This window comes from Rhodococcus sp. 320_ES (assembly GCF_059691855.1).
In genome coordinates this window covers 653,947-707,418 of the sequence record NZ_JCAWAG010000001.1, presented here as the reverse complement: position 1 = coordinate 707,418, position 53,472 = coordinate 653,947, and the positions used below count along the sequence as shown (strand labels likewise).

50 protein-coding genes and 2 tRNA genes are annotated in these 53,472 nt (G+C 67.3%); 15 read left to right on the top strand and 37 right to left on the bottom strand.

Features of this window, described 5'->3' with window-relative positions:
* From AC59JP_RS03615 to leuC, 3 genes are all read right to left on the bottom strand, one after another.
* The coding region (locus AC59JP_RS03615) for an HU family DNA-binding protein (RefSeq protein WP_497324250.1) at positions 1–483 on the bottom strand (483 nt) is incomplete at its 3' end.
* Positions 484–651: 168 nt separating this feature from the next.
* Positions 652–1,251, bottom strand: coding sequence for a 3-isopropylmalate dehydratase small subunit (leuD, locus tag AC59JP_RS03610; protein ID WP_497324249.1), 600 nt, complete (start codon positions 1,249–1,251; stop codon positions 652–654).
* A 53-nt stretch (positions 1,252–1,304) separates the two neighbouring features.
* Entirely contained in the window at positions 1,305–2,726 is a 1,422-nt protein-coding gene (gene leuC, locus AC59JP_RS03605; RefSeq protein ID WP_497324248.1) for a 3-isopropylmalate dehydratase large subunit, read from the bottom strand.
* A 61-nt stretch (positions 2,727–2,787) separates the two neighbouring features.
* Here leuC and AC59JP_RS03600 point away from each other — a divergent pair, with 61 nt between their 5' ends.
* Both AC59JP_RS03600 and AC59JP_RS03595 read left to right on the top strand, forming a co-directional pair.
* Complete coding sequence (locus AC59JP_RS03600; protein WP_497324247.1) at positions 2,788–3,489, top strand: IclR family transcriptional regulator; 702 nt, start codon at positions 2,788–2,790, stop codon at positions 3,487–3,489.
* Positions 3,490–3,548: 59 nt separating this feature from the next.
* Entirely contained in the window at positions 3,549–3,743 is a 195-nt protein-coding gene (locus AC59JP_RS03595) for a DUF5302 domain-containing protein (RefSeq protein ID WP_497324246.1), read from the top strand.
* Between the two features lie 53 nt (positions 3,744–3,796).
* Here AC59JP_RS03595 and AC59JP_RS03590 read toward each other — a convergent pair.
* From AC59JP_RS03590 to AC59JP_RS03570, 5 genes are all read right to left on the bottom strand, one after another.
* Positions 3,797–3,869: transfer RNA gene (locus tag AC59JP_RS03590), tRNA-Glu, on the bottom strand.
* A 91-nt stretch (positions 3,870–3,960) separates the two neighbouring features.
* Positions 3,961–4,032: transfer RNA gene (locus AC59JP_RS03585), tRNA-Gln, on the bottom strand.
* A gap of 65 nt (positions 4,033–4,097) precedes the next feature.
* Positions 4,098–5,096 carry a YihY/virulence factor BrkB family protein gene (locus AC59JP_RS03580; RefSeq protein ID WP_497324245.1) on the bottom strand — a complete coding sequence of 333 codons (999 nt, stop codon included), beginning with the start codon at positions 5,094–5,096 and terminating at the stop codon, positions 4,098–4,100.
* Positions 5,097–5,102: 6 nt separating this feature from the next.
* Positions 5,103–6,587: a glutamate--tRNA ligase gene (gene gltX / locus AC59JP_RS03575; protein WP_497324244.1), complete on the bottom strand. Its 1,485-nt coding sequence runs from the start codon at positions 6,585–6,587 to the stop codon at positions 5,103–5,105.
* Positions 6,584–7,372, bottom strand: coding sequence for a fumarylacetoacetate hydrolase family protein (locus tag AC59JP_RS03570; RefSeq protein ID WP_497324243.1), 789 nt, complete (start codon positions 7,370–7,372; stop codon positions 6,584–6,586). Before AC59JP_RS03570 ends, gltX begins: the two co-directional genes overlap by 4 nt.
* Positions 7,373–7,532: 160 nt before the next feature.
* On the opposite strand from AC59JP_RS03570, the gene AC59JP_RS03565 reads away from it, so the two are divergent.
* Entirely contained in the window at positions 7,533–8,675 is a 1,143-nt protein-coding gene (locus tag AC59JP_RS03565) for an MFS transporter (RefSeq protein ID WP_497324857.1), read from the top strand.
* An 88-nt stretch (positions 8,676–8,763) separates the two neighbouring features.
* Here AC59JP_RS03565 and AC59JP_RS03560 read toward each other — a convergent pair whose 3' ends face one another.
* The 5 genes from AC59JP_RS03560 to AC59JP_RS03540 form a co-directional block, all read right to left on the bottom strand.
* Positions 8,764–9,774, bottom strand: a complete 1,011-nt coding sequence (locus AC59JP_RS03560) for a 3-isopropylmalate dehydrogenase (RefSeq protein WP_497324242.1) — start codon at positions 9,772–9,774, stop codon at positions 8,764–8,766.
* A complete protein-coding gene (gene serA, locus AC59JP_RS03555) occupies positions 9,771–11,366 on the bottom strand; it encodes a phosphoglycerate dehydrogenase (RefSeq protein WP_497324241.1) in 1,596 nt (531 codons plus the stop codon). The genes AC59JP_RS03560 and serA overlap by 4 nt, the downstream gene beginning before the upstream one ends.
* Before the next feature lie 223 nt (positions 11,367–11,589).
* Complete coding sequence (gene ilvC / locus AC59JP_RS03550) at positions 11,590–12,591, bottom strand: ketol-acid reductoisomerase (protein ID WP_497324856.1); 1,002 nt, start codon at positions 12,589–12,591, stop codon at positions 11,590–11,592.
* A gap of 67 nt (positions 12,592–12,658) precedes the next feature.
* Positions 12,659–13,162, bottom strand: coding sequence for an acetolactate synthase small subunit (ilvN, locus tag AC59JP_RS03545; RefSeq protein WP_188544686.1), 504 nt, complete (start codon positions 13,160–13,162; stop codon positions 12,659–12,661).
* Positions 13,159–15,105 (bottom strand): acetolactate synthase large subunit, encoded by a 1,947-nt coding sequence (locus AC59JP_RS03540; RefSeq protein WP_497324239.1) that lies wholly within the window; start codon positions 15,103–15,105, stop codon positions 13,159–13,161. The genes ilvN and AC59JP_RS03540 overlap by 4 nt, the downstream gene beginning before the upstream one ends.
* A gap of 247 nt (positions 15,106–15,352) precedes the next feature.
* On the opposite strand from AC59JP_RS03540, the gene AC59JP_RS03535 reads away from it, so the two are divergent.
* A complete protein-coding gene (locus AC59JP_RS03535; protein ID WP_497324238.1) occupies positions 15,353–15,850 on the top strand; it encodes a PH domain-containing protein in 498 nt (165 codons plus the stop codon).
* Here the strand turns inward: AC59JP_RS03535 and AC59JP_RS03530 are convergent.
* Entirely contained in the window at positions 15,847–16,635 is a 789-nt protein-coding gene (locus AC59JP_RS03530) for a DoxX family protein (RefSeq protein WP_497324237.1), read from the bottom strand. The genes AC59JP_RS03535 and AC59JP_RS03530 overlap by 4 nt on opposite strands.
* Before the next feature lie 74 nt (positions 16,636–16,709).
* Here AC59JP_RS03530 and AC59JP_RS03525 point away from each other — a divergent pair, with 74 nt between their 5' ends.
* Positions 16,710–17,840, top strand: a complete 1,131-nt coding sequence (locus AC59JP_RS03525; RefSeq protein ID WP_497324236.1) for a PQQ-dependent sugar dehydrogenase — start codon at positions 16,710–16,712, stop codon at positions 17,838–17,840.
* A 32-nt stretch (positions 17,841–17,872) separates the two neighbouring features.
* On the opposite strand, the gene gatB is transcribed toward AC59JP_RS03525, so the two are convergent.
* The 4 genes from gatB to gatC form a co-directional block, all read right to left on the bottom strand.
* The gene (gene gatB / locus AC59JP_RS03520) at positions 17,873–19,378 is read right to left on the bottom strand and encodes an Asp-tRNA(Asn)/Glu-tRNA(Gln) amidotransferase subunit GatB (protein ID WP_497324235.1); all 1,506 of its coding nucleotides are present in this window, start codon (positions 19,376–19,378) and stop codon (positions 17,873–17,875) included.
* A gap of 48 nt (positions 19,379–19,426) precedes the next feature.
* Positions 19,427–20,461 carry a 6-phosphofructokinase gene (locus AC59JP_RS03515; protein ID WP_497324234.1) on the bottom strand — a complete coding sequence of 345 codons (1,035 nt, stop codon included), beginning with the start codon at positions 20,459–20,461 and terminating at the stop codon, positions 19,427–19,429.
* A gap of 78 nt (positions 20,462–20,539) precedes the next feature.
* A complete protein-coding gene (gene gatA, locus AC59JP_RS03510; protein WP_497324233.1) occupies positions 20,540–22,018 on the bottom strand; it encodes an Asp-tRNA(Asn)/Glu-tRNA(Gln) amidotransferase subunit GatA in 1,479 nt (492 codons plus the stop codon).
* Positions 22,015–22,314: an Asp-tRNA(Asn)/Glu-tRNA(Gln) amidotransferase subunit GatC gene (gatC, locus tag AC59JP_RS03505; protein ID WP_497324232.1), complete on the bottom strand. Its 300-nt coding sequence runs from the start codon at positions 22,312–22,314 to the stop codon at positions 22,015–22,017. The genes gatA and gatC overlap by 4 nt, the downstream gene beginning before the upstream one ends.
* A gap of 161 nt (positions 22,315–22,475) precedes the next feature.
* Between gatC and AC59JP_RS03500 the strand changes: the two genes are divergently transcribed.
* Entirely contained in the window at positions 22,476–23,126 is a 651-nt protein-coding gene (locus AC59JP_RS03500) for an ACT domain-containing protein (RefSeq protein ID WP_497324855.1), read from the top strand.
* Here AC59JP_RS03500 and ligA read toward each other — a convergent pair.
* The 8 genes from ligA to AC59JP_RS03460 form a co-directional block, all read right to left on the bottom strand.
* Positions 23,094–25,238 carry an NAD-dependent DNA ligase LigA gene (gene ligA / locus AC59JP_RS03495; RefSeq protein WP_497324231.1) on the bottom strand — a complete coding sequence of 715 codons (2,145 nt, stop codon included), beginning with the start codon at positions 25,236–25,238 and terminating at the stop codon, positions 23,094–23,096. The genes AC59JP_RS03500 and ligA overlap by 33 nt on opposite strands.
* A 29-nt stretch (positions 25,239–25,267) precedes the next feature.
* Positions 25,268–26,392, bottom strand: a complete 1,125-nt coding sequence (locus AC59JP_RS03490) for a uroporphyrinogen decarboxylase/cobalamine-independent methonine synthase family protein (RefSeq protein ID WP_497324230.1) — start codon at positions 26,390–26,392, stop codon at positions 25,268–25,270.
* Positions 26,389–27,480: a tRNA 2-thiouridine(34) synthase MnmA gene (gene mnmA / locus AC59JP_RS03485; RefSeq protein WP_497324229.1), complete on the bottom strand. Its 1,092-nt coding sequence runs from the start codon at positions 27,478–27,480 to the stop codon at positions 26,389–26,391. The genes AC59JP_RS03490 and mnmA overlap by 4 nt, the downstream gene beginning before the upstream one ends.
* Positions 27,481–27,488: 8 nt before the next feature.
* On the bottom strand, positions 27,489–28,691 hold the full coding sequence (locus AC59JP_RS03480; protein WP_497324228.1) for a cysteine desulfurase family protein: 1,203 nt from the start codon (positions 28,689–28,691) through the stop codon (positions 27,489–27,491).
* Positions 28,591–29,529 (bottom strand): lysophospholipid acyltransferase family protein, encoded by a 939-nt coding sequence (locus AC59JP_RS03475; protein WP_497324227.1) that lies wholly within the window; start codon positions 29,527–29,529, stop codon positions 28,591–28,593. The genes AC59JP_RS03480 and AC59JP_RS03475 overlap by 101 nt, the downstream gene beginning before the upstream one ends.
* The gene (locus tag AC59JP_RS03470) at positions 29,526–30,389 is read right to left on the bottom strand and encodes a GNAT family N-acetyltransferase (protein WP_497324226.1); all 864 of its coding nucleotides are present in this window, start codon (positions 30,387–30,389) and stop codon (positions 29,526–29,528) included. Before AC59JP_RS03470 ends, AC59JP_RS03475 begins: the two co-directional genes overlap by 4 nt.
* Before the next feature lie 131 nt (positions 30,390–30,520).
* Positions 30,521–31,477 carry an electron transfer flavoprotein subunit alpha/FixB family protein gene (locus AC59JP_RS03465; protein WP_497324225.1) on the bottom strand — a complete coding sequence of 319 codons (957 nt, stop codon included), beginning with the start codon at positions 31,475–31,477 and terminating at the stop codon, positions 30,521–30,523.
* Positions 31,478–31,529: 52 nt separating this feature from the next.
* Positions 31,530–32,330, bottom strand: coding sequence for an electron transfer flavoprotein subunit beta/FixA family protein (locus tag AC59JP_RS03460; RefSeq protein WP_497324224.1), 801 nt, complete (start codon positions 32,328–32,330; stop codon positions 31,530–31,532).
* Positions 32,331–32,521: 191 nt separating this feature from the next.
* Between AC59JP_RS03460 and AC59JP_RS03455 the strand changes: the two genes are divergently transcribed.
* The 3 genes from AC59JP_RS03455 to AC59JP_RS03445 are packed head-to-tail and all read left to right on the top strand — an operon-like array spanning position 32,522 to position 36,071.
* Positions 32,522–33,304 (top strand): class I SAM-dependent methyltransferase, encoded by a 783-nt coding sequence (locus AC59JP_RS03455; protein ID WP_497324223.1) that lies wholly within the window; start codon positions 32,522–32,524, stop codon positions 33,302–33,304.
* 18 nt (positions 33,305–33,322) lie between these two features.
* A complete protein-coding gene (locus AC59JP_RS03450; protein WP_497324854.1) occupies positions 33,323–34,813 on the top strand; it encodes a 1,4-alpha-glucan branching protein domain-containing protein in 1,491 nt (496 codons plus the stop codon).
* Between the two features lie 7 nt (positions 34,814–34,820).
* The gene (locus tag AC59JP_RS03445) at positions 34,821–36,071 is read left to right on the top strand and encodes a glycosyltransferase family 4 protein (protein ID WP_497324222.1); all 1,251 of its coding nucleotides are present in this window, start codon (positions 34,821–34,823) and stop codon (positions 36,069–36,071) included.
* On the opposite strand, the gene AC59JP_RS03440 is transcribed toward AC59JP_RS03445, so the two are convergent.
* Positions 36,068–36,826, bottom strand: coding sequence for an acyltransferase (locus AC59JP_RS03440; RefSeq protein ID WP_497324221.1), 759 nt, complete (start codon positions 36,824–36,826; stop codon positions 36,068–36,070). The genes AC59JP_RS03445 and AC59JP_RS03440 overlap by 4 nt on opposite strands.
* A gap of 47 nt (positions 36,827–36,873) precedes the next feature.
* On the opposite strand from AC59JP_RS03440, the gene AC59JP_RS03435 reads away from it, so the two are divergent.
* On the top strand, positions 36,874–37,443 hold the full coding sequence (locus AC59JP_RS03435) for a dihydrofolate reductase family protein (protein ID WP_497324853.1): 570 nt from the start codon (positions 36,874–36,876) through the stop codon (positions 37,441–37,443).
* 71 nt (positions 37,444–37,514) lie between these two features.
* On the top strand, positions 37,515–38,867 hold the full coding sequence (locus tag AC59JP_RS03430) for an outer membrane protein assembly factor BamB family protein (protein ID WP_497324220.1): 1,353 nt from the start codon (positions 37,515–37,517) through the stop codon (positions 38,865–38,867).
* A gap of 12 nt (positions 38,868–38,879) precedes the next feature.
* On the opposite strand, the gene AC59JP_RS03425 is transcribed toward AC59JP_RS03430, so the two are convergent.
* From AC59JP_RS03425 to AC59JP_RS03405, 5 genes are read right to left on the bottom strand one after another with little or no spacing between them, the layout of a single operon-like run.
* Entirely contained in the window at positions 38,880–40,043 is a 1,164-nt protein-coding gene (locus AC59JP_RS03425) for a THUMP-like domain-containing protein (protein WP_497324852.1), read from the bottom strand.
* Positions 40,040–41,050 carry a methyltransferase domain-containing protein gene (locus AC59JP_RS03420; protein ID WP_497324219.1) on the bottom strand — a complete coding sequence of 337 codons (1,011 nt, stop codon included), beginning with the start codon at positions 41,048–41,050 and terminating at the stop codon, positions 40,040–40,042. The genes AC59JP_RS03425 and AC59JP_RS03420 overlap by 4 nt, the downstream gene beginning before the upstream one ends.
* A 33-nt stretch (positions 41,051–41,083) precedes the next feature.
* Complete coding sequence (locus tag AC59JP_RS03415) at positions 41,084–41,863, bottom strand: enoyl-CoA hydratase/isomerase family protein (protein ID WP_497324218.1); 780 nt, start codon at positions 41,861–41,863, stop codon at positions 41,084–41,086.
* 25 nt (positions 41,864–41,888) lie between these two features.
* The gene (locus AC59JP_RS03410; RefSeq protein WP_497324217.1) at positions 41,889–42,671 is read right to left on the bottom strand and encodes an NUDIX hydrolase; all 783 of its coding nucleotides are present in this window, start codon (positions 42,669–42,671) and stop codon (positions 41,889–41,891) included.
* Positions 42,668–43,549 (bottom strand): ABC transporter ATP-binding protein, encoded by an 882-nt coding sequence (locus AC59JP_RS03405; RefSeq protein ID WP_497324216.1) that lies wholly within the window; start codon positions 43,547–43,549, stop codon positions 42,668–42,670. The genes AC59JP_RS03410 and AC59JP_RS03405 overlap by 4 nt, the downstream gene beginning before the upstream one ends.
* Here AC59JP_RS03405 and glgX point away from each other — a divergent pair.
* Positions 43,542–45,713, top strand: a complete 2,172-nt coding sequence (gene glgX, locus AC59JP_RS03400) for a glycogen debranching protein GlgX (protein WP_497324215.1) — start codon at positions 43,542–43,544, stop codon at positions 45,711–45,713. The genes AC59JP_RS03405 and glgX overlap by 8 nt on opposite strands.
* Here glgX and yczE read toward each other — a convergent pair.
* The 4 genes from yczE to ctaD all read right to left on the bottom strand — a co-directional run bounded on the left by yczE (position 45,617) and on the right by ctaD (position 50,142).
* Positions 45,617–46,252 (bottom strand): membrane protein YczE, encoded by a 636-nt coding sequence (yczE, locus tag AC59JP_RS03395; protein ID WP_497324214.1) that lies wholly within the window; start codon positions 46,250–46,252, stop codon positions 45,617–45,619. The two genes, glgX and yczE, sit on opposite strands and share 97 nt — an antisense overlap.
* A 60-nt stretch (positions 46,253–46,312) precedes the next feature.
* Positions 46,313–47,044: an aminoacyl-tRNA hydrolase gene (locus AC59JP_RS03390; RefSeq protein WP_497324213.1), complete on the bottom strand. Its 732-nt coding sequence runs from the start codon at positions 47,042–47,044 to the stop codon at positions 46,313–46,315.
* On the bottom strand, positions 47,041–48,264 hold the full coding sequence (gene serB, locus AC59JP_RS03385; RefSeq protein ID WP_497324212.1) for a phosphoserine phosphatase SerB: 1,224 nt from the start codon (positions 48,262–48,264) through the stop codon (positions 47,041–47,043). Before serB ends, AC59JP_RS03390 begins: the two co-directional genes overlap by 4 nt.
* 87 nt (positions 48,265–48,351) lie before the next feature.
* Positions 48,352–50,142 carry an aa3-type cytochrome oxidase subunit I gene (gene ctaD, locus AC59JP_RS03380; RefSeq protein ID WP_497324211.1) on the bottom strand — a complete coding sequence of 597 codons (1,791 nt, stop codon included), beginning with the start codon at positions 50,140–50,142 and terminating at the stop codon, positions 48,352–48,354.
* A gap of 156 nt (positions 50,143–50,298) precedes the next feature.
* Here ctaD and AC59JP_RS03375 point away from each other — a divergent pair, with 156 nt between their 5' ends.
* From AC59JP_RS03375 to AC59JP_RS03365, 3 genes are read left to right on the top strand one after another with little or no spacing between them, the layout of a single operon-like run.
* Positions 50,299–50,778: a hypothetical protein gene (locus tag AC59JP_RS03375; RefSeq protein ID WP_497324210.1), complete on the top strand. Its 480-nt coding sequence runs from the start codon at positions 50,299–50,301 to the stop codon at positions 50,776–50,778.
* Between the two features lie 21 nt (positions 50,779–50,799).
* Positions 50,800–51,861: an ABC transporter substrate-binding protein gene (locus AC59JP_RS03370; protein ID WP_497324209.1), complete on the top strand. Its 1,062-nt coding sequence runs from the start codon at positions 50,800–50,802 to the stop codon at positions 51,859–51,861.
* A 9-nt stretch (positions 51,862–51,870) separates the two neighbouring features.
* The gene (locus tag AC59JP_RS03365) at positions 51,871–52,344 is read left to right on the top strand and encodes an NUDIX hydrolase (protein ID WP_497324208.1); all 474 of its coding nucleotides are present in this window, start codon (positions 51,871–51,873) and stop codon (positions 52,342–52,344) included.
* A gap of 118 nt (positions 52,345–52,462) precedes the next feature.
* Here AC59JP_RS03365 and nrdF read toward each other — a convergent pair whose 3' ends face one another.
* The gene (gene nrdF, locus AC59JP_RS03360) at positions 52,463–53,428 is read right to left on the bottom strand and encodes a class 1b ribonucleoside-diphosphate reductase subunit beta (protein WP_497324207.1); all 966 of its coding nucleotides are present in this window, start codon (positions 53,426–53,428) and stop codon (positions 52,463–52,465) included.
* Between the last annotated feature and the right edge of the window lie 44 nt (positions 53,429–53,472).

The window sequence follows — 53,472 nt, the reverse complement described above, 5'->3', positions numbered from 1 at the left end:
GGCCGGCGTGGTCTTCTTTGCTGCGGTCCTCGCGGGGGCAGCCTTCTTCGCAGCCGTCTTGGCGGGAGCCTTGGTTGCAGGCGCCTTCTTGGCCGGAGCCTTCTTGGCGGGAGCAGCCTTGGTGGCGGTGCGCTTGGCGGCGGTCTTCTTGGCGGGGGCCGCCGATGCTCCACGCTTGACGGCGGGACCGGATGCCGAAAGCTTCTGTCCCCCGGCGATGACCGCCTTGAACTGTGCGCCCGGGCGGAAGGCGGGAACGGACGTCGGCTTCACCTTGACCGTCTCACCCGTACGCGGGTTGCGGGCAACGCGAGCCGCGCGGCGACGCTGCTCGAAGACACCGAAACCGGTGATGGTCACCGAGTCACCCTTGTGCACGGCGCGCACGATGATGTCGACGATGTTCTCGACGGCCTCGGTCGCGCTGCGACGATCGGCACCCGTCTTCTCGGTCAGGGCATCGATCAGTTCTGCCTTGTTCATGAATTCCTCCGCGTTGACTGATGGCCCATCGTCGGACCGACTGCCCCCTACGGTAAACCGGAAATCCGCCCTAGTCCACGAGGCACGCCAAATCAAGGGGGCGTGGCGAGATGTCAGCCCCCCCAAAGCGTGTCGCGAAAGACCTCGAAAAAGTGAACCCGATCGGGCTCAGGAAGCGGTCTCCGTCGTCACCGGTTTCCATGACGGCCTTGACTTTTCGTACTCGGAAATGGCTTCTACCTGCCGTAATGTCAATCCGATGTCGTCCAGACCTTCGAGCAGACGCCACCGCGTGTAGTCGTCAATGTCGAAGCGCACCACTAGCGTTCCGGCGCTCACGGTCTTCGTTTCGAGGTCCACAGAAATTTCCAGACCCGGCTGCTGTTCGAGCGCTTTCCAGATCAATTCGACGTCCGATTGCTCGACCTGCGCCGCGAGGAGACCCGCTTTTCCGGCGTTTCCACGGAAGATGTCGGCGAAGCGCGAGGCGATTACGACCCGAAATCCGAAGTCGGAGAGAGCCCACACGGCATGCTCGCGAGAGGATCCCGTACCGAAATCGGGGCCCGCCACCAGAACCGAACCCTTGTCGTAGGGCGGGACGTTGAGGACGAAACTCGGATCACCCCGCCACGCGGCGAACAGTCCGTCCTCGAATCCCGTGCGGGTCACCCGTTTCAGGTACACCGCGGGAATGATCTGGTCGGTGTCGACATTGGACCGCCGGAGCGGTACGCCGATACCCGTGTGCTTCGTGAACTTGTCCACTTCGAAAATCTCCTAGCGAAAGTCGTTGGTGCGCGATGACAATGTGAATCGGGTCAGTCGAGGTCGGCCGGTGCCGAGAGCCGGCCCCGCACCGCCGTGGCGGCCGCGACCGCCGGCGAGACCAGATGGGTACGACCACCTTTGCCCTGACGACCTTCGAAATTGCGATTGGACGTCGACGCCGAACGTTCACCGGGAGCGAGTTGGTCCGGGTTCATTCCCAGACACATCGAGCATCCGGCCTGCCGCCACTCGGCACCCGCCGCGGTGAAGATCTCCCCCAGCCCTTCCGATTCCGCCTGTGCGCGAACGCGCATGGAACCGGGTACGACGAGCATCCGGACGCCGTCGGCGACCGTCCTTCCGTCGAGAATGCTCGCCGCCACACGCAGATCCTCGATGCGTCCGTTGGTGCACGATCCGAGGAACACCGTGTCGACCGTGATGTCGCGCAACGGCGTTCCGGGGGTGAGCCCCATGTAGAACAACGCCTTCTCCGCGGACTGGGCCTCGCCCTCGTCCGCGATGGCCGCCGGATCGGGCACCGAGTCACCAAGCGGCGCACCCTGTCCCGGATTGGTACCCCAGGTAACGAACGGCGTCAGGGAGCTGCCGTCGATGCGGACCTCCTTGTCGAACACCGCGCCCTCGTCGGTGACGAGCTTCTTCCATTCCTCGACCGCGGCGTCCCAGTCGGCACCCTTCGGGGCGTGCGGGCGACCTTCGATGTAGTCGAAGGTGGTCTGATCGGGCGCGATCATTCCGGCGCGGGCTCCGGCCTCGATCGACATGTTGCAGATGGTCATTCGGCTTTCCATCGACATCTTCTCGATGGCTTCGCCGCGGTACTCGATCACGTGACCCTGCCCGCCGCCGGTACCGATCTGCGCGATCACCGCGAGAATCAGGTCCTTGCTGCTGACGTCGGGGCCGAGAACGCCGTCGACGGTCACGGCCATGGTCTTGAACGGTCGCAGTGACAGCGTCTGCGTCGCCATCACGTGTTCGACCTCGCTGGTGCCGATTCCCATTGCGATGGCACCGAATGCGCCGTGGGTGGACGTGTGCGAGTCACCGCAGACCACGGTCATACCCGGCTGCGTCAGACCGAGCTGCGGCCCGATGATGTGCACGATGCCCTGATCGATGTCGCCCATGGGGTACAGGCGAAGACCGAACTCCTCGCAGTTGCGCCGAAGCGTGTCGACCTGCGTACGCGAGACGAGGTCGGCGATGGGCTGGTCGATGTCCACCGTCGGAACGTTGTGGTCCTCCGTCGCGATCGTCAGATCGGGCCGGCGAAGGCCGCGGCCCGCCAAGCGAAGTCCGTCGAACGCCTGCGGGCTGGTGACCTCGTGCACGAGGTGGAGGTCGATGTAGATCAAGTCGGGCTTCTGGGCGTCACCGTCTCCGCCGCCGGGCACCACGACGTGCTGATCCCACACCTTCTGCGCCAACGTTCTTGCACCACTCACGAGCGTCACTCCAATGTCGATGGTTTTTGAATCTCATCATTCGGGATACTAGTATCGAACTATGAGACAGCATAGCGGCATCGGCGTTCTCGACAAAGCGGTGACCGTGCTCCATGCGGTTGCCGACCGACCGTGCAACCTGACCGATCTCAGCGCCCGCACCGGGCTGCCCCGGGCGACGGCACACCGACTCGCCGTCGGCCTCGAGGTTCACCGCCTGATCGCACGCGATCCCGACGGCCTGTGGAGGCCGGGACCGGCCCTCGCCGAACTCGGCGCCAAGGCCGACGACCCACTGCTCGATGCCGCGGCCGCGGTGCTGCCGAGGCTGCGCGAGATCACCGGCGAGAGCGTGCAGCTCTATCGCGTCGAAGGGTCCTTCCGGGTCTGCGTGGCATCGGTCGAGCCGCCGACGGGTCTGCGCGACACCGTGCTCGTCGGTGCACGTCTCCCCCTCACCGCAGGCTCGGGCGCCAAGGTCCTGTTGGCGTGGGCGGACCCGGCGCTGGTGCGAGCCGTGCTGCCGAATGCAGCGTTCGGGGAACGTGTGCTGGCCGAGGTGCGCAAACGCGGCTGGGCGCAGAGCGCCGCCGAGCGGGAAGCGGGCGTGGCCAGTGTCGCCGCGCCGGTCCGGGATGCGGCTGACAACGTCGTCGCCGCGATCTCGGTGTCCGGACCGATCGACCGCATGGGACGACGTCCTGGATCACGTTGGGCCGCAGATCTTCTCGCTGCAGCAGACGCCATCGCCAAGCGGCTGTGACCGCGTTCGGGCAAAAAATTCGGGCGACAGGACCGTGGGCGGCGAGTACATTTTCGAGCATGACCGACGACACACCGACCCGATCCGACAGCGCCGAATCAGCCAGTGATGCGCAGAAGCGGAAGTTTCGGGAGGCGCTGGAGAAGAAGAAGGCCAAGAACATTCCGACCGAGAAGCACCAGAACGGCTCGAAGGTCGATTCTGCTCACGGCCCCGCAGCGCACGCACCGATGTTCCGACGTAAGAGCATCTGAGATCCGAACGAAGAAAAAGACCCTCCGAGAAATCGGAGGGTCTTTTCGCGTTGTAGCCCCGACGGGATTCGAACCCGCGCTACCGCCTTGAGAGGGCGGCGTCCTAGGCCGCTAGACGACGGGGCCAGGAACTTCAGTTGTTGCAAATACTTCTTGGTCAAGCTGCGAAAGCTTAGCCGGTGAGGAAATCGAAGACCAAATCGTCTTCGCTTCGACGCTGGGGTACCAGGACTCGAACCTAGAATGGCGGTACCAGAAACCGCTGTGTTGCCAATTACACCATACCCCAATGACCCGTCTCCGGGCCGAGGAGAAGACTACCAAACACCTACGCTGGTTCTCCAAATCCGCTGGTCAGGGGCTGTTCTTACCGGTCGGATCGGGCGCCGCCGCCGTAGGAGGGTCACTGAAGGTGACCTCGATCTCCTCGAAACCTTTGCTGCGCTGAGCTTCTGCTTGCGCCGTGTAGGCATCCTTGTCGCCCTCGGTCAGCTCGACGTTGTCCGTGAACGGGGTGAGCAGCGCCCGAGGGTGCAATGTGTCGACCCGCACGGCGTTGACCTCGAGGCACAGCACCAGCATCACGGACGCGATGTAGAGGAACGCGAGCAGACCCAACACGATGGCAAAAACGCCGTTCGTGGTGCTCGCGGAGCCCACGACGTACTTGATGTAGATGCTGCCGAAGGACTGCATCGCCTGCCACGCCACCGCGGCGATCACCGCGCCCGGCAGGACGTCCCGAGGCGTCAGCGTGCGGGTGGAGCCGATGATGAAGGCGCCGACGAAGGTCGCGGTGTTGACCACCAGGGAGGCGGCGAGAACCAGCAGGTGCGCGCTCGGTCCGAAGAATCCGGCGGAATTGAACCCGTTCAGGACCGTCACACCGATGATCGCCGAGCCGACGGTGCCGAGCAGGAAGAGCCCCCGGACGCGCGCGCGAACAGGATCGGGTCGCAGATTCTTCGGCACCGACCACACGACGTTCATGGCGTTCTGAACCGCCACCGCCACTCCGAGCCCGCCGTAGAGCGACCCGACGACGCCGATCACGATGGCGGGCGTGCCGCCGCTGAGACGGTCGGGTTGGCCGAGCTGATCGCCGATCAGCGGTATCTGATTGAGCGCCGAATCGAGAATGGTCTGCTGCAATTCCGGGTTACCGGCCAGGACGATGCCCAGCACCGTCGAGGCGAGGAGCAGCAGCGGAAACAAGGAGACGAACCCGTAGTACGCGATCAGGGCGGCGAGGTAGCCACCCTGATCGTCGAAGAACTTGTAGAACACGGCCAGCGGGAAGCCGGCTGCGGGGTGGCGCTGTTGAAACCGGTCGACGCGATCGGTGACGCCCATGGTCGGCTACTCCGAACCGATCGACGCGCGCGCGTCACGCAACCGGGCCAGCGAGGTGGAGCGGCCGAGCAGTTCCATCGATTCGTAGAGCGGTGGGCTGATGTGCGATCCGGTGATCGCGACCCGCACCGGCGCGAATGCCTTGCGAGGCTTCAGTTCCAGCCCGTCGATGAGCGCCGCCTTGAGTGCGTCCTCGAGTTCGGCCGCCGTCCAGGCGTCCACACCCTCGGCGGCCGCGATGGTGGCGTCGAGTACGGGCGCAGCGTCCGGTCCGAGGTTCTTCGCCGCGGACGCCGGGTCGAGCGTGAACTGCTCGGGTGGCAACAGCAGGAACTTCAGCAGGTCCCACGCGTCGGACATCACGACGATGCGGGTCTGCACCAGTTCGGCCGCCTCGGCGAAGACTGCGTCGTCCACCTCGGCCGGCAGCCGGCCCGACTCGGTGAGGAAGCGCTTCAGGCGCACCACGAAGTCGGCTGGCTCGAGCAGTCGAATGTGCTCCGCGTTGATCGCGTCTGCCTTCTTCTGATCGAATCGCGCCGGGTTCGAATTCACGCGTGAGATGTCGAACGCGGCGACCATCTCGTCGAGCGAGAACACGTCGTGATCGTCGGCGATGGCCCATCCCAGCAACGCCAGGTAGTTCAGCAGGCCCTCGGGGATGAAGCCTCGGTCGCGGTGCAGGAAGAGGTTCGACTCGGGGTCGCGCTTGGACAGCTTCTTGTTGCCCTGGCCCATCACGAACGGCAGATGGCCGAATTGCGGTGTCGCATCGGCGACTCCGATACGGATCAGCGCCTCGTACAACGCCAACTGGCGAGGCGTGGAGGACAGCAGGTCCTCTCCGCGCAGCACGTGCGTGATCTTCATCAGGGCGTCGTCGACGGGGTTGACGAGTGTGTAGAGCGGGTCGCCGCTCCCCCGGGTCAACGCGAAATCGGGCACCGTTCCCGCGCGGAACGTGGTCTCGCCGCGCACGAGATCGGTCCACGTCAGGTCGTGGTCCGGCATGCGCAGACGCACGACGGCCGGACGACCCTCGGCGCGGAACGCCTGCCGCTGGTCCTCGGTCAGATCGCGATCGAAGTTGTCGTATCCGAGCTTCGGATCACGGCCGGCGGCCTTGTGCCGGGCCTCGACTTCCTCTGAGGTGGAGAACGATTCGTACGCCTCCCCTGCTTCGAGCAACTTCGCGACGACGTCGAGGTGCTGGTCGCGGCGCAGCGACTGCCGGTACGGCTCGTAGGGGCCGCCGACCTCGGGACCCTCGTCCCACTCGAGCCCGAGCCACCGGAGTGCGTCCAGGATCGCCTGGTACGACTCCTCCGTGTCCCGGTTCGCGTCGGTGTCCTCGATGCGGAAGACGAAGGCGCCGCCGTGGTGTCGCGCGAACGCCCAGTTGAACAACGCGGTGCGGACCAACCCGACGTGCGGGGTTCCGGTGGGAGACGGGCAGAAGCGGACCCGAACGCGATTGTCGGTGTCGCTCATGGCTTGTCCACCACAGGGTTGGTGAGCGCGCCGATGCCCTCGACCTCGACGGTCACGGACTGACCGGCCACGATCGGGCCGACGCCTTCGGGTGTACCGGTCAGGATCACGTCGCCGGGCAGCAGAGTCATCACCGCCGAGATCCACTCGATGATCTCCGGAATGTCGTGCAGCAGAAGCGATGTGCGGCTACGTTGCTTCACCTCGCCGTCGACGGTCGTGGTGATCTCGAGGTCCGACGGGTCGATCGCGGTTTCGATCCACGGGCCGAGCGGGCAGAACGTGTCGTATCCCTTGCCGCGGGTCCACTGCCCGTCCGCCTTCTGCTGATCGCGCTCGGTGACGTCGTTGGCGACGGTGTACCCGAGAATCACGTCCTTCGCCTTCTCCGCCAGAACGTCCTTGCACGGGCGGCCGATCACGACGGCCAGCTCGCCTTCGTAGTGGACGTTCCGCGCCCCGAGCGGGCGCACGATGTTCGCACCGGGACCGACGATGGAGGTGTTCGGCTTGATGAAGATCACCGGGTTCTCGGGCGGCTCGGCGCTGCCGGTCTGCCCGGCCATTTCGCTGACGTGTGCCGCGTAGTTCTTTCCGATGCAGATGACCTTGCTCGCCAGGATCGGTGCGAGAAGTCGCACGTCGTCCAGCGCCCAGCTGCGCCCCGTGAACGTGGGCGTTCCGAACGGATGCTCGGCGATTTCACGCGCCGTTCTGCCGTCCCCTTCACCTTCGATACTGACGAACGCAACACCGTCCGGACTTGCCACTCGACCCAATCGCATGGCCGAAGTCTATCCAGGCGGCGCGCGGTATCGCGGACGCCAGGAGTAGAGTTCACAATACAGGAACACAATCTCACAATATGAGATACGAATTCGAGGAGTCGAGCCGGTGTCAGTCGAGAACAGCACGGAGACAATCGGTTCCGCGCGGCGCTGGTCGATGTTGGCGTTGAGCATGCTGACCACTGCCGCAGCCGCGTTGTTGATCAACGGCGCGGCGTTCCTGCTCCCGTCGCTCGTCGACGACCGCGGCCTCACCTTGTCGACCGCCGGAATCGTCGTGGCGATGCCGACCGTCGGCGTACTTCTGACCCTCTTCCTCTGGGGGTCATTGGTCGATCGCTACGGCGAGCGCGGCGTTCTCGTCGCCGGTTCGCTGCTCACCGCCGCAGCGGCCGCCGGCGCGGCGTCGACCGACTCCACTGTGGGCCTGTCGATCTGCCTCCTGCTGGGCGGAATGGCGGCGGCGAGCGCCAACAGTGCCACCGGACGCGTCGTGGTCGGGTGGTTCCCCGCCCACCGGCGCGGTCTCGCCATGGGCATCCGGCAGATGTCGCTTCCACTCGGAGTTGCGCTGTCCTCGTTGACGATTCCCACCTTGGCGCGCGATCACGGCATCGGGACCGCAATGCTTCTCCCGGCCGGAGCGTGTCTGCTGGCCGCAGCGGGGTGCGCCGTCGGGATCGTCGACCCACCGCGCCCGTCTCGCAGCGACGCGCTCGACGGCGGGATGTACGACAACCCCTACCGCGGCTCCGATTCGCTGTGGCGCATCCATCTCGCATCGGTTCTGCTCGTCGTGCCGCAGTACGTGGTGTGGACCTTCGCACTGGTGTGGCTCATGACGGACCGAAACTTCACCGAGGAATCCGCCGGTCTGCTGATCACCGCGACGCAGATCCTGGGCGCACTCGGCAGGATCGGCGCCGGCGCTCTGTCCGATCGCGTCGGCAGCCGAATGCGGCCGTTCCGCTGGATCGCCATCGCCACGTCGATCACGATGGCCCTGCTCGCGCTCACCGACGAACTCGACTCGGGGGTATCGATCGCCCTGCTCGTCGTAGCGTCGGTGGTCACCGTGGCACCCAACGGGCTGGCCTTCACCGCCGTCGCCGAGATCGCCGGACCGTTCTGGTCGGGTCGCGCGCTCGGCACGCAGAACACGAGCCAGTACCTGGCGGCGTCGCTGGTTCCGCCCCTGTTCGGAGCGGCCATCACCGCCTTCGCGTTCCCCGTCGCGTTCGCGATCTCGGCGATCTTCCCGGCGCTGGCGGTGCCGGTGATACCGAAGGATCGGGAGTAGGTGACCTTCTCGCGGTGATCACGGCGATATTGTTCGAAGATCAGCGAAATCCGAACAATACGACCGTGATCATCGGGCAGGTCGACAGCTAGAGACTCGCCGCGATCCGATCGCCGATCTCGGTGGTCGAGCCCGCGGCATCTCCCCGCGACGCGAGATCCGCAGCCACGGCCTTCTCGACACGGGCAGCCGCGTCGTGCTCACCGAGGTTGTCCAAGAGCAACGACAACGACAGGATCGCGGCCGTCGGATCGGCTTTGCCCTGTCCGGCGATGTCCGGAGCGCTGCCGTGCACCGGCTCGAACATCGACGGGTTGGTCGACGTTCCGTCGATATTGGCACTCGCGGCGAGTCCGATGCCACCGCTCACCGCTGCGGCCAGGTCGGTGACGATGTCGCCGAAGAGGTTGTCGGTCACGATGACGTCGAACCGTCCGGGGTCCGTCACGAGGTGAATCATCGCGGCATCGATGTGCTGGTAGGCAACCTCGACGCCCGGGAACTCGGTGGCGACCTCGTCGACCGTGCGCTTCCACAGCGAGCCGGCGTACGCGAGCACGTTGGTCTTGTGCAGGAGCGTGAGGTGGTTGCCGCGAGCCTGCGCGCGGGCGAACCCGTCGCGCACCACACGCTCGACGCCGAAGCGGGTGTTGAGCGAGACCTCGGTAGCCACCTCGTGCGGCGTTCCGGTCCGGATCGCGCCACCGTTTCCGGTGTACGGACCCTCGGTCCCCTCGCGCACCACGACGATGTCGATCGGCTTGTTGCCCACGAGCGGTCCGACGACCCCGGGATAGAGCTTCGACGGACGCAGGTTGATGTGATGATCGAGCGCGAACCGCATATTGAGAAGCAGTCCGCGCTCGAGCACTCCGCTGGGAACCGACGGATCGCCGATGGCGCCCAACAGGATTGCGTCGTGTCCGCGGATCTCGTCCAGCACCGACTCCGGCAGCAGTTCGCCGGTGGCGTGGTAGCGACGGGCACCGAGGTCGTAGTCCGTCTTCTCCGCACCCGGGGCGACGACGTCGAGAACCTTCAGTGCTTCGGTGACGACCTCGGGGCCGATTCCGTCGCCGCCGATGACCGCGAGCTTCACGAGAGGTCCACCAGTTCGATGAGGGTGGCGGACACCGCGTCGGTGATCGCCGTACGCACGTCGGTCGGCACGTCACGGTCGACGCGCAGCAGCACGGTGGCGCTGTCGCCCTCGGCGTCCTGGCTCAACGCGGCAGCCTGGATGTCGATGCCGGCGTCGCCGAGTGCGGTGCCGATGCGGCCGAGCGAACCGGGCTTGTCGCCGTAGGAGACGATCAGGTTCTTGCCCTCGGCGCGCAGATCGAAGTTGCGTCCATTGATGTTGACGATCTTCTCGACCGCCTGCGGTCCGGTGAGGGTGCCGGCGACATTGACGACGGATCCGTCACCGAACACGGCACGAAGGTCGACGACGCTGCGGTGGTTGGGGCTCTCCGTGGTCACCGTGACCTCGGCGGACACGCCGCGGTCGGCGGCCAACGACGGAGCGTTGACGAAGGTGACGGCCTCGTCGATGACGGCCGAGAACACTCCGCGCAGCGCCGACAGCTTCAGGATCTCGACGTCCTCCGACGCGAGTTCACCGAACACGTCGACCGAGATCGAGGTGGGCACGCCGTCGGACAGCGCGCCGACGATCAGACCCTGCTTGCGCACGATGTCGAGCCACGGGGCGACTTCCTCGCCCACGGCGCCGCCCTTGACGTTGACCGCATCCGGCACGAATTCACCGGCGAGAGCGAGCAACACGGACTTCGCGACGTCGGTACCCGCGCGATCCTGCGCCTCGGACGTCGACGCGCCGAGGTGCGGCGTCACCACGACCTGGGGCAGCTCGAACAGCGGGCTGTCGGTGCACGGCTCGCTGGCGTAGACGTCGATGCCCGCGCCGAACACGTGGCCGCTGGTGATGGCGTCGGCGAGAGCCTGCTCGTCGACCAGTCCGCCGCGGGCGGCGTTGACGACGATGACGCCCTTCTTGGTCTTGGCGAGGGCGTCCTTGTCGATGAGGCCGGTGGTCTCGGGCGTCTTGGGAAGGTGCACGGAGAACATGTCGGCCCGCTCGAGCAGTTCGTCGAGGCTGACCAGCTCGATACCCAATTGCGCTGCGCGAGCGGCAGATACATACGGGTCGTACGCGATGATGTGGGTCTCGAAGGCCGCGAGGCGCTGTGCGAACAGCTGGCCGATGCGGCCGAGTCCGACGACACCGACGGTCTTGCCGAAGATCTCGACCCCGTTGAACTTGCTGCGCTTCCACTGGTGGTCACGCAGGGTGGCGTCGGCGGCGGGGATCTGACGCGCGGCGGCGAGGAGCAGCGTGACGGCGTGCTCGGCCGCGGTGTGGATGTTCGACGTCGGGGCGTTGACGACGAGGACGCCGCGCTCGGTGGCTGCGGGGACGTCGACGTTGTCCAGGCCGACTCCGGCGCGGGCGACGATCTTGAGGTTCGATCCGGCGGCGAGCACCTCGGCGTCGACGGTCGTGGCCGAACGCACCAGCAGTGCGTCGGCCTCGGGAACGGCGGCGAGGAGAGCGGGACGGTCCGGTCCGTCCACCCACCGGACCTCGACTCCGTCACCGAGTGCGTCGACGGTGGACTGGGCGAGCTTGTCGGCGATGAGGACGACTGGACGGCCTGGCTGGCTCACGTGGAGAACTCCCTGGAGGTGTTGAACGGTGGCGGGGACAGCTTAGAGCGGAGGCATCAAGGGCAGGAGTGGAGCCTGCGGAACGACTCGAGAAACAGGAGTGGAGCCTGCGGAACGACTCGAGAAACAGGAGTGGAGCCTGCGGAACGACCCACGGACACAGGGGCACCCTCGGTCGCGTGAACGGTGTGAGGGTGCCCCTGAGTCGGAGAAGCAGTAGTGACTACGCAGTTTCCGTGATCGGGCGGTCGACCCAGCTCATCAGGTCGCGCAGCTTCTTGCCGGTGACCTCGATGGGGTGCTCGGCGTTCTCCTTACGCAGTCCTTCGAGTTCGGTGTTGCCGTTCTCGACGTTGGCGACGAGGCGGCGGGTGAATTCGCCGGACTGGATGTCGGCGAGGATCGCCTTCATGCGCTCCTTGGTGCCGGCGTCGATGACGCGGGGGCCGGAGAGGTAGCCGCCGAACTCCGCGGTGTCGGACACCGAGTAGTTCATGCGCGCGATGCCGCCCTCGTACATGAGGTCGACGATCAACTTGAGCTCGTGCAGCACCTCGAAGTAGGCCATCTCGGGGGCGTAACCGGCCTCGACCATGACCTCGAAGCCGGTCTTGACCAGCTCTTCGGTTCCGCCGCAGAGCACGGCCTGCTCGCCGAAGAGGTCGGTCTCGGTCTCTTCCTTGAACGTGGTCTTGATGACGCCGGCGCGGGTGCCGCCGATGGCGCGGGCGTAGGACAGCGCGAGCGCCTGGCCTTCACCCTTCGGGTCCTGGTCGATGGCGATCAGGGCGGGAACGCCCTTGCCGTCGACGAACTGGCGACGCACGAGGTGACCCGGTCCCTTGGGGGCGACCATGCCGACGGTGATGTTGTCGGGTGCCTCGATCAGGTCGAAGTGGATGTTGAGCCCGTGACCGAAGAACAGCGCGTTGCCGTCCTCGAGGTTCGGCTCGATGTCTTCCTTGAAGATCTGCGCCTGAGCGGTGTCGGGCGCGAGCAGCATGATGACGTCGGCCCACTCGGACACCTCGGCCGGCGTTCCGACTCCGAGGCCCTGCTCGGCAGCCTTGTCGCGCGACTTCGAGCCTTCCTTCAGACCGATACGAACGTCGACGCCCGAATCACGCAGGCTCAGCGAGTGCGCGTGGCCCTGGCTTCCGTACCCGATCACCGCGACCTTGCGGCCCTGGATGATCGAGAGATCGGCATCGTCGTCGTAGAACATCTCGACTGCCACTGTGGTTTCCTCCTTGGTTGTCCGGACCGAAAAGCCCGGCAGGGTTTGGTGAATGTTAACGAGACGCCGTGATGGACTTCGGTCCGCGCCCGACGGCGACGACACCGGACTGCACGATCTCTCGAATTCCGTACGGGTCCAACATGCGCAGCAACGCGTCCAGCTTCGAGCGGGTGCCCGTGGCCTCGACGGTCACGGCTTCGGGCGAGACGTCGATGACCTTGGCGCGGAACAGGTTCACCGTCTCGATCACCTCGCTGCGGACGCTGGCGTCGGCGCGCACCTTGATCAGGAGCAGTTCGCGCGCCACCGACGCGTCGTCTTCCTGCTCCACGATCTTGATGACGTTGACGAGCTTGTTGAGCTGCTTGGTCACCTGTTCGAGCGGGAACTCGTCGACGGTCACCACGATGGTCATTCGGGAGATCTCGGGAATCTCGGTGCCGCCCACCGCCAGGGAGGCGATGTTGAATCCGCGCCGGGAGAAGAGCGATGCCACGCGGGCGAGCACGCCCGGCTTGTCCTCGACGAGGACGCTGAGAGTGTGACTCGTGCTCACAGCACTGTGCCTTTCGCTTGATCGAGGGAGGTGGCACTGTCGTTGGGGGAAAGTGAAGTCGACGGAACGAGAGTCGGCTCCTCGGACGATTCGTCGTTGTCGAACAGCGGACGGATGTCGCGCGCAGCCATGATCTCGGTGTTGGACGTGCCCGCGGCCACCATCGGCCACACCTGCGCGTCGGCGCCGACGATGAAGTCGATGACCACCGGGCGGTCGTTGATCGCCCGCGCCTGCGCGATGACGGCGTCGACGTCTTCCTCACGCTCGCAGCGCAATCCGACGCATCCGAGCGCCTCGGCGAGCTTGAGGAAATCGGGGATGCGCACGGCGCCGTGGGTGCCGAGGTTGGTGTTGGAGTAGCGCTCCTCGTAGAACAGCGTCTGCCACTGGCGCACCATGCCGAGGTTGCCGTTGTTGATGACGGCGACCTTGATGGGGATGCCCTCGACGGCGCAGGTGGCCAACTCCTGGTTGGTCATCTGGAAGCAGCCGTCACCGTCGATGGCCCACACCTCGGTGTCCGGCATGCCCATCTTGGCGCCCATCGCGGCCGGCACGGCGTATCCCATGGTGCCCAGTCCGCCCGAGTTGAGCCACGTGCGCGGCTTCTCGTAGGCGATGAACTGCGCCGCCCACATCTGGTGCTGACCGACTCCGGCGCAGTAGATGGCGTCGGGTCCGGCGAACTTGCCGATCGAGCTGATGACGAACTCCGGCGACATGCTGCCGTCGGACGGGCGGTCGTAGCTGAGCGGGAACGTCTTTCGGATGTTGTCGAGGTACTTCCACCACGGCGCGATGTCGATGACGGTGCCGGTGGCGCGATCGTTGCGGATCGCCTCGATCAGTTCGACGATCACCTCGCGGCAGTCGCCCACGATCGGCACGTCCGCGTAGCGGTTCTTGCCGATCTCGGCGGGGTCGATGTCGGCGTGGATGACCCGCGCGTTGGGAGCGAAGGAGTCCAGGCGTCCGGTGACCCGGTCGTCGAAGCGAGCGCCGAGGGTGATGAGCAGGTCGCTGCGCTGCAGAGACGCCACGGCTGCCACCGTGCCGTGCATTCCGGGCATTCCCAGATTGAGGTCGTGACTGTCCGGAAAGACGCCGCGCGCCATGAGCGTGGTCACGACAGGGATTCCGGTGAGCTCGGCGAGCTCCAACAGTTCCTGTGCCGCATTGGCTTTGATGACTCCGCCGCCGACGTACAGCACCGGCTGCGACGCGTCGGCGATGAGGCGAGCCGCTTCGCGAACCTGCTTGCCGTGCGGCTTGGTCACCGGACGGTAGCCGGGCAGACGCATCTCCGGCGGCCAGTTGAACAGCGTCTCCGCCTGCAACACGTCCTTGGGGATGTCGACGAGCACCGCACCCGGACGGCCCGACGCCGCCAGGTAGAAGGCCTCGGCCATGATCCGGGGGATGTCCGCGCCGTCGGTGATCAGGAAGTTGTGCTTGGTCACCGGCATGGTGATGCCGGAGATGTCGGCCTCCTGGAACGCGTCGGTGCCGATGAGCGCACGGCCGACCTGGCCCGTGATGGCGACGATCGGAACCGAGTCCATCTGTGCGTCGGCGAGCGGCGTCACCAGGTTCGTGGCGCCGGGGCCGGACGTGGCGATGCAGACGCCGACCTTGCCGGTCGCCTGCGCGTACCCCGTCGCCGCGTGGCCTGCGCCCTGCTCGTGGCGAACGAGGACGTGGCGCACCTTGACCGAGTCGAAGAGGGGGTCGTACACGGGGAGTACGGCGCCGCCGGGAATGCCGAAGATGGTGTCGACGTCGAGCTCCTCGAGGGAGCGCACGACGGACTGTGCGCCGGTGACGCGCTCGGGCGGAAGTTGGCGACGGGTGACCGTCGTCGACTGCTGCGGAGCGGGCGGGCTGCCTGTGGGCGACGCCTTGCGTGCCGTGGGGCCGGGCCGTGCGGTTGGTGCGCTCACTGCTGTGTCCTTAGATCCTCATCCGGGCAAGAAAAAACCCTCGCCAGCGAATGCTGTGCGAGGGTGGCGCGTCGTGGCTGAACCGAGTCTTTCCTATCGGCTCACGCGACGACGCGCCTGCCGATTACGAGCAACTCTTTCTGCTTCACGCGTCGAACGGTAGGCGCGTGTGGCTGTATCAGTCAAACCTGGCGAACATCTGATCCCATTATGTGGGATGGCGTGTGTGCAATGCGAAGATGAAAGGGTGTCGTCTCCGCAGCAGTCCGAACCACCGTCCACAGTCTCCCACACTTCGCCGCCGGTTCCGTCGCAGGTCATCCGCGTCCAGCCGCTCGCGCTGGCCGTGGTCGCGCTCGGCCTGTTCGGCACGTCCTTCCCCGCTCTGGGATCGCCCGTACTCTTCGGCTGGCTCTTGATTCTGCCGATCGTTGCTGCCTACTGGGTGTTGCGAGTACGCACCACCGTCACCCCCGACGGCCTGCGCACCCGAAGCATGTTCTCGTCGCGGACGGTGCCGTGGTCCGAGGTCTCCGGCCTGCGTTTTCCGAAGCGCCGGTGGGCTCGTGCGGCGCTGACCGACGGCACGGAGGCCGTGCTGCCCGTCGTGACCATCGACGATCTGCCGCGCGTTGCCGCGGCGAGCGGCGGACACGTTCCGGACCCGACACCGGCGGAAACGGACGAGGCCGAATCGGTCCCCGAGAACGAGGACCGATCCGACCCGGTGGACGGCGAACGCTAGACGAGCGGGTTGGCGCCGTTCAGGAAGATCCACACCGCGACGCCGCCGGCGATGCCGAGAATCAGCACGATCACGGAGCCGAAGAACGGCCGCTTGGACCACTTGCGGCCGCCGTCGAGCGCAATACGGCCCGGACCGGTCAGCGCGATGCAGCCGGCCGCGATGCCGAGAAGCGTCTCGTACTCCACACCTGTCGGCGCGAAGAACTGCAACCCCGGCTCGGCGGTCTGCTTGAAGCACCAGGCGTTGATCATCACCGCAACCACGGACGCCGCCGCGAACGGTGTTGCCAGTCCCAGAACCAGCAGCGCGCCGCCGGCCGTCTCGCCGATCGCCGCGAGCAGAGCCAACAGCGAGGCCTGCTCGAAGCCGGACTGCGTCAGCAGATCCTCGAAGCCGCTGAGTCCCGGGCCGTTGAACGCTCCCGTGAGCTTCTGCAGGCCGTGCACGAACACGATCACGCCGACCGTCACACGCAGGATCAGCAATCCGAGGTCGGTCGTTCCGCGCCCCTCACGCACCACTTCGGTGCGCGTCGCCGTCGGCGTGTCGGTGGTGTCGGTGGCCGCGAAGTTCGTGGTCGGCGCGTTCGAGTCCGGATCCGCGTAGGCCGAATCGCGGTAGCGCGTCTCGGACGTCGATCCGCTCCCGAAACTCAGCTCGTCGTCGGTGCGCGGCACGGACGTTCGTTTGCCCGGCGGAAACTTCTCCGTCGGCTGGTCGTAGGGACTGGAGGCGCCTTCGTAGGCCGAATCCCCCGAAGTGTCTTTCGGCTTGTCACTCACGGACTTCACCCTAGTTCAGCAGGCCCGCCCGCCGATCGTACGAATCGCCGACCGTATTCCGTACGGTTGTGACCATGACGGGTCGAAGCCTCCGCCGCACCGCTGCCCTCGTGGCGGTCGCGTCGGTGACGGTGGTCGGGTGCGCACGATTCGACGAGTCGGCGTCCACGCCGTTCAGTCCCGAGCCCAGCGCGGACCCCGCCCAGATCCAGCCGATCGAGCCGGGTGCGCCCAGCAGCTCCACCCCGCCCCCGCCCTCGGTGCCGCCCGGACCGTGCGTGGACCCGGACGCGAACGTCGTGGCCACGTGCCTCGACCCGCTGGCGGGTCTCGTGGTGTTCCCCGACGGGGCGAGCGCGCTGGTTGCCGAGCGCAAGACCGGACGCATCCTGCAGGTGGCGCCGGGCACCAGTCCCGTCGAGGTGGCGAGGGTTCCCGTCGACGGATCCGGTGACGGCGGGTTGCTCGACGTCGCCCTCTCCCCCACCTACGCCGAGGACCGGTTGATCTACGCCTACGTCACCACGTCGTCGGACAATCGCGTCGTGCGCATCGCGCCGGGCGACGTACCGAAGCCGGTACTGACCGGCATCCCCCGCGGTGGATCGTCGAACGCGGGCGCCATCGACTTCGTCGGGCCGCGGCTGCTCGTCCTGACCGGCGATGCCGGAAACCCTTCGGCCGCAACCAATCCGGCGTCGCTCGCCGGGAAGGTGCTGGCCGTGAACGACCTCGGAACGAACCCGGGGTCCAAGCCGCCCCCGCAGGTGTTGCTCTCGGGGATCGGCCGAGCCGGCGACATCTGCCTCGGCGCCGACGGCAGCACCTACATCACCGACGCGACCGCGACCGAGGACCGACTTCAACGCATCGCTCCGGACGGAGCGGCGGTGCCGTCGCCGGTGTGGAGCTGGCCCGACCGGCCCGGCGTCGCGGGCTGCGCCACCGGACAGGGTTCGGTTGCCGTGGCCCTCACCGGTCAGCGCGCCGTGGCCGTGCTGGCCGTCGACCCCAAGACCAACGTCGTCACGACGGCACCGTCCTTGATCGCACAGGATCAGTACGGCCGACTCTCCGGTGCGGCCGTGGGTCCGGACGGCGTGATCTGGGTGTCGACGGTGAACAAGGACGGTGGCACACCGGTCTCCACCGACGACCGCGTCGTCAAGATCCCACTCCCGGCGGGCGGCGGCAGCACGGTCTGACCCGGTCGCTGCTTCCCACCCTCGACGGTGAGCTAGCTGCAGGCCTCGATCACGAGCTCCTTGACCCGAGCCGCATCCGCCTGTCCGCGCGTGGCTTTCATGACGGCACCGACGATGGCGCCGGCCGCCTGGACCTTGCCGCCTCGAATCTTGTCCGCGACACCGGGGTTCGCGGCGAGCGCCTCCGCCACCGCTGCCTGCAGAGCCGAATCGTCCTGCTGAGACCCGAGATCGCGTGCCGCCAGGACCTCCGCGGGCTCGCCCTCGCCGTCGAGCACGCCGTCCACGACCTTGCGTGCGTTGGCGTTGGTGACCTTCTTGTCCGCGACCAACGCGGCGACGGCAGCCACCTGTGCGGGCGTGATGGGGAGCTCCCGCAGCTCGACGCCACGCGTGTTCGCTTGCTGCGCAAGGTAGGCCACCCACCAGCTGCGCGCCGCGTCGGCGTCCGCACCGGCGGCGACGGTGTCCATGATCAGGTCGAGCGCGCCCGCGTTCACCACGTCGCGCATCACCAGATCCGACCACCCGAGCTCGGCTTTGATCTTGTTGCGCCGCAGCCACGGAAGCTCCGGAATGGTGTCACGCAGCTCCTCGATCCAGGCGGCGTCGGGCGCGACCGGTTCGAGGTCCGGTTCCGGGAAGTACCGGTAGTCCTCGGCCGTCTCCTTCTTGCGCCCGGCCGTGGTGCTGCCGTCGGCTTCCTGGAAGTGCCGGGTCTCCTGCACGATCTCGCCGCCGTCGGCGAGAATCGAAGCCTGCCTGCGCATTTCGTACCGGACAGCCACCTCGACGCTCTTGAGCGAGTTGACGTTCTTGGTCTCGGTGCGGGTTCCGAACTCGGTGGCGTCCTTCGCCATCAACGACACGTTGGCGTCGCACCGCAGCGATCCCTGGTCCATGCGGACGTCGGAGACGCCCAGCGCCCCGATGAGCTCACGCAGCGCCGTGACGTACGCGCGCGCCACTTCCGGTGCTCGTTCTCCGGCGCCTTCGATCGTCTTGGTGACGATCTCGACCAGCGGAACGCCGGCACGGTTGTAGTCCAGCAACGAATGGCTCGCGCCCTCGATGCGGCCGGTGGCGCCGCCGACGTGCAGGGACTTACCGGTGTCCTCTTCCATGTGCGCGCGCTCGATCTCGACGCGCCAGGTGCTGCCGTCGTCGAGCACGACGTCGAGGAAGCCCTCCACCGCGATCGGCTCGTCGTACTGAGAGATCTGGTAGTTCTTGGGCTGATCCGGGTAGAAGTAGTTCTTGCGCGCGAACCGGCCCCACGGGGTGATGCTGCAGTTCAGGGCCAGGCCGATGCGGATGGCCGATTCGACCGCCTTCTGGTTGACCACCGGCAGCGCGCCGGGGAGTCCAAGGCACACCGGGCACACCTGGGTGTTCGGCTCGGCGCCGAACTCGGTGGGGCATCCGCAGAACATCTTGGTCGCGGTGCCCAGTTCGACGTGAACTTCCATGCCCAGGACGGGATCGAACCGGGCGATCACCTCGTCGTAGTCCATGAGGGAGGCGGTTGCAGCAGTCATGGCCCTGAGTTTACGGGTAGGCCGGAGGCCGGTCGACGAAGAAACAGCTCAGCCAAAGATGACGCGCATCTCCTGGTAGCGCTCTTTCGGGACCGTCTTGTGGTTGGCCAGCGCCTCGTCGAAACCGACGCGGGCGATGTCGGTGCCGTGCAGAGCCACCATCTTTCCCCAGCCGCCGTCGGCGACGAGGTCGACGATGGCCATGCCGAGTCGCGTCGCCAGTACCCGGTCGAACGCGGTCGGGACGCCGCCGCGCTGAATGTGCCCGAGAACGGTGGCGCGCGTTTCGATTCCGGTGCGCGACTCGATCATCGGCGCCAGACGTTCGCCGATGCCGCCGAGTCGGGGACGGTCGAATCCGTCGAGCCCCTTGGTCGAGTGCGCCTCGGACATGTCGGGAAGGGTGAATCCTTCGGCGACGACGACCATGGGCGAGCGACCGCGATCGCGCACGCTGACCGCCCACGCACAGATCTGGTCGATGCTCTCGGGCTGCTCGGGAATCAGGATCGCGTGGGCGCCGCCGGCGATCCCCGAGTGGAGTGCGATCCACCCTGCGTGCCGGCCCATCACCTCGAGCACCATGCACCGGTCGTGCGAATTGCCGGTGGTGCGCAGGCGGTCGATGGCTTCGGTGGCGATCTCGACCGCAGTGTCGAACCCGAACGTGTAGTCGGTGGCGTCGAGGTCGTTGTCGATGGTCTTCGGGACGCCGACGATCTTGATGCCGTCCTCGAACAATCGTTTGGACGCACTGGCCGTGCCCTCGCCGCCGATGGCGATGACACCGTCGACACCGAGGTCGTCGAGCACCTTCTGGATGTTCTTGGCCCCGCCGTCCGGTTCGACGTACGGGCCGACGCGCGAGGTACCGAGAATGGTGCCGCCTTGATGCGAAAGACCGCGCACGACACTGCGATCGAGCGGAATGGCGTCTCCGCGCACGAGGCCGCGCCAGCCACCGAGGAATCCGACGAACTCCTGGCCGTAGACCGCGGACCCCTTGAGTACCGCACCTCTGATGACCGCGTTCAACCCGGGGCAGTCTCCACCGCTGGTGAGGATGCCGATTCTCGTCATCAAGAGCCTCCGTGTCGGATCGAGACAGGTGTGTACGTCGAACCTAGGGAAATCGGCGGCGCTTCGCGCGTCGAGTGGGCCTCAGATCGACGGTTGCGGCATTTCTCCACGCGCCGCCTCGTATGCGGCGCCGACCCGGTAGAGCCGATCGTCGGCCAGTGCGGGGGCCATGATCTGCAGTCCGACGGGCAGTCCGTCCGCGAGCCCCGACGGCACCGACATCGCGGGGTGACCCGCGAGGTTGGTCGGCAACGTGCAGAGGTCGTAGAGGTACATCGCGATCGGGTCGTCCACTTTCTCGCCGAGGAGAAACGCGGTCGACGGCGTCGTGGGCGAGACGAGGACGTCCACGCTCTCGTACGCCTTGTCGAAATCGCGCGCGATCAACGTGCGCACCTTCAGCGCCTGGCCGTAGTACGCGTCGTAGTACCCCGCCGACAGCGCGTATGTCCCGATCATGATGCGGCGCTTGACTTCCGGGCCGAACCCGGCGGCGCGCGTCATGGCCATGACCTGTTCGGCGCTGTGGGTTCCGTCGTCGCCCACGCGCAGTCCGTATCGCATCGCGTCGAAGCGAGCGAGGTTGGACGACACCTCCGAGGGGAGGATCAGGTAGTAGGAGGCGAGCGCGTGCTCGAAGCTCGGGCACGACACCTCCACGACCTCGGCGCCGAGCTCGGTCAGCTGGGCGACCGCCGCGTCGAACGAGGAGAGGACCCCGGATTGGTACGCGTCGGAGTGCAGTTCCTTCACGACACCGACCTTGACGCCCTTCAGGTCACCCGATGCACCTGCGCGCGCCGCGGCCACCACGTCCGGAACGGGAGAATCGACACAGGTGGAATCGCGCGGATCGTGCCCCGCGATGACCTCGTGCAACAGAGCGGTGTCGAGCACCGTCCGGCCGCAGGGCCCGCCCTGATCCAGCGACGATGCGCACGCGATCAGGCCGTAGCGCGAGACGGTTCCGTACGTCGGCTTGCACCCGACCGTGCCGGTGACGGCGGCGGGCTGCCGGATCGACCCACCGGTGTCGGTGCCGATCGCCAACGGCGCCTGGAACGACGCGAGGGCAGCGGCGCTGCCGCCTCCCGACCCGCCGGGCACACGGGTGGTGTCCCACGGGTTGCGCGTGGGCCCGTACGCACTGTTCTCCGTCGACGAGCCCATCGCGAACTCGTCCATGTTCGTCTTGCCCAGCAGCGGGATCCCCGCAGCACGCAGGCGGGAGGTGACCGTCGCGTCGTACGGCGACGTCCACCCCTCCAGCATCTTCGAACCCGCGGTGGTGGGCATGTCGGTGGTGGTGAAGACGTCCTTGAGCGCGAGGGGAACACCGGCGAGCGCCGACGCCGGCGTCTCCCCGGCCGCACGCGCGGCGTCGACGACCGCGGCCGCGGCGAGCGCCTCGTCCCCGGCCACGTGCAGGAAGGCGTGGAGGCCCTCGTCCACCGCCGCGATGCGGTCCAGGTGAGCCCGGGTGACCTCGACGGCGGAGACGTCGCCGGACTGAATCTGCGCGGCGAGCTCCGCGGCGGTGCTCCTGGTGAGGTCGCTCATGCGTCCTCCCCCAGAATCTGCGGAACGGCGAACCGCCCCTGCTCGGAGTTCGGTGCCTCGGCGAGCGCCTCCTGCGGCGTGAGCCCCGGAACCACGACGTCCGGGCGGGTCACGTTGGTGACCGCGTGCGGGTTCGACGTGGGCGGAACGTCATCGGCAGCGACGGCGGCGATGGCCTTGACGTGCGTCAGGATCGAATCGAGCTGACCGGCGTACTCGTCGAGTTCGTCGTCGGAAAGGGCGAGGCGGGACAGCCGGGCGAGATGGGCTACCTCGTCGCGGGAGATGGCAGACATGCCCGGAAGCCTAGTTGTCGTCGGTCCGACGGATCAGTGCGGGTCGCTGCCTTGTTACGGCGTGTGTCGTATAGGTCACGAGCGGTGTGTGAGTTCGATTGTCGGGGGCCGGTAGTGCAAGGATGGCCGCGGGCCGAAGGTCGGTCCGGATGGGAGTTGACGTGACGTATCTGTTGCGTGTTCAGCTTCCCGACCGCCCGGGCAGCCTCGGCGCCCTGGCCGTCGCGCTCGGAAGTGTCGGCGCCGACATCCTCTCTCTCGACGTGGTGGAGAGAGGCGCAGGCTTCGCCGTGGACGATCTCGTGGTCGATGTGGCGCCGGGCGCCCTGCCGGACACTCTCATCACGGCGTCGGAGAATCTGAACGGTGTTCGGGTCGATTCGATCAGGCCCTATTCCGGCATCCTCGACACCCACCGCGAGCTCGAACTGATCGACCGCGTGGCGACGGCCCACGACGATCGTCTGCAGGTGTTGGTCGATGGCGCGCCGCGGGTGCTGCGGGTGTCCTGGAGCACCGTCGTGGGCATGGGCGATCGAGGTCCGTACCAGATCGTGGGTAGCCCGGGCGCACCGGAAACTCCGGCCAGCGAACTGCCGTGGATGCCGCTCGAGAAGCCGACGGTGCTCGATCCCGAGGCGGACTGGGTGCCGGAGGTCTGGAAGGACATGGACACGCGTCTCGCCGCGGCCCCACTCGGCGCCACCGGCAAGGTCCTCGTTCTCGGCCGCCCCGGCGGTCCCGAGTTCCGACCGTCCGAGGTGGCCAGACTCGGCTACCTAGCCGGCATCGTCGCCACCGTTCTCTTCTGATTCCGGGGTCTCTTCCGAACCCGCGAGAGGTGTGACGGCGTCCGGGCCCTCGGCGAGCAACACCCGGAATCCTTCTTCGTCCAGAACCGGAACGCCCAGCGCAATTGCCTTGTCGTACTTGGTACCCGGTGAATCTCCGACCACGACGAACGCCGTTTTCTTCGACACCGACGACGCCGCCTTGCCGCCGCGGCTCAGGATTTCTTCTTTCGCACCGTCACGGGTGAACGTCTCGAGGGAGCCGGTGACGACGATGGACCGCCCTTCGAGATTGCGGGGAACGGACGCGTCGCGCTCGTCCTCCATCCGCACACCCGCGGCGGCCCACTTGTCGACGATCTCGTTGTGCCAGTCGACCTCGAACCACTCGACGACGGCGCGTGCGATGGTGGGTCCGACACCGTCGGAGTTCGCGAGTTCTTCTTCGGACGCTTCCCGAATGCGTTGCAGGCTTCCGAATTCGCCGGCCAGAGCTCGCGCAGCGGTGGGTCCGACGTGCCGAATCGACAGGCCGACGACGACGCGCCAGAGCGCCTTGTCCTTCGCCTTGTCCAGGTTGTCGAGCAACCGGCGCCCGTTGGCCGACAGGGACCCTGCCTTGGTGGTGAACAGGGACGTCTCCTTCAACGTCTCCTCGGTGAGGCCGAACAGGTCACCCTCGTTGCGGACCACGCCGGCGTCGAGCAGTGCGGTGGACGCCTCGTACCCCATGACCTCGATGTCGAAGACGTTGCGGCTCGCGATGTGAAAGATGCGCTCGCGCAACTGTGCTGGGCATCGCTCGGAGTTGGGGCAGCGGATGTCCGCATCGCCCTCCTTGGCCGGAGCCAGTTCCGTGCCGCACTCCGGGCAGTGGGTGGGCATGACGAACGGGTACTCGTCACCGGTCCGCGCGTCGACCACGGGGCCGAGCACTTCGGGGATCACGTCACCGGCCTTGCGGATGACGATGGTGTCGCCGATCAGGACTCCCTTGCGCACCACCTCGGACGCGTTGTGCAGGGTGGCGCGCTCGACGGTCGATCCGGCAACCAGCACCGGGGTCATGAACGCGAAAGGCGTGACCCGGCCCGTGCGACCGACGTTGACCTTGATGTCCTCGAGCTTGGTGGTGGCCTCTTCCGGCGGGTACTTGTAGGCGATGGCCCACCGCGGCGCTCGTGACGTGGAGCCCAGCCGCCGGTGCAGCGACATCTCGTCGACCTTGATCACCTGGCCGTCGATCTCGTGCTCGATGTCGTGGCGGTGCTCGCCCCAGTAGGCGATGCGCTCGAGTACCGCGTCGGCGCCCTGCACGCGGCGTGTGTGAGCCGACACCGGCAGCCCCCATGCGGCCAGCGCGTCGTACGCCTGCGACTGCGAGTCGGGCGAGAAACCCTCGATACGGCCGAACCCGTGGCAGGTCATGTGCAACTTGCGGCGCGACGTCACCGCCGGGTTCTTCTGACGCAGTGACCCGGCCGCGGAGTTGCGCGGATTGGCGAACGGCGCCTTGCCTTCCGCGACCAGCGACGCGTTCAGATTTGCAAAGTCTTCGAGGCGGAAGTACGCCTCACCACGCACCTCGAGAACGTCCGGGATCGGGAATTCGTCTGTGGCGGTGAGCTTTTCGGGAATGTCGTCGATCGTGCGGGCATTGAGCGTGACGTCCTCGCCGGTGCGGCCGTCGCCGCGCGTGGCGGCACGGACCAGTCGCCCTTTCTCGTACACGAGGTTGAGCGCAACTCCGTCGATCTTGACCTCGCACAAATAGTGCAGATCGCCGCCCGTCTCGGCCTCGACCTTGCTGATCCACGTGCGCATCTCGTCGGTGTCGAAGACGTTGTCAAGACTCAACATTCGCTCGAGATGGTCGACGGCGGTGAACTCGGTGGCGAACCCACCACCGACCAACTGTGTCGGCGAATCGGCCGTGCGGAGGTCGGGGTGCGCCTCCTCCAGCGCCTCCAACTTCTTCAGCAGTGTGTCGAATTCGCCGTCGCTGATGATCGGCGAATCACGAACGTAGTAGCGGAACTGGTGCCCGCGAACCTCTTCGGCAAGCTCCTGCCACCGCTCCCGGTCCTCCGCAGACGCCGGTGCGATGTCGATGTTCTCGGTGCTCTCGTCCACTCCCGAAGACTATCGGAGGGCACCGACAGTCAGAGCGAGTCGGGATCGTCCCCCAGCGCCTGCTGCACTTCGCCGACCAGGGCCACCGCCCGCCGCGCCCACGACAGCGACGCACCCGCCAACCCGCATGTCGGGGTGACGGATACCTGCTCGCGGAGCACGCTGCGCGAGAATCCGAGCCGATCGACGAGTTCCACGACGGGAGCGGCTGCCTCACGCCAGCTGTAATTCCGACCGGCCTCCGGCCTGCCCGAACTCCGACCGGCCTCCGGCCTGCCCGCACTCCGACCGGCCTCCGGCCTGCCCGCATTCCGACCGGCCTCCGGCCTGCCCGAATTCCGCTCGGGCTCGGCCGTCGGCACGATTCCCGCGATCAGGGTCCCGCCGTTCTGCAGGATCTCCCCCACCGCGTCGTAGCGATCACGCGTCAGATGGGAGAGATCGAACGAGACGGCGGACAGCGCGGAGCGGCCGAACACTTCGAACGGGACGTCGCGGGCGCACGAGTGCACGGCCACCGGCCGCCCGATGCGGGCGATGGCCTCGTCGACGATCGCCACCACGTCGGGTGCCGGTACGGCGCGCGCCGAGTCGAGGCTGGTGACGTCGCGAACCGTGCCGGCGAGCACGTCGGCCAATCGCGGTTCGTCGAACTGGACCAGCACCTCGGCCCCGAGTCTGCGCGCCACCTCGTCGGCATGCACGGCGACGCCCTCGGCGATGGAGGCCGCGATGTCACGCAGCGCGCCGCGGTCGGTGAGAGCGCGGTGACCGTTGGCCAGTTCGATCTCGGCGGCGATGGTGAACGGGCCCGCGGCCTGCACCTTGATGCGTCCGCTTCCGCGCAGTCCTGCGGTTTCCCAGACCTCTTCGAGAACGTCCAGGTCCTCGGCGAGGAAGTCCGCAGCTCGTCGCCCGGCCCGGCTGGGGCGGCTGGAGATGCGGTACCCGGAGGTGGCGGCGTCCAACTCGATGTCGACGAGCATGGCGCCCGCACGACCGATCATGTCGGCGCCGAGGCCACGACCCGGAAGTTCGACGAGGTGCGGGAGCAGTGGCAGCTCTCCGACGATTGCGGCGGCCGCCTCGCGCACGTCGGTGCCCGGCCAGGACCCGACTCCCGTCGCAACCCCGGCAAAGGGTGCGTGGGTCACGCGTGTGTCATTCGACCGGTCGCCGAGATCGTTCCGCTGCCGATCACCACGTCGCCGCCCGCGTCGGGCCGATACAGAACGGCGGCCTGCCCACGTGCCACACCGGTCAGCGGCGCGCGCAGCGCGATCGTCATGGCGCCGTCGACTTCCTCGGCCACGGCGTCGGCGAGACCGCCGTGCGCGCGCACCTGCACGACGCATTCGACCGGTCCGTCGGGCGCAGCGCCGGACGTCCACACCGGCTTGGTCGCGGTGATGTTCCAGACCTCGAGATCGGCCGCCGACCCGACTCGTACCGTCCCGGTGTCGGGCTCGATGGCGGTGACGTACCGGGGACGGCCGTCCGCGGCCGGACCCTCCACCCCGAGGCCCTTGCGCTGACCGATCGTGAACCCGTGCACGCCATCGTGTTCGGCGAGGACGGCACCGCTCTGAGCGTCGACGACCGCGCCGGGCCGGAGCCCGATACGGGCGCCGAGGAATGCCCGGGTGTCCCCCGACGGGATGAAGCAGATGTCGTGGCTGTCCGGCTTGTCGGCCACCGCGAGGCCACGCTCGGCGGCTTCGTCGCGCACCGCAGGCTTCGGCGTGTCGCCGATCGGGAACATCGCGCGCGAGAGCTGACGCGCGGTGAGCACGCCCAGAACGTAGGACTGGTCCTTGTCGGCGTCGACCGCGCGCCGCAGAACACCGTCCTGCAACCGGGCGTAGTGACCCGTCGCCACGGCATCGAAACCGAGGGCTTCGGCCCGGTCGGCGAGAGCAGCGAACTTGATCTTCTCGTTGCACCGCAGGCACGGATTGGGCGTCTCGCCCGCGGCATAGGACGCCACGAAGTCGTCGATCACGTCTTCCTTGAACCGGTCGGCGAAATCCCAGACGTAGAACGGGATTCCCAGCACGTCGGCTGCGCGTCGCGCGTCGCCGGCGTCTTCCTTCGAGCAGCATCCGCGCGAGCCGGTCCGCAGGGTCCCGGGCGCGGTGGAGAGCGCGAGATGCACGCCCACCACGTCGTGTCCGGCGTCGACGGCACGCGCCGCGGCCACCGCCGAGTCGACGCCGCCGCTCATCGCAGCAAGTACTCGCATCGTTCTGTTCACCTTCCTGTGGCCGAGGCGCCGGCCATGCCGGCGGCACGTGCGCGCTCGATCACCATCGGCAGCGCATCGAGCACCGCCTCGATATCGGTCCGAGTCGTGGTGTGCCCCAACGAGAATCGCAGTGACCCGCGGGCCAGCTGGGGGCTCACACCCATGGCCAGCAGGACGTGCGACGCGCTGGCCACACCCGCGGTGCACGCCGAGCCGGTCGAGCATTCGATGCCGGCGGCATCGAGAAGCATGAGCAGCGAATCGCCCTCGCAGCCCGGAAAACTGACGTGTGCGTTGCCCGGCAGTCGATCGGCACCCAGTGGGCCGTTGACCGTCGCGTCGGGCACTTCGCCCAGGATTCCGCGCAGCAGATCGTCGCGCAGACCTTCGAGGTGGGCGACGTTCTCCTCACGAGCGGTGGTGGTGAGGCGCAACGCCGTGGCCATACCCACCGCTCCGGCCGTGTCGGGCGTCCCGGACCGCACGTCGCGCTCCTGACCGCCTCCGTGCAGCTGAGGCTCACATGCCACCGTGCGACCGAGGAGCAGCGCTCCTACACCCTGCGGCCCACCGAACTTGTGGGCGGCGATGGACAACGCCGACAACCCGGAACCGGCGAAATCGATGGCCCGCGCGCCGACCGTCTGCACGGCGTCGCTGTGCATCGGAATTCCGAATTCCTTTGCGATGGAAGCGAGTTCGCGAATGGGCATGATGGTGCCCACTTCGTTGTTGGCCCACATGACGGTGATCAGCGCCACATCGTCGTGGCCCGCGGCCAGAACCTCACGCAGTGTCGACGGACGCACCCGCCCGTCGGCGTCCACCGGCAACCAGGTCACCTCGGCACCCTCGTGCGCCTGAAGCCATTCCACGGCGTCGAGCACGGCGTGGTGTTCGACGGAACTGGCGATGACGCGCCGACGCCGAGGGTCGGCAGCCCGGCGGGCCCAGAAGATGCCCTTGACGGCGAGGTTGTCGCTCTCGGTTCCGCCGGAGGTGAAGACGACCTCGGACGGGCGCGCACCGAGGTCGGCGGCGATGGACTCGCGCGATTCCTCGATGCGGCGCCGTGCTGCGCGACCCGATCCGTGCAGCGACGAGGCGTTACCGACCGACGAGAAGACGTCCGTCATCGCCTCGATCACTGCGGGCAGCATCGGGGTGGTGGCGGCGTGATCCAGATACGCGACGTGTTGGGGTGCCATATCGCCTACCAGGATAACCGCTCGGCGCCGTACCGACTTCCAGCAGTTCGTGGTCGCGGCGGTGCACCGCACGATGTGCGGATGCTGCCATCGACCGTCGGTCGGCGTTGGGTACGACGTCGCAGACCTCGACGCGAGCGCGCAGGCCGCGGGTGCGCATGATTCCGCCCACCGAGGAGCCCATGGACTCGTCACCGACGAACGCCGTAGCGGTGCTCGCCCGGCCCCCGGCCCCGAGATAGGAGATGGACACCGGGAGGACCTGTGCGTCCGCGTCGACGGCGGCCTGGAACATCGCGGGCCGGAACGACCCGAACGCCGTCCCGCACCACGTGGTGCCCTCCGGGAAGGCGACGACGGTGCTGCCGTCGCGCAGCAACGACGCCACCGTGTCCACGGTGCCGGGAAGCGAGCGCAGGCGCGATCGATCGATCGGCACCACGCGGACCAGACGCGCGATCGTTCCGAGCAGCGGCCACTGCAGGATGTCGCCCCGTGCGACGAAGCGGGCCGGGAAGAGCGCGGCGAGCACGAGAATGTCCGTCCACGACACGTGATTGGCGACGATCAGGGTTCCGCGTCCGTCGGTGTCCGGCCTCTCCGCCGGCGCGTCGAGCCGGATCCCCACGGCGAACAGAAGGGCCCGCGCGCCCGTGGCCGCCACCGCTCGCCGGGCGCGCACCGGGAGGAAGTGCGCCGCCATCAGCAGCGGAAAGACGAGGAGCACCGCCGCGACCAACGCGTATCGAGCGGCGAGAGTGACGAATCGGACCGTCGTGTCTCGCCCGTGCACACACTTCGCCCCGCAGGGACTCGACGGCATCCACGCGTGGCTCATGCTCGGCCGGCTTCCTGTTCGGCTGCGTCCTGTTCGGCAGCGTCCTGGTATGCGGCAGCCGAGCGCAACCGGTCGAGGTACCGGACGTTGGCGTCGGACACCCGCAAGAGGGACACGAAATCCGCCACACCGAAATCGGGATCCAGGGCCGGCTGTCCGCAGAAGGTTGCGCCGAGTCGGAGATACCCCCGCAACAGCGGAGGAACGAGAGGCTTCGCCGAGGCCGGTATGTCGTCCAGCGAAACACCATCGACCACAACAGGATTGAACGGAACTGCGCGATACTGCGACGCGTGTCGCGTCATGAGCAGATCGCGCACGCCGCGCACGTGCGCGCCGATGGCCTCTCCGTCTCCGGAGTCCATGGGTACGGATACGCACCCCATCACGGCGTCGTGGCCGGTGAGATCGAGGTACCGCAGAATTCCGGACCACATCAAACCGAGAACCGAACCCGATCGATGATCGGGCCGAACGCACGCCCTGCCCATCTCCACGGTGCGGTTGTTCGCCGCATCGAGCTCGGAGATGTCGAATTCCGTTGCGGTGTAATAACCTCCGGCGGCCCGCGCGGCGTCCGGAGGGAGCATGCGGTAGCAGCCGACGAAGTCGCCGGTCGCGTCCTCACGGACGAGCAGGTGATCACAGAAGTCGTCGAAGCGGTCGGCGTCGAGATCGATGCCGGCCGGCAGCCGGAAACCGGGTTCGGAGCGAAAGACGTCCGCGCGCAGTCGTTGCGCGGCGACGCGGTGTTGGCGATCGGTGGACACGACCAGCGAGTAGCGGCGGTCGGTGGCAAGAACGTCGGCGGCAAGAACGTCGGACGAGAGAACTGGAGCTGTCATGACTGAACTGGTCATGGCGTCTGTCTATCGAGCGGGTGCGTCCCCAGCGCATCGCACGGGTTGCGTGTCGACGGCAGTCCGGTAAACAGCGAACGAGGCGCACCCCGGGTAAGAACCCGAAGTGCGCCTCGTCGGTGGAGCTGAAATCAGCCCTTGCGCTTCTTGACTGCGTCGGTGAGCTGCGGGGCGACGTTGAACAGGTCGCCCACCACTCCGTAGTCGGCGATCTCGAAGATCGGCGCCTCTTCGTCCTTGTTGACGGCGACGATGGTCTTCGACGTCTGCATGCCGGCGCGGTGCTGGATGGCTCCGGAGATGCCCAGCGCCACGTACAGCTGCGGGGAGACCGTCTTGCCGGTCTGACCCACCTGGAACTGTCCGGGGTAGTAACCGGAGTCGACGGCGGCGCGCGATGCACCGACGGCGGCACCGAGCGAGTCGGCGAGCTCCTCGACCACGGAGAACTTGTCCGCGCTGCCGACACCGCGTCCGCCGGACACGACGACCGAAGCCTCGGTCAGTTCCGGACGGTCGCCGCCGACCAGCGGCTCCTTGGACGTGATGCGGACGACGGCCTCTTCCTGCGCCGGGACCTCGACGTCGACGCGCTCACCGGCACCGGGCTGCGGCTCGGCGTCGATGGCGCCGGGACGAAGGGTGATGACGGGGGTTGCGCCGTTGGACTTGGCCTCGACGATGAACGCACCACCGAAGATGGAGTAGGTGGCGGTTCCGTCGGAGCCGATTCCCACGACGTCCGAGTGCAGTCCCGATCCGAGGCGGGCGGCCAGACGGCCGGCAACCTCTTTGCCCTCGGTGCTCGACGCAGCGAGAATGGCTGCGGGAGAAACCGATTCGGCGAGCGACGCGAGAACGTCGACCTTCGGGGTGATGAGGAAGCCGTCGATGTCGTCCGACTCGGCGACGTAGATCTTCGCGGCTCCCGCTTCGGTCAGCGCGTCGGCGACCTTGTCTGCGGTTCCGGCCGGGCCGGTGACGACCGCGGACGGCTCACCCAGCGCACGAGCGGCGGTGATCAGCTCGCTGCTGACCTTCTTGAGCGTGCCGTCGGCATGCTCGACGAGTACGAGTACCTCTGCCATGAGTTCTTCTCCTGTGACTTGGGCGTGAGTGTCGGTGTGTGCCGGGCGCGATCTAGATGATCTTCTGGCCGACGAGGTACTCGGCGATCTTGTCGCCGCCCTCGCCCTCGTCGGTCACGCGCTCACCGGCCGTCTTCGGCGGCTTGGGGGTGGACGAGGTGACCGTGGTGCCGGCGTTCGCAACGCCGACGGTCTCCGGCTCGACACCGATGTCCGCGAGAGTCAGGGTCTGAACGGCCTTCTTCTTCGCGGCCATGATGCCCTTGAAGGACGGGAATCGCGGCTCGTTGATCTTCTCGGTGACGCTGACGATCGCGGGCAGGTCGGCCTCGAGGCCGAACACGCCTTCGTCGGTCTCGCGCTCGCCGCTGATCTTGCCGTCGGCCAGCACCAGCTTGCGCATCTGCGTGAGCTGGGGAATGCCGAGGTACTCGGCGATGATGGCGGGGACGGCGCCGATGCGGCCGTCGGTTGCCTCGTTGCCGGCGATCACGAGGTCGGCGGGCTCACCGTTCTCGAACTCCACCTGACCCAGTGCGGCGGCCAGCGCCCACGCCGTCTGGATGGCGTCGGAGCCGTGCAGCGCGGGATCGTTGAGGTGCACTGCGCTGTCGCAGCCCATGGAGAGCGCCTTGCGGATGGCTTCGGTTGCGCGGTCCGGTCCGGCCGAGAGCACCTTCACCTCGCCGCCGTCCTTCTCCTTGAGGAGGAGTGCTTCTTCGACGGCGCGCTCGTTGATCTCGTCGAGAACGGCGTCTGCTGCGTCGCGGTCCAAGGTGTAGTCACCGTCGGAGAGCTTGCGCTCGGACCATGTGTCCGGAACCTGCTTGATCAGTACGACAATGTTCGTCATGGGTCTTCGTCGACCTCCTGGTCTTGTCATCGCTGAGCGCTGGTGCGTCAGTGCTGCTGGGCCCCGGTTCTGGGGGTGTGTCACGGACGTTACCCCATTCCTGGTTACCCGTCAGTAACTTAGCAGCGATTGAGTATGAGATCACTGGTCGGGTGCAGATCCGAGGGTGCGTAGGCACTAATCTCGCCCGAATGACAGACACGACGGCTCTGCCCCTCACCGGCGAACGGACCGTGCCGGGCATCGACGAGGAGAACTACTGGTTTCGTCGTCACGAGGTCGTCTACCGACAACTTGCACATCACGCGGCGAACCGGGTCGTTCTCGAGGCCGGCTCCGGTGAGGGGTACGGCGCGGCCATGCTCGCGGCGTCGGCCTCTCGCGTCGTCGGCCTGGACTACGACGCGTTCACCGCCGAGCACGTCGCCGCGAAATATCCGACCGTGTCCATGGTCCGCGGCAACCTCGCCGCACTCCCCCTGCCGGACGAGTCGGTGGACGTGGTGGTGAACTTCCAGGTGATCGAACACCTGTGGGATCAGGGCGAGTTTCTCTCCGAGTGCCGTCGCGTTCTGACCCCCGGCGGCGTTCTGTTGATCAGCACACCGAATCGGATCACCTTCTCACCGGGGCGCGACACACCGCTGAACCCGTTCCACACCCGCGAGCTGAATGCCGCCGAGATGCGAGAGTTGTTGGAAGCAGCCGGGTTGCACGTCGACAGCCTCACCGGCCTGCACCACGGCCCGCGCCTGCGCGAACTCGACGCCGAGCACGGCGGATCGTTCATCGACGCGCAGATCGAACGGGCCCTCGCGGGCGAGCCGTGGCCGCAGAAACTGGTCGACGACGTCGCGAGCATCTCCGTCGACGACTTCGTCATCGTCGCCGACGACATCGACGCCAGCCTCGACCTCGTGGCCATTGCGTCGAAATCCGAAGGCACGGCGTCGAAATCGGAAGGCACGGCGTAGGTGACACGCGAACCGGGGATGTTCGCCCTCGTTCTGCACTCCCATCTGCCCTGGCTCGCCCATCACGGGCGGTGGCCGGTCGGTGAGGAGTGGCTCTACCAGTCCTGGGCGGCGTCGTACCTCCCCGTCGCGCGGGTGCTCGAGGAACTGGCCGCCGAGGGCCGCACCGGACTGATCTCGCTCGGCGTCACCCCCGTACTCGCAGCGCAACTCGACGATCCGCACAGTCTCGACGGGATGCACCACTGGCTCGCGAACTGGCAGCTTCGCGCCCGTGAAGCGGCAGGGTCGGTCGACCGCGATCGTCGCGTCCTCGGAATGCGCGAACACGCGCTCGCTGCCGACGCTCTCGACGACTTCGAGACACGGTGGCGCCACGGCGGATCGGGCGTGTTGCGGGGACTGATCGACACCGGGGCCGTCGAGCTTCTCGGCGGTCCACTGATGCATCCGTTCCAACCGCTCCTGCACCCACGACTGCGCGAATTCTCGCTTCGCGAGGGCTTGGTCGACGCCCACCGGCGCTGGGGATCGACACCGACCGGCATCTGGGCGCCCGAGTGTGCGTACACGCCGGGAATGGAAATCGGTTACGCCGCAGCCGGAGTCGGGCACTTCGTGGTCGACGGACCGGCTCTGCACGGTGACACCGCCCTCGGTCGTCCGGTGGGCGAGACCGACGTGATCGCCTTCGGCCGAGACCTCCCGGTGAGCTACCGGGTGTGGTCCCCGAAGTCCGGCTATCCCGGTCACGCGGCGTATCGCGACTTCCACACCTACGACCACGTGAGCGGACTGAAACCGTCGCGGGTCACCGGACGCAACGTCGCGGCCGAGGACAAGGCTCCCTACGACCCGGACGCGGCGTCGGCGGCGGTGGCGACGCACGTCGCGGACTTCGTCGAGGTCGTCCGAGCGCGCCTGCGCACCGAGTCCGAGCGCCTCGGCCGACCCGCGCTCGTGATGGCGGCGTTCGACACCGAACTCTTCGGTCACTGGTGGCACGAGGGTCCGGAGTTCCTCGCCGGGGTGCTCCGCGCGCTTCCCGAAGCGGGCATCGACACCGGGACACTGGCCGACGCGCGGACAAGAGGGTTCGTCGGTGAGCCCATCGCCCTCACCGACTCGTCGTGGGGATCGGGCAAGGACTGGCGAGTGTGGGCAGGTGAGCAGGTCGCCGACTTCGTGTCACTGAACGACGAGATCGTGCAGATCGCTCTCGATGCCGTCGACAAGGAACTGGGGCAGACGACGCTGCGCAGCCGGGTCGCCGATCAGATCCTGCGCGAGACGCTCCTCGCGGTGTCGAGCGATTGGGCATTCATGGTGAGCAAGGATTCCGCGGCTCGGTACGCTCGCGACCGAGCTCATCTCCACGCCCATGCGGTACGGGAGATCACCGAGGCGCTGACGCGGGGGCGTACACGTCGCGCCTCGGAGCTCGCGTCCGGGTGGAACTGCGCGGACAACCTGTTCCCCGGGCTCGATGCCCGCCGACTGTCGAGATGAGGCAACGGTGAAGGTCCTGATCGTCTCGTGGGAGTACCCACCAGTCGTGGTGGGCGGACTCGGTCGTCACGTTCACCATCTCGCCACCGAACTCGTCACCGCGGGCCACGAGGTGGTCGTGCTCTCCCGTCGTCCCACCGGCACCGACGCCTCGACTCATCCCACGATCAGCACCATCGCCGAGGGCGTCCTCGTCGTGGCCGTGGCCGAGGATCCGGCGCACTTCGACTTCGGCACCGACATGCTCGCCTGGACCCTCGCGATGGGTCACGCCATGGTCCGCTCGGGCATCGCGCTCTCGAAGCCGGGTCTCGGCGCGGGATGGCAACCCGACGTGGTGCACGCGCACGACTGGCTCGTCGCGCACCCGGCGATCGCCCTGGCGGAATTCTTCGACGTGCCCTTGGTGTCGACGATCCACGCCACCGAGGCGGGCCGCCACAGCGGGTGGGTCTCGATGCCCGTCAACCGCCAGGTCCACTCCCTCGAATGGTGGCTCGCGAACGAATCGGATTGCATCATCACCTGTTCCGCCTCCATGGAGGACGAAGTGAGCCGCCTCTTCGGCCCCCTCGCGGCGCCCATGACGGTGATCCACAACGGAATCGACGTCGGCACATGGCATTTCGAGCCCCGCTGCGCGCGAAGCGGACGGCCCCGCCTGCTCTTCGTCGGCCGCCTCGAATACGAGAAGGGGATCCAGGACGCCATCGCGGCACTCCCCCGAATTCGGCGCACGCACCCCGGCACGACGCTGACGATCGCGGGCGACGGAACGCAGCTCGGATGGCTCACCGACCTCGCTCGCACCCACCGAGTGTCGAGAGCGGTTCGCTTCGTCGGAACCCTCGATCACGAGCATCTGCTCGCCGAACTACACGCGGCCGACGCCATCGTTCTGCCGAGTCGCTACGAGCCGTTCGGCATCATCGCGCTCGAGGCCGCGGCCGCCGGCACACCGGTGGTCGCATCGACCGCCGGCGGTCTCGGCGACGCGGTGGTGGACGGCGTCACCGGATCGTCGTTCGCACCGGGCGATGTGGCCGGTCTCGCCCGCGCCGTGCGCGGAGTCCTCGACGACCCCGACGGCGCGCAGACGCGGGCCGTCGCCGCGCGGGAGCGTCTGACCGTCGAATTCGGTTGGCCCGCAGTGACCGACGCGACCGTGCAGGTCTATCAGCGCGCGAAACGTCGCGTGCGGTACCCGCTGGGGCGGCCCGTCATCGAGGAACGGCCGCTGCCGGAGCGGGACACCTAGGCCTGTTCCGGCCCTGCTTTCGCTACAGCTTTCTTCCGCGCGATGTCCGCGAGCGCAGCATCACGCCGGGCACGGTCCTCGGCTCCGGCTTCCCAGTCCGCCTTCCGATTTCGCACCACGCGAGCGGGAGCGCCGACCGCGATGGAGTAGTCGGGGATGTCGCCCTTCACCACGGCGTGCGACCCGAGCACACACCCGCGGCCCACACGGGTCTCGCGCAGCACGGTCACCTTCGCCGCGATCCATGTGTCCGGACCGATGCGGACGGGCGACTTCACAATGCCCTGGTCCTTGATCGGCATCTCGATGCTGTCCATCCGGTGGTCGAAGTCGCAGATGTAGCACCAGTCGGCGACCAGCGTGGACGCGCCGATCTCGATGTCGAGGTAGGTGTTGACCACGTTGTCCTTGCCGAACACCACCTTGTCGCCGATACGCAGCGATCCTTCGTGACACCGGATGGCGTTCCCGTCGCCGATGTGGACCCACCGGCCGATCTCGAGACGCGACAGGTGTGGTGTGGAGTGGATCTCCACGCGTCGACCGAGGAACACCATGCCCTTGAGGATCACGTGTGGGTTCGCCATCCTGAACCGCAGCAGCCGCACGTATCGCACGAGGTACCAGGGTGTGTAGGCCTTGTGCGCGATGATCCACTTCAACGACGCGAGGGTGACCAACTTCGCCTGCTCGGGGTCGCGTCGACGCGAACCCCGCCATCGCGTTCGGAGTGGCGCGTTCCACATGCTCGTCATGGGTGCCCACCCTACGATGCGTGTCAGTCGATCGAACGGAGCCCTGGATGCGCAAGCTCGTCTACTACATCGGGACCTCTCTCGACGGGTACATCGCCGGTCCGCAGAACCAGTTCGACTTCTTTCCGCTGTCGGACGACATGGCCGCATGGATCAACCGCGACTACCCGGAAACCGTTCCGACGCACGTCCGAGAGCACGTCGGGCTCGTCGGCGCGGACAACGCGGCGTTCGACACGGTGGTGATGGGACGGGGCACGTACGAACCGGCGCGGTCGGTGGGCATCTCGAGCCCGTACGCCCACCTGCGCCAGTTCGTCGTGTCCACCTCGATCGGGTCCGTCGAAGACGATGCGGTCACGCTGGTGACCGACCCGGATGCCGCGGTCCGTGACCTCAAAGCCGAAGAGGGACTCGACATCTGGCTCGCCGGCGGCGGCGTGCTGGCCGGGTCGCTCCTGCCGCTGATCGACGAGATCGTCGTCAAGCGGTATCCGGTCGTGGCAGGATCCGGCGTCCCGATGATCAGCGGCGCCTTCGAACCGACCCTGTTTCGGCCGACGCGGACGGAGGCATTCGACGGCGGGGCGACGGTGACCTGGCTCGCGCGCCGATGACGGTGCGCCGAGGCGCGACCGTTAGTCTGTGCCTTCGGCCGGTTCCCCTCATCGCAGAAGCAGGAGTGTCCATGCTCAGGAAGGCCGGAGGCCGTTCGGTCTTCGAGCGGACGGCGCACGTCCCTCGAGGGTTGCTCACGTCGATCGCACTGGGCGCTCTGGTGCTGAGCGGATGCGGAGCCGACACCACGGCCCCGATCGACATTCTCGCCACACCCGGATGGCCCGGAGCGCTGGCGAACTCCCACAACAGCAGCTACACCGAGGTCACCGGACTCCGAAACATCTCCCTCGCATGGTCGCGTCCACTCGGGGCGTCGACGGCGACGCGGGCCACCGTCGGACCCTCGGGACAGATCACGCTCACCGTCGCCCCGAACGAGTCGAACGGTGGGTGTGTCGTCGCCTCGTTCCAGGACGAATCCGGACGCAAGCGCTTCTGCAACGGCCTCGGACCGTCCGCGGTGTCGTCGAGCCCGATCTCCGACACCGTCTCGAATCTGTACGTGGGCGACGACGGCGGCATGACGTCGTTCAACGAGCACGGTCAAGAACGTTGGCGCACACCGGTGTACGGGGTTCCGCGGTCACCGCAGTTCACGCCGGACGGGCGACTGCTCGTCGTCACCCAGTTCGGCCAGATCAACGTGCTCTCGACACAGACCGGCGTGGCGGACGCACCGATCTTCGACCTCGTCCCTCCCCCGACCGCATTGAACGCGCCCGACACGGCGCTCCTCCCGCCCGATGCGGGCCTGGCAACCTGCATCAACGGCGGCCCGAACTGTCCGGTGCCGTCCTCGCCCGCCTTCGACCTGAACAAGTCGGTCTTCTATCTGGTTCTGTGGCGTCCCGGTGCCATCGCCCCGCAACTGGTCGCCATGACCTATACCGGTGGAGATTCTCCGTCCGTTGCCGAAGCGTGGTCGTCGCCGCTCCTCGCCTCCTCCGCGACATCGTCCCCGGTGCTCTCCCCCGACGGTGCGTCGATCTACCTGACCGACGTCGACGGCACGGTGCGTGCGTACGACACGCAGCAGGGAAACGAGAAATGGGCGTACTTCACCGGGCACCGCGCCACGGGAAGCCCGGCCGTCACGGCCGGTGGGCTCATCGTCCCGTCCGGCGGCGACGGTGCTCACCTGCTGGCTCTGCGGGACGCCGGTGATCGTCCCGAGGTGGCGTGGGAACGCGAGGACGTGGTGCAGCAGGGCGCACCCGCCCTCACCGCCGGCAACACCGGGTACACCGTGACTGGAAATCCGAATTCCCTGTCCGTCGTCACGTTCGATACCGAGAACGGGTCGACGCTGGGGACGGTCGAACTGCCGGGCGCCACCGGATTCTCCACGGGGACCTCGATCGGCCCGGACGGCGAGGTCGTGGTGCCGACCGCGCTGGGCCAGGTGTTCCTGCTGCGCTGAAGGCGCCCGCCGTCATCCCCTCGTGCGCGGGTTGCACACGAACGCCACACCGCTGCGCCCGATACGAGTGATGACCACGGCCATCGGCCGGGTGCCCTTCAGCTTCAGTTTCGGGCGCAGGACTGCGGGGTCGACATCGATTCCGCGGACCAGGATTTCGGCCGACGCGCAGTCGTGCGACGCCAAGGCCTGTCGAAGGCCCTTCTCGGAGAACGAGATACGGTCGACGATCTCGAAGCCGTCGCTGCCCGCAGGCAACGCGTCGCCGGTGAGGTACGCGATCCGCGGATCGAGTTGCCACAGACCGTGCTTCGCGGCGAAGTGGCGCACCAGTCCGGCTCGCACCACGGCGCCGTCGGGGTCGAGCAGGTACCGACCGGGCTCGCGTTCGGGTATGTCGTCCGGTTCGGCGTCGGTGATCTCCCACGCCGAACCGTCCTCGGCGAGCACGGATGCCCGTCGACGCACCCTCTCGTCCGAGAGTCCGGGTGACCACAGGCACGCTTCGCGCACGCCGCCGGCCAGCGAGACGATCTCGACCTCCCCGTCCCACGCCAGTCGATCGAAGTCGAGTCCGGGGGCACACTTGATCACGATGTCCCGACCGTCGTACGCCGCAACGAGATCCGGCAGCGGCGGCTCCAACGCGGCGGGATCGTGCCGGCGCCGTCCACCCGATCGCCGACCGGGGTCTGCCACGATCACGGTTCCGCGGGTCACCGGAGTCAGTGCGTCCGCGCGAAGCACCGGCACGTCGGGAACGTTGACGCGTGCCATGGCCAAGCGCACGTCGTCGAGGTCGCTGCCCACGACCGTCTCCGCGCTGGTCCTCAGCGAGTCGAGCTCGGATCCGATCGAGCAGGTGACGTCGTGCACCTTCCTGCCCGCCAGTCGCCGGGCGCGGCGGCGCGCGACGAGTTCGGCCGTGGACTGCTGCAGTGCGTCGTCCGTGAACAACCAGTTCTGCGCGGACGGCAGCTTCGCAGATGCCTTGCGGCGCAGGCGGACCGTCTCGATCACGGCGGCGGCACGGTCACCGAACAGGCTTCGAGCGCGCGTGATGTCGGCGATCTGCGTGGCCGGTGTGAGAGCGAGCGAGTCGACCTCGGCGAGCGCGGCGCGGGACGTGGCACCCGAGAGGTAGGCCACGTCCTGCGCCGTGAACGTGTAGCTCAGTTGCCGGGCTTCACGCCGGTGATCATGACGTTGTAGAAGAAGCCTCGCGGAACGACGTGCTTGAGAACCTTCTCGTCGACCCAGCTCAGGGACTTCCACCCGTTGAACGCGAACTTGGCCCAACCCCACCCGAGCTTCTCCGGCGGAACGGCCGCCTCGAAGGTGCGCACGGGCCACCCGAGCAGGGCGGCGGCGAACTCCTCCGTCGCGGCCCGAACGCCCACGGCACCCGCGGAACGCGCGATGTTCTCGAGCTCCGACGGGTCGAAGGTGTGCAGGTCCACGACCGCCTCGAGGGCAGCGGCGCGCGAGCTCTCGTCGAGTTCGGTCTGCGACCGGCGCCAGTCCGCGAGGAACGGCAGCCGAGTCGCTCGGGTTGTCGCCTCCCACGTGATACGTCCGAGCCAACGAGCGTAGAAGTTTCCGACGGTGGTCGGCTCGCCTGCGAACACGAAGCGCCCACCGGGCTTGAGCACGCGCAGTACCTCGCGCAGCGACTGCTCCACATCCGGAATGTGATGCAGCACAGCATGTCCGACAACCAGGTCGAACGTGTCGTCCTCGTACGGGATGGTTTCCGCATCGGCGACGCGGCCGTCGACGTCCAAGCCGAGGTTCTCGGCGTTGCGCAGGGCGACCTTGACCATGCCCGGTGAGAGGTCGGTGACCGAGCCCGTGGCCGCGACCCCTCCCTGCATCAGGTTCAGAAGGAAGAAGCCGGTGCCGCACCCCAGTTCGAGGGCGCGGGCGTAGGGCAGCTTCTCGTCGCCGGCGACGGCGTCGAAGCGTCCCCGTGCGTAGTCGATGCAGCGCTCGTCGTACGAGATCGACCACTTGTCGTCGTACGTCTCGGCTTCCCAGTCGTGGTAGAGCACTTGGGCAAGCTTGGTGTCCGAGCGTGCAGCCTCCACCTCTTCGGCACTCGCGTGCGGGCGTGGGGCCGGGTCGGCTGCGGCTTCTGCGGCCAGTCCGGATGGGTCCTGTCGATCCTCGCGGCTTGCGGTCATCTCGGCAGCTTAACTGCTGTGGAGATCGGCGAACTAGTCGCCGGTGAACTGCGCCTTTCCGGGGCCGTTTTCGACGAAGGACGTCATACCGATCGTGCGGTCCTCGGTCGCGAACAGCGCCGCGAACAGGTGCGCTTCGATCTTCAGACCGGTGACCAGGTCGGTGTCCAGCCCCTCGTCCACCGCCGCTTTCGCCGCCGCGAGGGCGCGCGCGGCACCGGTGGTGAACTGCGACGCCCACGCCCTCGCCGCGTTGTAGACCTCGTCGGGCGCGACGACCTCGTCGACCAGTCCGATCCGCAGCGCCTCCTCGGCGCCGACGAAGCGACCCGTGAAGATCATGTCCTTGGCCCGGCTGGGTCCGATCAGACGCGCCAGGCGCTGGGTGCCTCCGCCGCCGGGAATGACGCCGAGCGTGGTCTCCGGCACCCCGAGCTTGGCGTTGTCACCGGCGATCCGGCGGTCGGCCGACAACGCCACCTCGAGCCCACCGCCGAGCGCGTACCCGGTGATCGCGGCCACCGTCGGCTTGGGAATCGCGGCGACAGCGCCGAGACCGGCCTGCAGTCTCCCGATGACGTCGGTCATCTGCCCGAAGGACATCTGCGCCATCTCCTTGATGTCGGCCCCGGCCGCGAACACCTTCTCGCCGCCGTAGACGATCACCGCGCGGACGCTGCGGTCGTCCGTAGCAGCCTGCGCGGCGACGGCGATCTCGTCCTGCATCTGCCGATTCAGAGCGTTCATCGGCGGGCGAGCCAAACGAATGGTGCCGATACCGTCCTGGACCTCGAGGTTCACGAATTCAGCCATGCCCGGGACAGTACCGATCGAGCAGTCAGCGGTCGGAGGGCATGTCCCGGTAGTACTCGTCCGATCCCTCGAAGTCGACGCGCACCGTCCCGCCCGTCGTGACGACCACCGGCTGCACCGGCGCGAGGTCGGGAGCGTCCGCGAGGGCGTCCGCAACCCGGTCGTGCGTCGCCAGTCGGCGCAGCATCGCCCAGGTCGGCGGCATCAGCTCGCGCCGTCCGCTACGGAAATCGTCGAGCGCGGAGTCGGCGGTGGACCAGACCGCATCCGTCGCCTCGGAGGTCGCGTCGTCGGCGACCTGCCCGTCGGGCGAGACCGCAACGAAGAAGCGGGTGTCGTAGCGACGGGCCGCCTCCCCCTCGGGCGTGATCCAGTTGGCCCACGGCCGCAGCAGATCGGTGCGCACCATCAGGTCGTTCTCGACGAGGAACTGCCCGAACGAGAGCTCCCGCGACTCGACGCGTCGCCGCTCACCGGAGTAGGCCGTCGAGTCGGAGACGATCGTCGACTCCGTCGGGCCGGCGAGAAGAACGCCGCACTCCTCGAACGTCTCGCGTACCGCGGCCAGCACGAGGGACCGACCTCGGGGGACGTCGACCGACAGGCACTCGGCCCACCACGACGCGGACGGCCCCGCCCAGCCGGCGGGCGCAGTCGCGTCGGACGGATCCACGCCGCCGCCGGGGAACACCGTCATCCCCGCCGCGAAGGCCATCCCGGTGACTCGGCGCTGCAGGAACACCTCGAGGCCGTACTCACCGTCTCGGACCAGGATGACCGTCGCCGCGTCGCGGACGGGCGTGGTCACCTGCGGTGCCGCGGCTTGGGCCTGGTGCGACGGGCGAAGAAGCGGCCGTCGGCGGCCTCGAGGGTGATCGACTGGCTGAAGGCCTCGCTGAGATTCTCCGCGGTGATCACGTCGTCGATGAGGCCCTGCGCCACCGCGCCGCCCTCCTTGAGCAGCAGAGCGTGCGTGAAGCCCGGTGGGATCTCTTCGACGTGGTGGGTGATGAGCACCGTCGCCGGAGCGTCCGGGTCGAGCGCCAGATCCGTCAGCAGTGCGACCAGGTCTTCACGGCCGCCCAGGTCGAGACCCGCGGCCGGCTCGTCGAGAAGCAGAAGTTCTGGGTCGGTCATCAACGCCCGCGCGATCATGACGCGCTTGCGTTCGCCCTCCGACAAGGTCGCGTAGGTACGCTCGGACAAGTGCTCGATGCCCACGCTCTCGAGCATGTTCACCGCGCGCTCGGTGTCGACGTCGTCGTACTTCTCGCGCCAGCGCCCGAGTACCGCGTATCCGGCGGACACCACCAGGTCGCGCACCACCTCGTCGCCCGGGATGCGGTGACCGAGCGCAGCGGAGGACAGGCCGATGCGGGGCCGCAGTTCGGTCACGTCCGTCCGTCCGAGCCGCTCGCCGAGAACGTGCGCGACACCGGACGTCGGGTGGATCTCCGCAGCCGCAACACGCATCAGCGAGGTCTTGCCTGCGCCGTTCGGACCGAGAACGACCCACCGTTCGTCGAGCTCGACATCCCACGACACGGGCCCCACCAGGGTCACCCCGTTGCGGGTGACGGTGACGTCGTCGAATTGGACGAGGAGGTCTTCGTCGGCCGGTCTTCCGGAGGGCGCGGGAAGGCCGGAGGCCGGAGGTTTGATACCTGGTTTCGACACAATGACCATCTTGTCGCACCAAGTCCCCGCTTTCACGGCAGGATCTCGAAGCGTGTCGGATGATCTTGCAACTGAGCCCGGTTCGCCCTTCCCCCTCGGAGCCACAGTGGGTGCGCACGGCGTGAATTTCGCTGTGCACGCTCCCGACGCCGAGGCGGTGGAGCTGCGCCTCGTCGACGGCGACACCGAGCGCAGGGTGGAGTTCACCCAGCGGACCTACGGCATCTGGCACGGCGTGGTCTCCGTTCCCGTGGGGCAGCGCTACGGGTATCGGGTGTCTGGTCCGTGGGATCCGTCGAACGGATACCGGTTCAATCCGCACAAGCTGCTCGTCGATCCGGCGGCGCGGCAGGTGACCGGCGCCTTCGGAGACGCGCACGCACTGCTCGCGTACGCCGACGACCCGTTCGGTCGTCCCAGTTCCGTCGATTCCTTCGGGCACGTTCCGCTCGCCGTGGTGACGGAACCGGACAACGCCCCGCAGGTGCGGCTCGAAACTCCGTGGGACCACACGGTCATCTACGAACTACACGTCGGATCGTTCACCGGAGCGCACCCGGACGTACCCGAGCATCTGCGCGGTACATATTTGGCGCTGGCCGAGTCCGCGGTGATCGGACACCTGAAGTCCCTCGGTGTGACGGCCGTCGAACTGTTGCCGATCCAGGCGTGTTTCACCGAGCCCGGTGTACGCGCACGCGGCATGCGCAACCACTGGGGGTACTCGACGGGGGCGTACTTCGCACCGGAGACCTCGTACGCCAGTGAGCCGGGCAACGAGAGAGCCGAGTTCCGGGCCATGGTCGCGGCGCTCCATGCCGCGGGGATCGAGGTGATCCTCGACGTCGTCTACAACCACACGTGCGAAGGCGGAGTGGACGGCCCGTCCATCAGCTGGCGAGGATTCGACGCTCGCGGCTATTATCTGCTCAATTCACGTGGCCAGGACATCGACCTGACCGGGTGCGGAAACACTCTCGATGCGGCGTCACCGGCGGTGGTGCGGATGGTGTGCGACAGCCTCCGCTTCTGGGTCACGGAGATGGGAGTCGACGGTTTCCGGTTCGACCTGGCGAGTACACTCGGCCGACCCGGCGGATACGGATTCGATACTCGCGCAGCGCTTCTCACCGCCATCGCCGCCGACCCACTGTTGTGCCGGGTGAAGCTGATCGCCGAACCCTGGGACGCCACCGGACCGGGTTATCAGGTCGGCGGATTCGGACCCGTGTGGAGCGAATGGAACGACCGCTATCGCGACACTGTCCGCCGGTTCTGGGCAGGGCACACCGGGGTCCGCGAATTGGCCTCGCGCATGGCCGGTTCCGAGGACATCTACGGACCGAGCGGGCGCCGGCCGTGGGCGTCGATCAACTTCGTCACCGCGCACGACGGGTTCACGGCGCGAGACCTGGTGTCGTACAACCACAAACACAACGAGCGCAACGGTGAAGACAACCGCGACGGAACCGACAACAACTCGTCGGTCAATCACGGGGTCGAAGGCCCGACCGACGATCCGGCGATCGTTGCGGCGCGGGACCGTCACGTGCGCGCACTTCTCGCCACCCTGGTGCTGTCCACCGGGACGCCGATGCTGTTGGCGGGAGACGAGTTCGGGCACACCCAGAACGGAAACAACAACGCCTACTGCGTTCCGCGTGACGTTGCCCCCGGCCAGGCGTGGACGCTGGACTGGTCGAACCGTGACACGGCTCTGACATCGATGCTCACCCGAGCTCTGCGCGTACGCCGCGCGGCACCGGTGCTGCGTCAGCAGGAACACTTCTCCGGACGCGACACCCCCACCGGCAGGCCGGATCTCGCGTGGTTCGGCGCCGACGGTATCGAGCTGGGGCACGAGCAGTGGAACGACGACTCGCTGCGCACCATGCAGGCGTGGGTGGACGGCAGCGACGTGCGCACGTCGACGCCGCTCGACGGAGAACCGTTCTCCGCGTTGTTGATTCTGCACTCAGGAGGCCCGGCGGACATCGTTCTCGCCGACCCGGAGTGGTCGACGGGCACCTTCGTGCCGGTGTTCGACTCCGCCGCTCCCACCGGCGTTCCCGCCGATCAAACTGCGGTGGCGCCCGGTTCCACGCTCACCGTCGACGGTTCGGTCGTCCTGGCCTTTCGCTGCGAGCCAGGCAACACCGCAGAGAACAGGTGAACCAACGGACCGATTCCGAGGGCGTACACCACGGTGCCGACACCGACCGTCCCGCCGAGCAACCAGCCGACGGCGAGAACCGTCACCTCGATTGCTGTGCGCACCACACGAACCGAGCCTCCGGTGCGGGCGACGAAGCCCGTCATGAGCCCGTCACGGGGCCCCGGGCCCATGCCGGCACCGATGTAGAGCGCGGTGGCGAAACCGTTGATCACCACGGCCGCCACCATGACGGCAATTCGAGCGGCGAGAGGCTCGACGGTCGGGATGACCGCGAGAGACGTGTCGACGGCGAGGGCGATCACCACCACGTTCGCGACGGTTCCGACACCGGGGCGCTGGCGCAACGGGATCCAGATCAGCAGCACAGCAACTCCGGTCAACGCGGTCACCGTTCCGAAGCTGAGACCGGACCGGTCGGCGACGCCCTGATGGAACACGTCCCACGGATCCAGTCCGAGGCCGGCCCGAACCATCATGGCCATCGACACCCCGTAGAGCACGAGGCCGATGAACAAGTAGGCCAGTCGTTTCGTCATGGCTCCACCCTCTAGGCCACCGGACACCGTCCAAATAGCCAGTTCTCCAACACTGGTCTGTTAAGGGAAGGCTCGTGGCGGGACGGCGATCACCGTGGTCGACCCCGGTGCCACTTCGGTGAAGCCCGCGTCCCGCACCGCGACCGCGCGTCCGGCCGACTCCTCGGCGCGCAGCCGCGCCCACTGCTCACGACTCGCCTCACGCACCGAGCAGACGTATCCAGTCTCGCACCACGACTCGGCGTCGGCGACGGACATCGACCCGGCCAGAATCATGACCGAATGCCCGACCTGCGCAGCGGCTTTCCCGAGCGTCATGGTCAAGCTCGCATCGATCCACAGAACCGGAAAACGCGGGTCCGGGTCGCCGGGTTCGTCGGCCGGCAGATCCGTTCCGCCGATCTGCAGCTTCTTCAGACGCGGATCCAGATCCCCCACCCGGCCCGGCACGTACGCGCGGGCCTGTGCGTCACCCACCGTGGCAGTCACCCCGTCCACCTCCTCGGCGGCGGTCCACTGTGCTCCCCGGGCGCGCCTCGACACCTTGCGAATACGGGCCTCGGTCCAAGCGACCAGTGCGTCGTGCCAGGGACCGTCCACCTCGACCCGCTCGTCCAGGCACAGCGCGATCGTCGCCGTTGCCGCCGCTTCGAGCAGCGAACTTCTCGGCGGCGGGTCCGCCTTGGGAAGGTGCAACACGATCGGCATTGCGAGAACGTCGGCCGGATCGTCCGGATCTGCCGCTCCCCCGTACCCGCGAGCCAGACGTGCATGCCGGTCGGCGAAGGTCACGGAATCGGGATCCGCGTGTTGAGCCCGTCGACGGAGTCGGCCGCTTCGATCTCGTCGCGCGTGATCCCCAGAACGAACAGCACGGCGTCGAGGAACGGATAGGACAGCGCGGCGTCGGCCACCTCCCGCAGAGCGGGTTTGGCGTTGAAGGCCACACCCAGGCCGGCCGCGGTGAGCATGTCGATGTCGTTGGCGCCGTCTCCGACGGCCACGGTCTGTTCCATCGGAACTCCGACCTCCGACGCGAACTGCCGCAGCGCAACAGCTTTCGCCGCACGGTCGACCACGTCGCCGATGACCCGACCGGTCAGCTTTCCGTCGACGATCTCGAGGGTGTTGGCCTTCACGAAGTCCAGTTCCAGATCATGGGCAAGACCGTCGATGACCTGACGGAACCCACCCGACACGACGCCGCAGTGATACCCGAGGCGGCGCAAGGTGCGGATCGTGGTGCGGGCACCGGGAGTGAGTTCGAGCTCGTCCGCGACGTCGTCGATGACCGACGCGTCCAGCCCGGCCAGGGTGGCCACGCGGCGATGCAACGATTCCGTGAAGTCGATCTCGCCGCGCATCGCGGCTTCCGTCACCGCGCGCACCTCGTCCTCGACGCCGGCGTGTGCAGCCAACATCTCGATGACCTCACCCTGCACCAGTGTCGAGTCGACGTCGAAGACGATCAGTCGTTTGCCGCGGCGGGCGAGACCGCCCCGCTCCACGGCGACGTCGATACCCACCCCTGCGGCCATGGCGGCGAGCGACTGCCGGAGCGTGGCGTCCGCCTCGTCCCCCACGTTCGTCACCGAGACCATGAGCTCGAGGCCCGTCACCGGGTAGTCGGCGATGCCGCGAATGGAGTCGATGTTCACACCCTGACTCGCGAGCTCTCGGGAGAGAAGGCTGATCGCCCGCGCGGTGACCGGCCTGCCGAGAACCACCACCGCGTGAGTGGACAACCCGGCTCGGCCACGCGCCGCGCCGATCTCGACGTCCACGTCGACACCCACGGTGTTCATGGCGTCGACCAGTTCGTCGTGCAGCGCGTCGAGGTCGCGTGGGCACGAACCGAGCACTCCGAGGGTGAGCCGGCCGCGGATCACGACCTGTTCGACGTCCAGTACATCCACCTCGTGCCGCGCCAGAGCGGCGAAGAGGACGGACGTGACTCCGGGCTTGTCACCGCCGGTCACGGTGACGAGGACGGTCGTCTCGGTCGAACTCACCTGACTTCGGTATCCCTTCCAAGGGAGAAGCCCCTCACCGACTGCGGGGAGGGGCTTCTCGAGGTAACTGTTTCGTTGCTGCTCCGGCTACTTCTCGCCCGGATTCGGGTCTGCAGAGCTTTCGTGATCACTCGTGGCGATCGGAGCACGACGTGCCTGCTCCATCACCGCGGTGACCTTGCCGTGGCCCGGCCCGACGTGCGCTTCTTCACGCAGCCGTTCGACCATGTGCGGGTAGTGCAGCTCGAACGCGGGACGCTCGGAGCGGATACGCGGCAGCTCGGTGAAGTTGTGCCGCGGCGGCGGGCAGCTGGTGGCCCACTCGAGCGAGTTGCCGTAGCCCCACGGATCGTCGACCGTGACGACCTCGCCGTAGCGGTAGCTCTTGAAGACGTTCCACAGGAACGGCAGCGTCGACGCGCCGAGGATGAAGGCACCGACCGTGGAGATCGAGTTCAGGACCGTGAAGCCGTCGCTCGGCAGGTAGTCGGCGTAGCGGCGGGGGAAGCCCTCCGCACCGAGCCAGTGCTGCACCAGGAACGTCAGGTGGAAGCCGACGAAGGTGGCCCAGTAGTGCCACTTGCCCAGCTTCTCGTCGAGCAGTCGACCCGTCATCTTCGGGAACCAGAAGTAGATGCCGGCGTAGGTCGCGAACACGATCGTGCCGAAGAGCACGTAGTGGAAGTGCGCGACAACGAAGTACGAGTCGGTGACGTGGAAGTCGATCGGCGGGCTGGCGAGCAGCACACCGGACAGACCACCGAAGAGGAACGTCACGAGGAAGCCGACCGAGAACAGCATCGGCGTCTCGAACGTCAACTGGCCCTTCCACATCGTGCCGATCCAGTTGAAGAACTTCACACCGGTCGGAACCGCGATGAGGAACGTCATGAACGAGAAGAACGGCAGCAGGACCGCGCCGGTCGCGTACATGTGGTGCGCCCACACTGCGATCGACAGCGCCGCGATGGCGATGGTCGCGTAGATCAGGCCGGTGTAGCCGAACAGCGGCTTACGGCTGAAGACCGGGAAGATCTCGGACACGATGCCGAAGAACGGCAGCGCGATGATGTACACCTCGGGGTGGCCGAAGAACCAGAACAGGTGCTGCCACAGCAGAACTCCGCCGGTGGCCGGGTCGAACAGGTGCGCGCCGAGATGGCGGTCCGCGGCGAGGCCCATGAGCGCTGCGGTGAACAGCGGGAACGCAAGCAGAACCAGGATCATCGTCACGAAGATGTTCCAGGTGAAGATCGGCATGCGGAACATCGTCATGCCGGGGGCACGCAGGCAGATGACCGTGGTGATCATGTTGACGCCACCGAGGATGGTGCCGAGGCCGGCGACGGCGAGGCCCATGATCCAGAAGTCGGCACCCATGCCGGGCGAGTGCACTGCGTCGGTCAACGGCGTGTAGGCCGTCCATCCGAAGTCGGCAGCGCCACCGGGGGTGATGAATCCGGCCGACGCGATGAGCGCGCCGAACAGGTACAGCCAGTAGCTGAACGCGTTCAGACGCGGGAATGCGACGTCGGGGGCACCGATCTGCAGCGGCATGATGTAGTTCGCGAATCCGAAGACGATCGGCGTCGCGTACAGCAGCAGCATGATCGTGCCGTGCATCGTGAACAGCTGGTTGTACTGCTCGTTCGACAGGAACTGCAGTCCCGGTACGGCCAGCTCTGCACGCATGAGCAGAGCGAGCACGCCACCGAAGAGGAAGAAGAAGAACGAGGTGACCAAGTACATGATCCCGAGTGTTTTCGGATCAGTGGTCGTCACCGCCTTGTGGATGAACGATCCCTTGGGTCCCGTCCGAGGCGGATACGGCCGCGTGGCCGTCAGCTCGGGGACCGGCTGAGGAGCTAGGGCAGTCACTGATCCTCCGTAAGTGCGCGTCATCCCCGTTTCGCGAGGCGGACGGTGTTTATTCGTGCGCTCCTCGAATCGTAGACCGTGGTTACTCGATTCGCGGAGCGGGTCCTACTCTGTGTCGTATTCGCGGCGGCTGTCGCGATTTCCCGAGGGTGGCTCATGTTCAAGCTGGTACCGATTATCGTCGCGATCGCCGTCGTTGCAGGGTGTTCTGCACCTGATTCGGCGTCCTCCGGCGATTCGACCACCGCTCCGGCGCGGTACTCGGGCTCGTCCGTGGTCTGCGCGGATCTGCAGACGATCGCCGACGCGGACGCACGCACCAGCGACCCGGCCGCACAGAACTGGGAGCAGCAGCGCACGGTGATTCTCGGCGGAGAAGCCGACGCCACCGCCGCGTTCGACCGCGCCATCGGCGACGCTCGTGCCGCGCAGGACGAATCCCTGGCCGACGACCTGACAGCAGTGCAAGCCTTCACCGCCCAGACGATCGAGGCCGTCCGGTCGTCCACGACTTTCGACGACTTCTCCGCGCGGGTACGGGCGCTGGATGCGTCTGCCGCCACCGCCGCCGGGACGCGGCTCAACGACTACTCGACGGACACGTGCGGCTTCGCATTGATCGCGGACGGTTCCTGACCTTCTAGTACCGTCTGCGCCATGTCTGTCGCCCTACCCCGTCGAGCGTCGCGCATCCTCGCGGCGCTGGCGCTCTCGTCTCTGGCGCTTGCAGGGTGTTCCAGTGACGCGACCGACGAACCGTCGTCGAACGTCGTGCGCAGCACCACCAACATCGCGGGCGCCGGCGTCGTCGGGGTCGAGCGCGACACGGTGGGACTGTGCCCCCTCCTCGGCCCGCCCGACGACGTCGGGCGACAGGGCGACTCGCGTCTCGTCCTCGGCAGCGGCCGAGCCACCACCGTGCCGGCCGACCCGCAGCGCATCGTGGTGCTGGACACGCCGTCGCTGGACGCGGCGTGCACCGTCGGAATCTGGGAACGCGTTGTCGGCGCCGCCACCGCGCCCGCGCTCAACGCACCGAACGCGCTGCGTCCCACCTACCTCGGCACCGGGATCTCGCAGATCCCGGGCGTCGGTCCGGTGGGCTCCCCCGACTTCGATCAGATCGCGGCCCTGTCCCCCGACCTCGTCGTCGGATCGGATTCGCTCGGGCCGGACACCATGGCCCGACTCGCCGAGATCGCCCCGACCGTCTTCACCCGGTCGTCGGCGTCCTGGTCCGATCGGGCACTGCTCGCCGCGACGGCCATGGGGCGCCGCGAGGCCGCAACCGCCGAGCTCGCGAAGTTCCGCGCCGACGCCGCCGACACCGGCCGGCAGATCGTCGCGTCGCAGACCGAAGCGTCGGTCGTGAGATTCGGACCGGACTACGGGCAGATCCTCGGATCCGACAGCTTCGCCGGTCAGGTACTCGGTGCCGTCGGCGTTCGTCGACCCGGCGCGCAGACCTCGACCACCACCGACTTCGACACCGCCGATCCGAAGGCCGCCGAAGGCGATCTCGTCTACGTCAGCTTCGCCCCGGGCGGCGAGGACAAAGGCACTTCGATCATGCGGACGGACGCCTGGAGGGACCTCGGCGCCGTGGCCGACGGCCGAGTGTTCGCCGTCGACGACGCCGTGTGGTCCGGGGACGGCATCATCGCCGCCGAGACGATGCTGACGGACCTGAAGAACTCGATCAACGCCTACGTCTCGTAGCGTTGCGCCATGCCGATCCCCGAATTCATCACGACGCTGCGCGCCAAGATCGGAACCGACCCGCTGTGGCTGTCCGGTGTCAGCGCGGTGGTTCTGGACGACGCTGATCGCCTGCTGCTGACCCGCCGCAAGGACAACGGGAAATGGGCCGTGGTGTCCGGGGTGCTCGAACCGGGCGAAGAACCCGGCCCCGCCGCGCTACGCGAAGTGCTCGAGGAGACCGGAGTGACGGCGTCGTTGACGCGGCTGTCGAGCGTCGACGTGACCGAGCCGATCGTCTACCCGAACGGCGACCGCACGCAGTACGTCGACATCTGCTTCGTCGCCCACTACGTCTCCGGGGACGCACACGTCGCCGACGACGAGAACCTGGACGTGCGGTGGTTCACGCGTGACGAGATCCCCGAGGATCTGACCGAGACGTCGGCGCTGAGGATCGCGAAAGCGCTCGACCACGGGCCGGAAGCGTGGTTCAGGCGGTAGTCCGGCTCGGGCTGTCGCGTCGGGCTGGGGGTCGGGCTGGCGCGACTCAGGGGCACATTCAGTCGATCTGACGGTGTGAGGGTGCCCCTGAGTCCGGTGCGCAGGTTGTCGAACCGGGTCAGAAGTCCCAGTCGTCGTCCTCGGTGTTGACGGCCTTGCCGATGACGTAGGAGCTGCCCGAGCCGGAAAAGAAGTCGTGGTTCTCGTCCGCGTTCGGTGACAGCGCCGACAGGATCGCCGGATTGACGTCCGTCTCGTCCTTCGGGAACAGGCCCTCGTATCCGAGGTTCATCAGCGCCTTGTTGGCGTTGTAGCGCAGGAACTTCTTGACGTCCTCGGTCAGACCGACCTCGTCGTACAGATCCTGGGTGTACTCGACCTCGTTCTCGTAGAGCTCGAACAGAAGCTCGAAGGTGTAGCCCTTGAGCTCTTCCTTCTCGGCGGCGCCGAGCTTCTCGAGGCCCTTCTGGTACTTGTAGCCGATGTAGTAGCCGTGTACCGCTTCGTCACGAATGATCAGGCGGATCAGGTCGGCCGTGTTGGTGAGCTTGGCGCGCGAGCTCCAGTACATCGGCAGGTAGAAGCCGGAGTAGAAGAGGAACGATTCGAGCAGCGTCGACGCGACCTTGCGCTTGAGCGGATCGTCGCCGTGGTAGTACGACATGACGATCTGAGCCTTGCGCTGAAGGTTCTCGTTCTCCTCCGACCAGCGGAACGCGTCGTCGATGTCGCGGGTGGAGCACAGCGTCGAGAAGATCGAGCTGTAGCTCTTGGCGTGCACCGACTCCATGAACGCGATGTTCGTCAGAACCGCCTCTTCGTGCGGGGTGACGGCGTCGGGGATGAGCGAGACGGCACCCACGGTTCCCTGGATGGTGTCGAGCAGCGACAGGCCGGTGAACACCCGCATGGTCAGCTGCTTCTCGACCTCGGTCAGCGTGGCCCACGACGGGATGTCGTTGGACACCGGCACCTTCTCGGGGAGCCAGAAGTTGCCGACGAGACGATCCCAGACCTCGGAATCCTTGTCGTCCTGGACGCGGTTCCAGTTGATCGCGCTGACGCGATCGATGAGCTTCACCATGTTGCTGCCTGTCTCAGTCGTGTGTGTACTTCTCTCTGCTTACC

Excerpts from the sequence above, each read along its gene's own strand:
- AC59JP_RS03600 (WP_497324247.1), top strand. The coding sequence starts at position 2,788 with ATGAGACAGCATAGCGGCATCGGCGTTCTCGACAAAGCGGTGACCGTG.
- AC59JP_RS03595 (WP_497324246.1), top strand. The coding sequence starts at position 3,549 with ATGACCGACGACACACCGACCCGATCCGACAGCGCCGAATCAGCCAGT.
- AC59JP_RS03580 (WP_497324245.1), bottom strand. The coding sequence starts at position 5,096 with ATGGGCGTCACCGATCGCGTCGACCGGTTTCAACAGCGCCACCCCGCA.
- gltX (WP_497324244.1), bottom strand. The coding sequence starts at position 6,587 with ATGAGCGACACCGACAATCGCGTTCGGGTCCGCTTCTGCCCGTCTCCC.
- AC59JP_RS03570 (WP_497324243.1), bottom strand. The coding sequence starts at position 7,372 with ATGCGATTGGGTCGAGTGGCAAGTCCGGACGGTGTTGCGTTCGTCAGT.
- AC59JP_RS03565 (WP_497324857.1), top strand. The coding sequence starts at position 7,533 with ATGTTGGCGTTGAGCATGCTGACCACTGCCGCAGCCGCGTTGTTGATC.
- ilvC (WP_497324856.1), bottom strand. The coding sequence starts at position 12,591 with ATGTTCTACGACGACGATGCCGATCTCTCGATCATCCAGGGCCGCAAG.
- AC59JP_RS03525 (WP_497324236.1), top strand. The coding sequence starts at position 16,710 with ATGACGGGTCGAAGCCTCCGCCGCACCGCTGCCCTCGTGGCGGTCGCG.
- gatB (WP_497324235.1), bottom strand. The coding sequence starts at position 19,378 with ATGACTGCTGCAACCGCCTCCCTCATGGACTACGACGAGGTGATCGCC.
- gatA (WP_497324233.1), bottom strand. The coding sequence starts at position 22,018 with ATGAGCGACCTCACCAGGAGCACCGCCGCGGAGCTCGCCGCGCAGATT.
- gatC (WP_497324232.1), bottom strand. The coding sequence starts at position 22,314 with ATGTCTGCCATCTCCCGCGACGAGGTAGCCCATCTCGCCCGGCTGTCC.
- mnmA (WP_497324229.1), bottom strand. The coding sequence starts at position 27,480 with ATGCGAGTACTTGCTGCGATGAGCGGCGGCGTCGACTCGGCGGTGGCC.
- AC59JP_RS03480 (WP_497324228.1), bottom strand. The coding sequence starts at position 28,691 with ATGGCACCCCAACACGTCGCGTATCTGGATCACGCCGCCACCACCCCG.
- AC59JP_RS03475 (WP_497324227.1), bottom strand. The coding sequence starts at position 29,529 with ATGAGCCACGCGTGGATGCCGTCGAGTCCCTGCGGGGCGAAGTGTGTG.
- AC59JP_RS03470 (WP_497324226.1), bottom strand. The coding sequence starts at position 30,389 with ATGACCAGTTCAGTCATGACAGCTCCAGTTCTCTCGTCCGACGTTCTT.
- AC59JP_RS03465 (WP_497324225.1), bottom strand. The coding sequence starts at position 31,477 with ATGGCAGAGGTACTCGTACTCGTCGAGCATGCCGACGGCACGCTCAAG.
- AC59JP_RS03460 (WP_497324224.1), bottom strand. The coding sequence starts at position 32,330 with ATGACGAACATTGTCGTACTGATCAAGCAGGTTCCGGACACATGGTCC.
- AC59JP_RS03455 (WP_497324223.1), top strand. The coding sequence starts at position 32,522 with ATGACAGACACGACGGCTCTGCCCCTCACCGGCGAACGGACCGTGCCG.
- AC59JP_RS03450 (WP_497324854.1), top strand. The coding sequence starts at position 33,323 with ATGTTCGCCCTCGTTCTGCACTCCCATCTGCCCTGGCTCGCCCATCAC.
- AC59JP_RS03440 (WP_497324221.1), bottom strand. The coding sequence starts at position 36,826 with ATGACGAGCATGTGGAACGCGCCACTCCGAACGCGATGGCGGGGTTCG.
- AC59JP_RS03435 (WP_497324853.1), top strand. The coding sequence starts at position 36,874 with ATGCGCAAGCTCGTCTACTACATCGGGACCTCTCTCGACGGGTACATC.
- AC59JP_RS03430 (WP_497324220.1), top strand. The coding sequence starts at position 37,515 with ATGCTCAGGAAGGCCGGAGGCCGTTCGGTCTTCGAGCGGACGGCGCAC.
- AC59JP_RS03420 (WP_497324219.1), bottom strand. The coding sequence starts at position 41,050 with ATGACCGCAAGCCGCGAGGATCGACAGGACCCATCCGGACTGGCCGCA.
- AC59JP_RS03415 (WP_497324218.1), bottom strand. The coding sequence starts at position 41,863 with ATGGCTGAATTCGTGAACCTCGAGGTCCAGGACGGTATCGGCACCATT.
- glgX (WP_497324215.1), top strand. The coding sequence starts at position 43,542 with ATGACCATCTTGTCGCACCAAGTCCCCGCTTTCACGGCAGGATCTCGA.
- AC59JP_RS03405 (WP_497324216.1), bottom strand. The coding sequence starts at position 43,549 with ATGGTCATTGTGTCGAAACCAGGTATCAAACCTCCGGCCTCCGGCCTT.
- yczE (WP_497324214.1), bottom strand. The coding sequence starts at position 46,252 with ATGACGAAACGACTGGCCTACTTGTTCATCGGCCTCGTGCTCTACGGG.
- AC59JP_RS03375 (WP_497324210.1), top strand. The coding sequence starts at position 50,299 with ATGTTCAAGCTGGTACCGATTATCGTCGCGATCGCCGTCGTTGCAGGG.
- AC59JP_RS03370 (WP_497324209.1), top strand. The coding sequence starts at position 50,800 with ATGTCTGTCGCCCTACCCCGTCGAGCGTCGCGCATCCTCGCGGCGCTG.
- AC59JP_RS03365 (WP_497324208.1), top strand. The coding sequence starts at position 51,871 with ATGCCGATCCCCGAATTCATCACGACGCTGCGCGCCAAGATCGGAACC.
- nrdF (WP_497324207.1), bottom strand. The coding sequence starts at position 53,428 with ATGGTGAAGCTCATCGATCGCGTCAGCGCGATCAACTGGAACCGCGTC.